52 protein-coding genes and 1 other RNA gene (2 of these 53 only partly in view) are annotated in these 56,566 nt (G+C 64.1%); 26 read left to right on the forward strand and 27 right to left on the reverse strand.

The genetic code is table 11. From position 1 onward, the window contains the following. Positions 1–245, forward strand: partial view of an SCO family protein gene (locus DYZ14_RS15700; RefSeq protein WP_115669152.1) — the 3' end only. Its footprint begins 355 nt before the window's first position; only the last 245 of its 600 coding nucleotides appear in the window; its start codon lies off the left edge, out of view; the stop codon is at positions 243–245. Between the two features lie 124 nt (positions 246–369). Next, positions 370–1,260, forward strand: coding sequence for a 50S ribosomal protein L11 methyltransferase (locus DYZ14_RS15705; protein ID WP_154721553.1), 891 nt, complete (start codon positions 370–372; stop codon positions 1,258–1,260). Positions 1,261–1,458: 198 nt separating this feature from the next. On the opposite strand, the gene DYZ14_RS24130 is transcribed toward DYZ14_RS15705, so the two are convergent. Then, positions 1,459–1,632, reverse strand: a complete 174-nt coding sequence (locus tag DYZ14_RS24130; RefSeq protein ID WP_195949973.1) for a hypothetical protein — start codon at positions 1,630–1,632, stop codon at positions 1,459–1,461. 295 nt (positions 1,633–1,927) lie between these two features. Between DYZ14_RS24130 and DYZ14_RS15710 the strand changes: the two genes are divergently transcribed. Beyond that, entirely contained in the window at positions 1,928–3,775 is a 1,848-nt protein-coding gene (locus DYZ14_RS15710; RefSeq protein ID WP_154721554.1) for an aminopeptidase P family protein, read from the forward strand. On the opposite strand, the gene DYZ14_RS15715 is transcribed toward DYZ14_RS15710, so the two are convergent. Beyond that, on the reverse strand, positions 3,753–4,064 hold the full coding sequence (locus DYZ14_RS15715) for an AzlD family protein (protein ID WP_154721555.1): 312 nt from the start codon (positions 4,062–4,064) through the stop codon (positions 3,753–3,755). The genes DYZ14_RS15710 and DYZ14_RS15715 overlap by 23 nt on opposite strands. After that, complete coding sequence (locus DYZ14_RS15720; protein ID WP_154721556.1) at positions 4,061–4,774, reverse strand: AzlC family ABC transporter permease; 714 nt, start codon at positions 4,772–4,774, stop codon at positions 4,061–4,063. Before DYZ14_RS15720 ends, DYZ14_RS15715 begins: the two co-directional genes overlap by 4 nt. Before the next feature lie 248 nt (positions 4,775–5,022). Between DYZ14_RS15720 and DYZ14_RS15725 the strand changes: the two genes are divergently transcribed. Further along, positions 5,023–5,271, forward strand: coding sequence for a DUF2164 domain-containing protein (locus DYZ14_RS15725; protein ID WP_154721557.1), 249 nt, complete (start codon positions 5,023–5,025; stop codon positions 5,269–5,271). 25 nt (positions 5,272–5,296) lie between these two features. On the opposite strand, the gene panB is transcribed toward DYZ14_RS15725, so the two are convergent. The 4 genes from panB to DYZ14_RS15745 form a co-directional block, all read right to left on the reverse strand. Next, entirely contained in the window at positions 5,297–6,124 is an 828-nt protein-coding gene (panB, locus tag DYZ14_RS15730) for a 3-methyl-2-oxobutanoate hydroxymethyltransferase (protein ID WP_154721558.1), read from the reverse strand. 1 nt (position 6,125) lies between these two features. Beyond that, on the reverse strand, positions 6,126–6,998 hold the full coding sequence (gene panC, locus DYZ14_RS15735) for a pantoate--beta-alanine ligase (RefSeq protein ID WP_154721559.1): 873 nt from the start codon (positions 6,996–6,998) through the stop codon (positions 6,126–6,128). Between the two features lie 117 nt (positions 6,999–7,115). Next, positions 7,116–7,745, reverse strand: a complete 630-nt coding sequence (gene pncA / locus DYZ14_RS15740; protein ID WP_154721560.1) for a bifunctional nicotinamidase/pyrazinamidase — start codon at positions 7,743–7,745, stop codon at positions 7,116–7,118. 789 nt (positions 7,746–8,534) lie between these two features. After that, on the reverse strand, positions 8,535–10,037 hold the full coding sequence (locus DYZ14_RS15745) for a hypothetical protein (RefSeq protein WP_154721561.1): 1,503 nt from the start codon (positions 10,035–10,037) through the stop codon (positions 8,535–8,537). A gap of 263 nt (positions 10,038–10,300) precedes the next feature. Between DYZ14_RS15745 and DYZ14_RS15750 the strand changes: the two genes are divergently transcribed. The 3 genes from DYZ14_RS15750 to DYZ14_RS15760 all read left to right on the forward strand — a co-directional run bounded on the left by DYZ14_RS15750 (position 10,301) and on the right by DYZ14_RS15760 (position 13,554). After that, positions 10,301–12,643 (forward strand): glucose/quinate/shikimate family membrane-bound PQQ-dependent dehydrogenase, encoded by a 2,343-nt coding sequence (locus DYZ14_RS15750; RefSeq protein WP_154721562.1) that lies wholly within the window; start codon positions 10,301–10,303, stop codon positions 12,641–12,643. Between the two features lie 140 nt (positions 12,644–12,783). Next, positions 12,784–13,065 carry a DUF6074 family protein gene (locus DYZ14_RS15755; protein WP_154721563.1) on the forward strand — a complete coding sequence of 94 codons (282 nt, stop codon included), beginning with the start codon at positions 12,784–12,786 and terminating at the stop codon, positions 13,063–13,065. A 147-nt stretch (positions 13,066–13,212) separates the two neighbouring features. Further along, positions 13,213–13,554, forward strand: a complete 342-nt coding sequence (locus tag DYZ14_RS15760) for a hypothetical protein (protein WP_154721564.1) — start codon at positions 13,213–13,215, stop codon at positions 13,552–13,554. Positions 13,555–13,599: 45 nt separating this feature from the next. On the opposite strand, the gene DYZ14_RS15765 is transcribed toward DYZ14_RS15760, so the two are convergent. The 3 genes from DYZ14_RS15765 to DYZ14_RS15775 all read right to left on the reverse strand — a co-directional run bounded on the left by DYZ14_RS15765 (position 13,600) and on the right by DYZ14_RS15775 (position 17,295). Then, positions 13,600–14,295, reverse strand: coding sequence for a nucleotidyl transferase AbiEii/AbiGii toxin family protein (locus DYZ14_RS15765; RefSeq protein ID WP_195949975.1), 696 nt, complete (start codon positions 14,293–14,295; stop codon positions 13,600–13,602). Next, positions 14,296–14,565, reverse strand: a complete 270-nt coding sequence (locus tag DYZ14_RS15770) for a hypothetical protein (RefSeq protein ID WP_154721565.1) — start codon at positions 14,563–14,565, stop codon at positions 14,296–14,298. A gap of 105 nt (positions 14,566–14,670) precedes the next feature. Further along, positions 14,671–17,295 carry an ATP-dependent helicase gene (locus tag DYZ14_RS15775; protein WP_154721566.1) on the reverse strand — a complete coding sequence of 875 codons (2,625 nt, stop codon included), beginning with the start codon at positions 17,293–17,295 and terminating at the stop codon, positions 14,671–14,673. Positions 17,296–17,611: 316 nt separating this feature from the next. Between DYZ14_RS15775 and DYZ14_RS15780 the strand changes: the two genes are divergently transcribed. The 3 genes from DYZ14_RS15780 (at position 17,612) to DYZ14_RS15790 (ending at position 22,875) form a co-directional block, all read left to right on the forward strand. Further along, positions 17,612–18,853 (forward strand): efflux RND transporter periplasmic adaptor subunit, encoded by a 1,242-nt coding sequence (locus tag DYZ14_RS15780; RefSeq protein WP_154721567.1) that lies wholly within the window; start codon positions 17,612–17,614, stop codon positions 18,851–18,853. Then, positions 18,850–22,044: an efflux RND transporter permease subunit gene (locus DYZ14_RS15785; RefSeq protein WP_154721568.1), complete on the forward strand. Its 3,195-nt coding sequence runs from the start codon at positions 18,850–18,852 to the stop codon at positions 22,042–22,044. Before DYZ14_RS15780 ends, DYZ14_RS15785 begins: the two co-directional genes overlap by 4 nt. Positions 22,045–22,128: 84 nt before the next feature. Continuing rightward, a complete protein-coding gene (locus DYZ14_RS15790; RefSeq protein ID WP_154721569.1) occupies positions 22,129–22,875 on the forward strand; it encodes a dienelactone hydrolase family protein in 747 nt (248 codons plus the stop codon). Between the two features lie 10 nt (positions 22,876–22,885). Here DYZ14_RS15790 and DYZ14_RS15795 read toward each other — a convergent pair whose 3' ends face one another. Then, positions 22,886–23,857 (reverse strand): alpha/beta fold hydrolase, encoded by a 972-nt coding sequence (locus DYZ14_RS15795; RefSeq protein ID WP_154721570.1) that lies wholly within the window; start codon positions 23,855–23,857, stop codon positions 22,886–22,888. Between the two features lie 168 nt (positions 23,858–24,025). Between DYZ14_RS15795 and DYZ14_RS15800 the strand changes: the two genes are divergently transcribed. The 3 genes from DYZ14_RS15800 to DYZ14_RS15810 all read left to right on the forward strand — a co-directional run bounded on the left by DYZ14_RS15800 (position 24,026) and on the right by DYZ14_RS15810 (position 31,114). After that, a complete protein-coding gene (locus DYZ14_RS15800) occupies positions 24,026–25,435 on the forward strand; it encodes an FAD-binding oxidoreductase (RefSeq protein ID WP_154721571.1) in 1,410 nt (469 codons plus the stop codon). Positions 25,436–25,509: 74 nt separating this feature from the next. Further along, on the forward strand, positions 25,510–29,298 hold the full coding sequence (locus DYZ14_RS15805) for an AsmA family protein (RefSeq protein WP_154721572.1): 3,789 nt from the start codon (positions 25,510–25,512) through the stop codon (positions 29,296–29,298). 103 nt (positions 29,299–29,401) lie between these two features. Continuing rightward, positions 29,402–31,114, forward strand: coding sequence for a hypothetical protein (locus tag DYZ14_RS15810; RefSeq protein ID WP_154721573.1), 1,713 nt, complete (start codon positions 29,402–29,404; stop codon positions 31,112–31,114). Positions 31,115–31,163: 49 nt separating this feature from the next. Here the strand turns inward: DYZ14_RS15810 and DYZ14_RS15815 are convergent, their stop codons facing one another. The 6 genes from DYZ14_RS15815 to DYZ14_RS15840 form a co-directional block, all read right to left on the reverse strand. Continuing rightward, positions 31,164–31,535 carry a hypothetical protein gene (locus DYZ14_RS15815; RefSeq protein WP_154721574.1) on the reverse strand — a complete coding sequence of 124 codons (372 nt, stop codon included), beginning with the start codon at positions 31,533–31,535 and terminating at the stop codon, positions 31,164–31,166. A gap of 188 nt (positions 31,536–31,723) precedes the next feature. Continuing rightward, positions 31,724–31,942, reverse strand: coding sequence for a ribbon-helix-helix domain-containing protein (locus DYZ14_RS15820; protein ID WP_154721575.1), 219 nt, complete (start codon positions 31,940–31,942; stop codon positions 31,724–31,726). A gap of 93 nt (positions 31,943–32,035) precedes the next feature. After that, the gene (locus DYZ14_RS15825; RefSeq protein ID WP_154721576.1) at positions 32,036–32,227 is read right to left on the reverse strand and encodes a DUF4169 family protein; all 192 of its coding nucleotides are present in this window, start codon (positions 32,225–32,227) and stop codon (positions 32,036–32,038) included. Positions 32,228–32,283: 56 nt separating this feature from the next. Next, positions 32,284–32,793 (reverse strand): SspB family protein, encoded by a 510-nt coding sequence (locus DYZ14_RS15830; protein ID WP_154721577.1) that lies wholly within the window; start codon positions 32,791–32,793, stop codon positions 32,284–32,286. 140 nt (positions 32,794–32,933) lie between these two features. Beyond that, positions 32,934–33,300: a transfer-messenger RNA gene (gene ssrA, locus DYZ14_RS15835) on the reverse strand. Positions 33,301–33,320: 20 nt separating this feature from the next. After that, positions 33,321–34,037: an AprI/Inh family metalloprotease inhibitor gene (locus DYZ14_RS15840; protein ID WP_154721578.1), complete on the reverse strand. Its 717-nt coding sequence runs from the start codon at positions 34,035–34,037 to the stop codon at positions 33,321–33,323. A 213-nt stretch (positions 34,038–34,250) separates the two neighbouring features. Between DYZ14_RS15840 and DYZ14_RS15845 the strand changes: the two genes are divergently transcribed. From DYZ14_RS15845 to DYZ14_RS15875, 7 genes are all read left to right on the forward strand, one after another. Then, positions 34,251–34,559 carry a DUF2853 family protein gene (locus DYZ14_RS15845; RefSeq protein WP_154721579.1) on the forward strand — a complete coding sequence of 103 codons (309 nt, stop codon included), beginning with the start codon at positions 34,251–34,253 and terminating at the stop codon, positions 34,557–34,559. 88 nt (positions 34,560–34,647) lie between these two features. After that, positions 34,648–35,442 carry a thymidylate synthase gene (locus tag DYZ14_RS15850; RefSeq protein ID WP_154721580.1) on the forward strand — a complete coding sequence of 265 codons (795 nt, stop codon included), beginning with the start codon at positions 34,648–34,650 and terminating at the stop codon, positions 35,440–35,442. 32 nt (positions 35,443–35,474) lie between these two features. Beyond that, positions 35,475–35,999 carry a dihydrofolate reductase gene (locus tag DYZ14_RS15855; RefSeq protein WP_154721581.1) on the forward strand — a complete coding sequence of 175 codons (525 nt, stop codon included), beginning with the start codon at positions 35,475–35,477 and terminating at the stop codon, positions 35,997–35,999. Between the two features lie 146 nt (positions 36,000–36,145). Next, positions 36,146–37,246 carry an FtsH protease activity modulator HflK gene (gene hflK / locus DYZ14_RS15860; RefSeq protein ID WP_154721582.1) on the forward strand — a complete coding sequence of 367 codons (1,101 nt, stop codon included), beginning with the start codon at positions 36,146–36,148 and terminating at the stop codon, positions 37,244–37,246. A gap of 2 nt (positions 37,247–37,248) precedes the next feature. Next, entirely contained in the window at positions 37,249–38,184 is a 936-nt protein-coding gene (gene hflC, locus DYZ14_RS15865) for a protease modulator HflC (RefSeq protein WP_154721583.1), read from the forward strand. Between the two features lie 8 nt (positions 38,185–38,192). Beyond that, positions 38,193–38,378, forward strand: coding sequence for a DUF2065 domain-containing protein (locus tag DYZ14_RS15870; protein WP_115669502.1), 186 nt, complete (start codon positions 38,193–38,195; stop codon positions 38,376–38,378). 100 nt (positions 38,379–38,478) lie between these two features. Continuing rightward, entirely contained in the window at positions 38,479–40,020 is a 1,542-nt protein-coding gene (locus DYZ14_RS15875; protein WP_154721584.1) for a Do family serine endopeptidase, read from the forward strand. Between the two features lie 56 nt (positions 40,021–40,076). Here the strand turns inward: DYZ14_RS15875 and DYZ14_RS15880 are convergent, their stop codons facing one another. Continuing rightward, positions 40,077–42,464 (reverse strand): putative bifunctional diguanylate cyclase/phosphodiesterase, encoded by a 2,388-nt coding sequence (locus DYZ14_RS15880; RefSeq protein WP_154721585.1) that lies wholly within the window; start codon positions 42,462–42,464, stop codon positions 40,077–40,079. Positions 42,465–42,740: 276 nt separating this feature from the next. On the opposite strand from DYZ14_RS15880, the gene DYZ14_RS15885 reads away from it, so the two are divergent. After that, positions 42,741–43,502: a TylF/MycF/NovP-related O-methyltransferase gene (locus DYZ14_RS15885; RefSeq protein WP_195949978.1), complete on the forward strand. Its 762-nt coding sequence runs from the start codon at positions 42,741–42,743 to the stop codon at positions 43,500–43,502. Between the two features lie 119 nt (positions 43,503–43,621). On the opposite strand, the gene DYZ14_RS15890 is transcribed toward DYZ14_RS15885, so the two are convergent. Next, positions 43,622–44,167, reverse strand: coding sequence for a GNAT family N-acetyltransferase (locus DYZ14_RS15890; RefSeq protein WP_154721587.1), 546 nt, complete (start codon positions 44,165–44,167; stop codon positions 43,622–43,624). Positions 44,168–44,187: 20 nt separating this feature from the next. Continuing rightward, positions 44,188–45,078 (reverse strand): phosphoserine phosphatase SerB, encoded by an 891-nt coding sequence (serB, locus tag DYZ14_RS15895; RefSeq protein ID WP_154721588.1) that lies wholly within the window; start codon positions 45,076–45,078, stop codon positions 44,188–44,190. Between serB and miaA the strand changes: the two genes are divergently transcribed. Next, positions 45,077–45,970 (forward strand): tRNA (adenosine(37)-N6)-dimethylallyltransferase MiaA, encoded by an 894-nt coding sequence (gene miaA, locus DYZ14_RS15900; protein WP_154721610.1) that lies wholly within the window; start codon positions 45,077–45,079, stop codon positions 45,968–45,970. The genes serB and miaA overlap by 2 nt on opposite strands. On the opposite strand, the gene DYZ14_RS15905 is transcribed toward miaA, so the two are convergent. Beyond that, positions 45,967–46,578, reverse strand: a complete 612-nt coding sequence (locus DYZ14_RS15905) for a cysteine hydrolase family protein (protein ID WP_154721589.1) — start codon at positions 46,576–46,578, stop codon at positions 45,967–45,969. The two genes, miaA and DYZ14_RS15905, sit on opposite strands and share 4 nt — an antisense overlap. A gap of 102 nt (positions 46,579–46,680) precedes the next feature. Then, on the reverse strand, positions 46,681–48,906 hold the full coding sequence (locus tag DYZ14_RS15910; RefSeq protein WP_154721590.1) for an ATP-binding protein: 2,226 nt from the start codon (positions 48,904–48,906) through the stop codon (positions 46,681–46,683). Positions 48,907–49,254: 348 nt separating this feature from the next. Between DYZ14_RS15910 and DYZ14_RS15915 the strand changes: the two genes are divergently transcribed. Both DYZ14_RS15915 and ilvN read left to right on the forward strand, forming a co-directional pair. After that, entirely contained in the window at positions 49,255–51,033 is a 1,779-nt protein-coding gene (locus DYZ14_RS15915) for an acetolactate synthase 3 large subunit (RefSeq protein WP_154721591.1), read from the forward strand. Positions 51,034–51,055: 22 nt separating this feature from the next. Beyond that, positions 51,056–51,628: an acetolactate synthase small subunit gene (ilvN, locus tag DYZ14_RS15920; RefSeq protein WP_115669189.1), complete on the forward strand. Its 573-nt coding sequence runs from the start codon at positions 51,056–51,058 to the stop codon at positions 51,626–51,628. A 101-nt stretch (positions 51,629–51,729) separates the two neighbouring features. Here ilvN and DYZ14_RS15925 read toward each other — a convergent pair whose 3' ends face one another. Beyond that, the gene (locus DYZ14_RS15925; RefSeq protein ID WP_445292507.1) at positions 51,730–52,182 is read right to left on the reverse strand and encodes a metalloregulator ArsR/SmtB family transcription factor; all 453 of its coding nucleotides are present in this window, start codon (positions 52,180–52,182) and stop codon (positions 51,730–51,732) included. A gap of 146 nt (positions 52,183–52,328) precedes the next feature. Continuing rightward, positions 52,329–53,174 carry an aldo/keto reductase gene (locus tag DYZ14_RS15930; protein ID WP_154721592.1) on the reverse strand — a complete coding sequence of 282 codons (846 nt, stop codon included), beginning with the start codon at positions 53,172–53,174 and terminating at the stop codon, positions 52,329–52,331. A gap of 148 nt (positions 53,175–53,322) precedes the next feature. Between DYZ14_RS15930 and DYZ14_RS15935 the strand changes: the two genes are divergently transcribed. Together DYZ14_RS15935 and DYZ14_RS15940 are read left to right on the forward strand one after the other, a co-directional pair. Then, complete coding sequence (locus DYZ14_RS15935; RefSeq protein ID WP_154721593.1) at positions 53,323–53,916, forward strand: LysE family translocator; 594 nt, start codon at positions 53,323–53,325, stop codon at positions 53,914–53,916. Positions 53,917–54,149: 233 nt separating this feature from the next. Beyond that, on the forward strand, positions 54,150–54,947 hold the full coding sequence (locus tag DYZ14_RS15940; RefSeq protein WP_154721594.1) for a hypothetical protein: 798 nt from the start codon (positions 54,150–54,152) through the stop codon (positions 54,945–54,947). Between the two features lie 52 nt (positions 54,948–54,999). Here DYZ14_RS15940 and DYZ14_RS15945 read toward each other — a convergent pair whose 3' ends face one another. The 3 genes in view from DYZ14_RS15945 to DYZ14_RS15955 are tightly spaced (each overlapping or abutting the next) and all read right to left on the reverse strand, a layout consistent with a single transcriptional unit that may run on beyond the window. Then, positions 55,000–55,794 carry an anti-sigma factor family protein gene (locus tag DYZ14_RS15945; protein WP_154721595.1) on the reverse strand — a complete coding sequence of 265 codons (795 nt, stop codon included), beginning with the start codon at positions 55,792–55,794 and terminating at the stop codon, positions 55,000–55,002. Beyond that, positions 55,791–56,345, reverse strand: coding sequence for a sigma-70 family RNA polymerase sigma factor (locus DYZ14_RS15950; protein WP_154721596.1), 555 nt, complete (start codon positions 56,343–56,345; stop codon positions 55,791–55,793). Before DYZ14_RS15950 ends, DYZ14_RS15945 begins: the two co-directional genes overlap by 4 nt. After that, on the reverse strand, positions 56,329–56,566 hold the 3' portion of the coding sequence (locus DYZ14_RS15955) for a COG4315 family predicted lipoprotein (protein ID WP_154721597.1). It continues 134 nt past the right edge of the window; the window shows 238 of its 372 coding nt (coding positions 135–372); its start codon lies beyond the right edge, outside the window — the gene reads right to left on this strand; its stop codon occupies positions 56,329–56,331. Before DYZ14_RS15955 ends, DYZ14_RS15950 begins: the two co-directional genes overlap by 17 nt.

The raw sequence follows: 56,566 nt of genomic DNA on the forward strand, positions 1-56,566 counted from the left end.
ACGTCACCGACCGGGTGATCGGCATTGCCGGCGATCCGGAGAAGGTGGGCGAGGTCATCAAGGGCTTCCGTGTCTATGCCAAGAAGATCCCGCTCGACGAGAAGGACCCGAACGGCGACTACACCATGGACCACACGGCCTCGGTGTTCCTCCTCGACAAGGACGGCCGTTTCGTCGGCACGATTTCCTATGGGGAGAACCCCGACGTGGCGATCAAGAAGCTCGAAAACCTCGCCAAGGGCTGACGCGCCGCGCTTGCCGAACGCTCGCCTGTTGCCATCGGCGGCGCCGCGTTGTACCGCAGGCGCCAGCGCCGGGCGGCTCGTCAATGCCGTGCCGCTCTCTCCCTTTGCGACAGGATGACCGACCGTGAGTGAAATCCGCCTCTACGTTACCACGACCGAAGCATTGGCGGGCGAGATCCTCGATCTCATGACCGTCTGCTTCGGCGAAGAGGATCTGGCAATCGCCACCACCGAGGTGGACGAGAAGAACGACGTCTGGGAAGCGTCGGTCTACATGCTGGCCGATGAGGAAGATGCGATCCGGGCCCGGCTCGAAGACCTGTTTTCTGCCGATTTCGCCAATCTGGAGATCCAGCGCGAGGTCCTGCCGGACATCGACTGGATCGCCAAGTCGCTGGAGGGTTTGAAGCCGGTCCGGGCAGGGCGCTTCATCGTCCACGGCTCGCATGACCGCGACAAGGTCAGGGTCAACGACCTGGCGATCGAGATCGAAGCGGGGCAGGCCTTCGGCACCGGCCATCACGGCACGACGGCCGGCTGCCTGGAGGTGATCGGCGAGGTGGTGCGGTCGCGGACGGTGCGCAATGCACTGGATCTCGGCACCGGCAGCGGTGTCCTGGCGATCGCGGTGCGCAAGCTGAAGCGCGTGCCGGTATTGGCAACCGATATCGACCCGATCGCGGTTGCCGTCGCCGAGGGAAACGCCCGCGGCAACGGGATCGTCGAGGGTATCGAGTTCCGCGTCGCGCCCGGCTTCCATTCGACGGCGTTCGGCGAGTACGGCCCGTTCGACCTGATCATCGCCAATATTCTCGCCCGACCGCTGATGAAGATGGCGCCGCAGCTCGTCGCCCATCTGGCGCCCGGCGGCTCGGTCATCCTGTCGGGTATCCTCGCCAGTCAGCGGTGGAAGGTGATCGCCGCCTACAACGGCGCGGGCCTTGCCCATGTCCGGACGATCTGGCGCAATGGCTGGGTGACCATCCATCTGCGGCACGGTCGTGGTCTGGTTTGACGGCTTGATATTTTGCATCGCACCATTGCGTTAGACGCATGGCGATATCCTCAATAACGGGAAACGAAAAAGGCGGCATCTGGGATGCCGCCTTTTTCGGATCAGTCGCCTGATCGGAGCCTGCGAGCTTTGGGAGGAGAGCTACGAGCAGGTGAGGTCTGGGGCCGCCGCGAGGGCTGCCTCATGGCTTGCGCCGGATCAGAATGCGGTGGCGCGGGTGCCCTTGCGGCGCAGTTCTTCGCGGCTGGTGCCCATGGAATGCAGGGTCTCGTCGTCGAGGTTCATCAGGGCGCCGTTGACATAGCGGCTGGCCTGAAGTTCGCGCGCTGCGACAAAGCGCTGATAGGCATTGCGAAGAATGGAGTTTGCCATTGTCGTGGTCCTTGCCGGTTGTGATTTCGTTTGTTCGATGATGCAGATATAGGCGCTGCAAACGCTTTGAGGCAGGGGGGATGCTACATGGGTGTCATGCGCCTTGCGCATGGGTGTGAAGCAAATGCCTTCCTTCTGGCAATCTTGTGACCAAAATTTATGCGGGATGCCGCCATTATGGTGCATTGCCGCATAAGGCCCGGCGGGGAGTGTCGGCCGAGGCTTTGCGATGGTGCGGGACGGGCAGGCCTTGCTATAAGGTGCTCTCCAGATTCCGGTGATAAAGGCGCAGACCATGTTTCAGTCGTTCGATGTGACATCCACCCCGCAATTCGGTCGTGAAAGGGTCGAGGCCCTGAGGACCCGGTTCGAGGCGCTCGGCATCGACGGTTTCCTGGTGACGCGGGCCGATGAGTATCAGGGCGAATATGTGCCGGCTTCGGCCGAGCGTCTCTCCTGGCTCACCGGCTTTACCGGATCGGCCGGGCAGGCGCTGGTCACTACTGACAAGGCGATCGTCTTCGTCGATGGTCGCTATGTGACGCAACTGGCCGAACAGGTCGATCCCGCCGTCTTCACCGCCGGCGATCTGGTGGGCGAGCCGCCGCACAAGTGGATCGCCGCGCATGCGCCGAAGGGCTTTCGCCTCGGCATCGATCCGTGGCTGCACACCAGCCAGGAGGTGGAGCGGCTGGAGAAGGCGCTTGCCGGGCAGAACGGCGCCCTCGTCGTTCTGGCCGCCAATCCGCTCGACGCGATCTGGATGGATCGTCCGGCCGAGCCGCTCGGGCAGGTCTCCATCCAGTCGATCGCCTATTCCGGCGTGCTGGCCAAGGACAAGATCGCCCGGATCGCCGCCGACCTTGCCGACAAGGGCATCGACGCCGCGCTGATTACCGATCCGTCGTCGGTCGCCTGGATCTTCAACATTCGCGGCAGCGACGTGCCGCATATGCCGCATCCGCTGGCGCGCGCCATCATCAAGGCCGACGGGACCGCCGAACTGTTTCTCGACAAGCGCAAGACCGGCATCGAGGCGGAGGCCTATCTCGGGCAGATGTGCCGCCAGATCGATCCGCGCCTGCTGGTGGCGCATCTGGAAAAGCTCGCGGTCGAGGGAAAGCGCGTCCTGGTCGACCCCGAGCTTGCGCCGTTTGCCCTGGTCGAACTCATCCGGGGCCATGGCGGCGCGGTGGTCAAGGGGGATGATCCGGCCAAGATCGCCCGGGCGGTGAAGAACAGCGTCGAGCTCAACGGCTCGGCCGCCGCCCATCTGCAGGACGGGGTGGCGGTCGTCGAATTCCTCGCCTGGCTCGACGACCAGCATCCGGGCAGCGTCACCGAGATCGGCGCGGCGAAGGCGCTCGAGGCGGCCCGGGCCCGCGTCGGCGAGCGGATGCAGAACCCGCTCAAGGATATTTCCTTCGACACGATCGCCGGCGCCGGCGAGCATGGCGCGGTGATCCATTATCGCGCCACCACCACGTCCGACCGACCGATCCATTCGGGAGACCTCTTTCTGATCGACAGCGGCGCGCAATATGTCAACGGGACGACCGACATTACCCGGACGCTGGCGATCGGGGCGGCGTCGGACGAGCAGAAGCGTTTCTTCACCCTGGTGCTGAAAGGCATGATCGCCATCAGCACGGCGCGGTTTCCCAAGGGGACGCGCGGCTGCGACCTCGATCCCCTGGCACGCATCGCGCTGTGGAAGGCCGGTGCGGACTATGCGCATGGCACGGGCCACGGCGTCGGCTCGTTCCTCTCGGTGCACGAGGGGCCGCAGCGCATTTCGCGGCTGTCGACGCAGGAGCTGCTGCCCGGCATGATCCTTTCCAACGAGCCCGGCTATTACCGGCCCGGCGCCTTCGGCATCCGCATCGAGAACCTGGTCTATGTCCGGGAGGCGGAACCGGTCGAGGGCGGCGACATGCCGATGATGAGCTTCGAGACGCTCACCTATGTGCCGATCGACAAATATCTCGTCGTCACCGAGCTTCTGACCCGCGAGGAACTGCGCTGGCTCGACGACTATCACGAAAAGACCCGCACAGAACTCATGCCGCTCATGCATGACGACAAGGCGCGGGCCTGGCTGGAGCGGGCGACCGAGCCGTTCAGCCGACCAGGTGGCGCATGACCATCACGGCGATCCAGCCGCCGACCAGCATGGGGATGGAGGAAAAGCCAAGGCCGATCGCGAGCGCCACGGCCATGGCTACCGTCACGTCTATGCCGCCGGAGAAGAAGGCGGGGGCAACCAGCGTGGTCAGCACCGCCGCCGGCACGGCGTTCAGCGCCGCATCGACGCGCGGCGGCACGTTCTTTAGCCGGCTCATCAGCAGATAGCCGCCGATCCTTGTCAGGTAGGTGGCAACCGCGCCGGCCAGGATGAGCAGCGTCATATGCGGGGTGAAAAGCTCGCTCATGCGCTGGTCTCCGCTTCGGCGGGACCGGCCGTTACGGCCTTCGGCGGCAGGAGGGCTGCGAGAAGCACGCCGGCAAGCGCCCCGATGCTGACATGCCAGGGGGAACCGACCAGCTTTTGCGCCAGGATCGAGACGGCCGCACTGACGATGACCACGCCGAGGAAATTCGGTCGCTTGCGGAAGCCGAGCACGAGGCCCATGAAGTAGATGGGCAGGAGAACGTCGAAGCCGAGCGCCCTTGGATCGCCGACTAGTTTGCCGAAACCGGCGCCGATCGCGCTGACCCCGACCCAGCCGACATAGATGGTCGTGGCAAAACCCATGTACCAGGCAAAGGAAACGCTTCTTCCGGTCTCCCCGCGTGTCAGGGTCTGGGCAAATTGCGGATCGGTCAGCAGGAAGAATGACAGAGCTTTCTGCGCCGGGGAAAAGTGCGTGATGAAGGGCGTGATCGCCGCCGAATAGAGGATGTGGCGGAAGTTGACGGCAAAGATCGACAGCACGATCACCCAGACCGGCACGGAATGGCCGAACAGCTCGATGCCGACCAGCTGGCTTGCGCCGGCGAAGATGATCGCGCTCATCAGGGTCGCCTCGGCGACCGTCTGGCCGTTGCTGACGGCGATGGCGCCGAACAGGGCGGCAAAGGGGATCGTGGAGACGAGGATCGGCACGCTGCCGCGCAGGCCCTCGGTATAGTCGGATTTCATCTGTCGTCGCACCTCGTTTGATCTGAGCCTTTAAAGCCAAGCCCTTCGCTTAACAAACGAATAAGCCTGATGGGTCGATTGATTCCCCTGACATGTCGCTCGAGCGTTTCCGTTCGAGGGCGAAACGGCGCACCGCTCTCTCGTGTCTGTCGTGCACCTCCCGATGGTAAAACCGCTTCCCACTCCGGCTCGAAATGCACTAGTCTCGCACTGTTCCCGACGAGGGGGATGTCACAAGGAACGCGTCTTTGCCGAAACTCGATTTTTCCAACGAAGACCAGGCGGCGATCGTCGCCAAGGTGCAGGACTATTTTCTCACCGAATTCGAGCTCGATGTCGGGCGGTTCGAGGCCGAGGCCATGCTGCAGTTCTTCGCCAAGGAGATCGGCGCGCACTTTTACAATCGCGGCCTTTACGATGCCCAGGCGGTGGTCACCGGCCAGATCGACGCGATCAACGATGCGATCTACCAGCTGGAGCAGACGCCCGGCAGCTGAGCCGCCGGGCCTGCACACAGTTGGGCTATTTCTTCGGCCGCACCTGGAAGGTGTGTTCCGGACCGGGGAAGCTGCGGGCGCGGACTTCTCCCGCATAGTCTTCCGCGGCCTTGGAGATCACGCCGGCGAGGTCGGCGAAGTGTTTGACGAAACGCGGCTTGAAATCGTTGAACAGGCCGAGCATGTCGTCCGAGACCAGAACCTGGCCGTCGCAAGCCGGCGAGGCGCCGATGCCGATGGTGGCGGCGGCAACCGTGCCGGTGATCTCCCGGGCCAGTGGCTCGACCGTCCCCTCGATGACGATGGCAAACGCGCCGGCCTGATCGATGGCGCGGGCATCGCGGCGGATCTTCTCGGCTTCCGCGTCGCTGTGGCCCTTCGAGCGATAGCCGCCGGCGGTGTTGACCTGCTGCGGCATCAGCCCGACATGGCCGAAGACCGGCACGCCGCGCGAAACGAGGAAGGCGACGGTTTCCGCCATTTCCTCGCCGCCCTCCAGCTTGACGCCGTCGCAACCGGTTTCCTTCATGATGCGAGCGGCGGTGCGAAAGGCCTGTTCCTTCGATTCCTGGTAGGAGCCGAAGGGCAAATCGACGATGACGCAGGCATGCGACGCGCCGCGCATGACCGCCTGGCCATGGGCGATCATCATCTCGACGGTGACACCGACCGTCGTTTCCATGCCGTAGAGCACCATGCCGAGGCTGTCGCCGACCAGGAGCAGGTCGCAATGCGGGTCGAAGAGCCGGGTCATCGGGGTGGTGTAGGCGGTCAGGCAGACGGCCGGGCGGACACCCTTGAGGGCGGTGATATCGGCCGGTGTCAGCCGCTTCTGGCGGGGCGGGGTGCTCATGTCAGGCGGCCTCCATGCCGTTTTCGGATGCGATGTCGATCACCCGGTTGTCGAGAAGCCGGGTCTGGCCGATGCGCACGAAGAGCAGCAGCAGGACCGGACCGGAGACGGTGTCGATTGCGGCGAGCGTCTCGGGGTGGCGCAGCGCCACGACCTCGGGCTCGGCCAGCGGCTCGGTGCGGATGAAGCGGGTGATCTGGGCTTCGATCGCGGCGACATCCTTGAGGCCGGAGCGGATCAGCCGGACGGCCTCGTCGAGGGCGCAAGGCACGATCACGGCCGCGGCGCGCTGCTCGGGGCTGAGGTAGACATTGCGCGAGGAGCAGGCGAGGCCGTCCTTTTCGCGCACGGTCGGCACCGGGGTGATCTTCACAGGCTGGGCAAGATCCTCGACCATGCGACGGATGATCGCCACCTGCTGATAGTCCTTCTCGCCGAAATAGGCGGCGTGCGGCTGGACGATATTGAAGAGCTTGGTGACGACGGTGGCGACGCCGGCGAAATGGCCGGGGCGGGCGGCGCCCTCCAGTTCCGAGCCGAGTTTCGGCACGTCGACCACGGTTTCCATCGGCTTTGAATACATGTCGGCAACGCTGGGGGCGAAGAGGAAGTCGACGCCGGCCTGTGCCAAGAGGGCGCTGTCGCGCTCCAGGTCGCGCGGATATTTCGCCAGATCCTCGTTTGCGCCGAATTGCAGTGGATTGACGAAGATCGATACCACGGTCACCTCGTTTTCCGCCCTTGCCCGGCCGACCAGCGTCAGGTGGCCCTCGTGCAGGTAGCCCATGGTGGGTACGAAACCGATGGTCCGGCCGGCCCGGCGATGGGGGGCAAGCCGTTCTCGCAGTTCGGCGATGGTGGTGACGGTCTCCATATCGGTCCTCCGCAATACCTTATGGCGCGCCGGTCCCGTAGCGTGGATGGGCGGGGAAATCAATCGGCCGGAAGACGGGGGGAGGGGCGAGTTGCCTGGTCCCACATGACGGATGGTTCAGCCGCCGATGACGTCTCTGCTCGACACAATGGCGACACCGGCGGATTTCATCTCCTCGAACGCGGCCCTCACTCCATCGGGGTCGATGCCGCGCGAGCCGTCCTCGATGAAGCGGACGGTGACGCCGGGCAGCATGTCGACCGCGTCGAGGGCGGAGAATTTCACGCAGTAGTCGGTGGCAAGGCCCATGAGGTCGAGTTCGGTGACGCCCTTGTCCTTCAGATAGCCGGCAAGGCCGGTGAGGGCTGCCCGGTCGTTGTCGCGAAAGGCCGAATAGCTGTCGACCGCCGGGTTCTCGCCCTTTCTCTGGACATGGGCGATGGCCGAGAGGTCGAGGCCGGGATGAAATTCGGCGTCTGCCGTTCCCTGGACGCAATGGTCCGGCCACAGCACCTGCGGCTGGCCGTTGAGTTCGCCCATGTCGAAGGGTTTTTTCCCCGGATGCTGCGAGGCGAAGCTGCCGTGGTTGGCGGGGTGCCAGTCCTGCGAGGCGACGATCAGGTCATAGTGTCCGCTGTTCATCAACGCATTGGCGACCGGCACGACCTTGTCGCCATCGGCGACCGGCAGATTGCCGCCCGGGCAGAAGCCGTTCTGGATATCGATCAGCAGCAGGGCCTTGGTCATGGTCGTCGTCCTTTCAATCGGTGCGGCGCAAGATGGCAAGGGGGGACGGCGGGATCAAGGGGGATCGACCCGGGGCCGTCCTTCTTGCCCAGCCGGAAACCCCGGCCGGGCCTCATGCCCTCCGGTTCGCTCTCATGCGCTCTGCCCGGACCAGATCCGAGCGGACGGGGCGCCTCTGGCTGCCGCGTAAGATAGAAAACAAATGACACCCAAAGGCGCCCCGTTCGGCGGTTTTTGCCCCGCGACTTCGATCTCTCTGCGGCGCCGGCCCTTGCCGGGGATTTTTCAGGCGGGCCCGGTTCTTCTGAACCGGCGGACGCCCGCACACCCTCGACAACCCGATCTTACCACCATGCCACGCCACACAGGCGCACCCGGCGCGCTGTCAGGGCCGGCAAGGTTTTGGGCTGCCCAAAGCCCGAAAACCTTGCCCCCACGTCGCTAGGGGAGACCATTTTCCGCGGACCCCGGGGAAAGGCTCTCGCGTCCTTCCTCTTCCCCCGGCGCCGGCCCCGCCTCGCCACAACGCCTTGTGGTGTATCCGAGGGCGGAACGCGATGAGTCTAGGGCCGGGCGAGGGGGCGGGGAGGAATTTTGCACAAAAGCATTGAATTTGTTGGGGAAACTCTGCGGTGTTTCCCCGGTTTTCCAGTGTTCGCATGGCGTTACCCCCTCTCGGCCGGGTCGACATTTCCCTCATAAGGGGAGATTTGGCCGGGTCACTACCGGTATATGCCGGTTTTGAGGCGAGACGTGGCGTGCGCGGACTAACAATTGAATATGACGCAGTCAGGTTTTTTCGAGCCAGGTCATCATGCCTTCGATCCCAAGAGGCCTGCCCAACTTATCGGCATTTGAGAGGATGCGTTGATAGTCGCTTTCAAGGTCTATCCTCATTGAAACGGCCCCTCTATCGCATACCTTCGCTTCTCTCACTTGGGCAGGCCCGCATACTAACGTCCGAAGACCCTCGCTTGTCTGATCGGTTACGACTGCTCGTTCAACAATCGCCCCAACCTCCCAGTCCCCAATTGTCAGAGCGACTGGGAAAATAATCGATGTTGCTGGTTGTTGGCTGAAATCCTCTGTCGGAACTTCAATTTTTAGGGCTCGGTCGCCTAGAAGCAAAGCGCCGCTATGCAAGAGTGGCAGGCCATTATTTACATCAGCAAGGCTAAATTCAAAGTTCGACAACGCGCTATGTTGAGCGACCTTTGTCAGCGCAGAGACAATATCGATCAAGCAATCGATCTCGCGGCCATTGCTGTTAGCTTCGAAATTTCCGGACCATGTTGGGTTGCCGTTTGTTCTGGCGTCAACCTTTAGCGGTCCCGCTCGCAACCAGCGCATTATTTTCGTGTATGCAGCGAAGTGTGCCAAGTTGTAGCTTTCGTTGGCTTTAAGTGTAAGCGTGCCTTCGCCTCCAGTTCTGTGAAGAACTATATCGACGGGTGGTGCACACAAGCGCAACCGCGAAGAATCCCGCGAGGCGAGCGGCGGATGAAAACCGTAGACGTTGCCCTTCAGGGCTAGGGACGGTTCATTCGTCGGGCTCACTACCCTGATCTCGCAGGTGCTAATGGGGGTCGGCTTGATCGACATAGTCCCACGGGGAATTGGCGGCCCGAGTGGCTCGGGAATGCCGAAGCGCTGGTCAGTCACGGAAAAGTGTTCGATATTCAGGCCTGAACCGAGACCTAAGAATGCGTTCCCAATCTCGTCATCTGACGGGGAAGTGATGCTGAAATTGACGACCGCAAAGCCACGCTCATAGCCGGTAGCTGAGTAAAGTCTCGACTTTGCAGTTCGATATGCCTCAATCGAACTGCCTATGCGTGCTTGCATCCAATCGACAACATTCTCACAGATCCTGTCTGCCACCCGGAACCTTACGGATTGAAAGGTCCGGTTCAGCTTTTTTCCAGCTAATCGGGCCTTCCGAATGTCCTTCAACGCTGAATGCATGAGCGCACCGCAAATCTCAAGGCCGTACATTTCATTGTTTGCATCTACTAGGATTAGAAACCAAGGATCAGGGGAGCTACACGCGGTTAGCATGTTGCTGAGTTTCACCTTGACAATCATTGATCTGGAGACTGTTGACTTGATCTGAACAAAGGCATGCGGACGCGGAGGCTTAGTTTCTGCCGGCCCGGTGAACGCCATATCGGGGAACTCTACGAAAAAGTCCCATCCGTTTGTATCCTCGTCAGGTTCCGAAGCAACGGCTCCTCCGGAGGAGCACGCTACGGAGAAGTGCTTTTCTGCTCGACGCGAAGTGCGGCTTTTCACGAAATTGTATCCGATCAATTCTGCCTCCGAATCAATTTACACTGGTCGTCGGTCGTTTGGCGACACCGCCGCGTCAGTGGCGAGTACGGATCCTCAGAAATAGCTCTTGGTGCCGAGGACCTTACTTTAGGGTCAAAAGTGGAGGTGCGCCTACCTTATTCGCGAGGGGGGTGGAACCGATTGGGCCGGCGGTCGTTGGCGACATGTCGGGTCACTCCCAGGCACGGCAACCCATGATTTTCAGAACCTAGTGGAATTTCACCATGCTCAATCTCTTCACCGCCGTGCTGTTCGGCGCGCTCGGGCTGATACTTGCCGTCGGCGGCGCGCAGCTCGTGGCGCTGTCGGGCAGCCCCTATTATCTGGCTGCCGGCATCATCCTGATGATTTCCGCCGTTCTCATCGTCGCCCGCCGGGCAGAGGCGCTGTGGCTGCATGGCCTGCTGATCCTCGCCAGCCTCGGCTGGGCGGTCTTCGAGGTCGGCTTCGACTGGTGGCAGCTCGGCACGCGCGGCGGTCTGATCGTGCTGCTCGGTTTGTGGCTGATGCTGCCGGCCGTTCGTCGCCCGCTCGGGCGGCCGCGCCGCGCCGAGGATCTGGGCAGGCCGGCGAACGTCTGGCCGGTGGCCTTTCCGGTTCTCGTCGCCCTTGTGGTCGCCGGCTATGCCATGACCATCGATCCCTATGATCGCTCCGGTTCGCTGCCGACCGACAAGGTCGCGCAGACGCCGTCCTATGGTGGGGAGGTGCCGGATGGCGAATGGCACCAGTACGGCCGCACGCCCTACGGACAGCGTTATTCGCCGCTGGCAGAGATCACCACCGAGAATGTCGACAGGCTCGAGGTTGCCTGGACCTATCAGACGGGCGACGTGAAGCTGCCCGACGATGTCGGCGAGACGACCTATCAGGTAACGCCGCTGAAAGTGGGCGACACGCTCTATCTCTGCACGCCGCACAATTGGGCGATCGCCATCGACGCGGCGACCGGCAAGGAGAAGTGGAAATTCGACCCGAATGCTGGGCTCAATCCCGACCGGCAGCACCAGACCTGCCGCGGCGTCACCTATTATGCCGATCCGGCAGCGACCGCGGGGGCTGAATGCGCCGCGCGCGTCTATCTGCCGACCTCGGATGCGCGGCTGATCGCGCTCGATGCGGCGACCGGCCAGGTGTGCGAGAGCTTTGCCGACCGGGGTACGCTGCGGCTCGAGGCCGGCATGCCCTACAATCCGGCCGGTTATTACTATTCGACCTCGCCGCCGGTGATTGCCGGCAACAAGATCATCATCGGCGGGGCGGTCAACGACAACTACTCGACCAAGTCGCAGTCCGGCGTGATCCGCGCCTTCGACGTCGATACCGGCGCGCTGGTGTGGAACTGGGACAGCGGCAATCCGGCGCAGACGGCGCCGATCGGGCCGGGCGAGACCTATACCGCCAATTCGCCGAACAGTTGGTCGGTGTTCTCGGTCGACGAGCAATTGGGGTTCGTCTATATCCCGCTCGGCAATCAGGTGCCCGACCAGATCGGCATCGGCCGCAGCGAGAGCGTGGAGAAATATTCGTCCTCGATCGTCGCGCTGGACATCAATACCGGGGCCGATCGCTGGGTGCGCCAGACCGTGCATCACGATCTGTGGGACATGGACGTGCCGGCCCAGCCGGTGCTGCTCGACATCACGGCGAAGGACGGAACGGCCGTGCCGGCGCTGGTCGGGCCGACCAAGCAGGGTGATGTCTATGTGCTTGACCGGCGCACCGGCCAGCCGCTCCTGCCGATCGAGGAAATTCCCGCACCGGGCGGTGCTGTCGAGGGCGATTTCACCGCGCCGACGCAACCCATTACCAAGCTTTCCTTCCGTCCGGACCGGATGGAAGAAAAGGACATGTGGGGCGTCACGCTGATCGACCAGATGCTGTGCCGCATCGCCTTCCACAAGCTGAAATACGAGGGACAGTACACGCCGCCTTCGCTCGAAGGCACGCTGGTCTATCCCGGCAATTTCGGCACGTTCAACTGGGGCTCGGTCGCGGTCGATCCGGAGCGGCAGGTGATGTTCGGCATGCCGACCTATCTGGCGTTCACCTCGCGGCTGGTGCCGCGCGACCAGGTGCCGCTGAAGGAGCAGGACGAGAAGGGCTCGGAACAGGGGCTGAACCGCAATGACGGCGCGCCCTACGGCGTCTATATGGGCCCGTTCCTGTCGCCGCTCGGCATTCCCTGCCAGGCCCCGCCGTGGGGCACGGTCGCGGGTGCCGACCTTCGCACCGGCGAGATCGCCTACCAGCATCGCAACGGCACCGTGATGGACATGACGCCGCTGCCGCTGCCGTTCAAGGTCGGCGTGCCGGGCATCGGCGGGCCGATGATCACCAAGGGCGGTGTGGTCTTCCTCGGGGCGGCGGTCGACAATTATCTGCGCGCCTATGACCTCACCACCGGCGAGGAGCTGTGGAAGGCACGGCTTCCGGCCGGCGGGCAGGCGACGCCGATGACCTATGAGCAGGACGGCCGGCAATATGTCGTCATGGTGGCCGGCGGGCATGGGTCGGTGGGCACCAAGCCCGGTGATTATGTGATCGCCTATCGGCTGGCCGAATAACAGCTACGAGGAGCCGAGGCCTCCGGGCGCGAATGCCCGGGGGCTTCATTCGTCCCTTTCCGCGACGTTGGGGCGGCGCCGAAACGGAACATTAACCACGCTGATTCTACACGTGTTTTGTAAACGTGAGGATGTAGCGCATGCGTAACGACGCCCCGACCGAAAAGGCCACCCCGTCCATCGCCTTTTTCCCGCTCGCCAGCCGCCGCGACCTCGTTCGCCGCTCCGCCGAGCTGCTCGACAATTGCCACGGCCCGGCCGCCGTCGACTTTTGGCGCACGACCTGCCGGGCGCTCGGCACTGAGCTTCTGGCGCTCGGCTGCCCGGAAGAAGAGATGCGCGCCGAGATCATGGATTTCCAGGCGGCGGTGCAGATGGAGCTGATGTGGCTGCACCGGGGGCAGGCGGTCGCGGAGGGGTGATGGGCGCCTGTTCCTGAAGGCACCTGGTGTCGTGCCAGGAGTCTGCATCTCAGCTGCGCTTGCTGGAGGCGACCGGTTTTGACGCATGGGCGACCACTGCCACAGCAATGCTATTTTGCCCGAGAAGGCGAGACGCCGCCGCTGTGCGTGTCGCATATACTGAACGGCGCCGTCCATATCTACGATCCTTCCCTGCCGCCCGGCTCCTTTGACCTCCTGCCCTTCGACACGTCAGGCGGGCTCGAATACAATGAAGCGCTCTTCGATCTCCTGGTCTCCCTGAACAGGTCCGGCCTGCCTTTCATCTACCAGCCGAAACAAATGGGTGCGCCAGAGCAATTGATGACGTGGTGGCAGGACGTCGGCAAGCTGAAGGAAGCCTTTTGGCTGATCAGCTGGCGCGAACCGGACATCTGGTTCAAGACGTTGATCGTGCCGCCCATTCTCGGACTGCGGGGCTGGACGGGACCTAAGACGTTCATGGGATGACGTGCGATGCGAGCGTAGACGCTGCGTAAGGCTGAAGCGTGACAACTAATTGTCGGCTTTCAAGCGATGGGACGACTTGCATACTGTTTCCAAGAGCGCGATCGTTACTGCCTGGGCCTCACCGGGAACTTCAGAGAAGTCCTCACGCAAGAGCAGCTTTGCCATGATATTTTGTGCAAAGACTGGGTTCATCTGGCGAGCGACCGTGAGCGCCTTGGCGCATTCGTCCTCGAACGGAGCAAGCGCGTCGAGAACGTAGTTTCTGCCGAGGGATTTCAAGACACAGGCGATGTCGAACATATCGCGTGGCTGCATGGAAGCGCCGCGGTAGCGGATCTTCTTCGCGATGATTTCCGCGGGGGTTTCCAGCAGGACGCTCACCCCACGGACCTCGGCCGCTATCGTCGGCTTCTCCGTCAAGCTCGGAGCGCAGATGAAGTCGATTTCACCCACTCCCTTGAAGGCGATCTTCAGTGCGCGCGATCCATCGGAGTGATACCCGGCGGGCGTCATGTCGAGGACATATCCCTGGGTCTGGGGATTGAGAAACGGCAACAGTTGCGGATCATCGAGGAAGATATCGACGTCGAAGCTTTCGCGGTGATCAATCTGGAGCATGAGGGCGGTGCCGCCCCCGAAACTCCAACGGTCGATTAGATCGACTGCTGCATTGGCCTGTCGAATGATGCTGCAAGCCTGGTCGAACAGCCTACCCCATCGGCTCGATGCAGGTTCGGCCAACTAAGCCGCCAGCGCCAGCGGCAGCGTGTAACCCGCCAAAACGGAAAACTTGTGTGCGACTTCGGCGGCAATCACCGGGTCGATGTGCATTTCTTTGATGAACGAGTACTGCAGCCCTTCCTCCACTTCCGAATAGAAAGAGAAGGCTGCCGGATCGCAGTGGATAGCGCTTTCAGGATCGGAGATCTTGGAAGCCAATTGTTCAGCCGAAAGGCTCGTCCCGTAAGGGGCGTTGACAGTCGACAAAACCATCATTGCCAGGATCGACATCGCACCTCATTCCACGCTCAAGCGTTTTAACTAAATAGCGCAATAGAAGCTGGAGAACAAGGAACGCCCTCTGTGCTATTCTTGGACTGCCGCAGGGCCCGCCCCTCACACCCTTTCCACAAACCCGTCCAGCACGCGCTTTTCGCCCGCCCGGTCGAAGTTGATGGTCAGCTTGTTGCCCTCGATCGAGGCGATGTTGCCGTTGCCGAACTTGATGTGGAAGACGCGGTCGCCGACGGTGAATTTCGATGGTTCCGTGGTGGTGGACTTGGCCACCAGTTCGCCCTCGATGGTTTTCGCCTTCGGGCCGCTCTCGCCATAGCCGATGCGCTCGATCGCGTGGCCGGAGCGGTTGCCCCAGTTGTCGCGGGTGGCGTCCGACTTGTTGGCCTGGGCGCGTTTCCAGCCGGGGGTGGAATAGGTGTTGGCGAAGGGATCGGCCTTGTCGAAGCGCGACTGGCCGTAGCCGCCGCGACCGTAGCCGCCATAGGACTGCTCGCTTTCGGCGACCTCGACATGGGTGACCGGCAGTTCGTCGAGGAAGCGCGACGGCATGGTCGATTGCCATAGGCCGTGGATGCGGCGGTTGGAGACGAACCAGATGTGGCAGCGGCGTTTTGCCCGGGTGATGCCGACATAGGCGAGGCGACGTTCCTCCTCCAAGCCGGAGCGGCCGCCTTCGTCGAGCGCGCGCTGGTGGGGGAAGAGGCCTTCCTCCCAGCCGGGCAGGAAGACGGTCTCGAATTCCAGCCCCTTGGCCGAATGCAGCGTCATGATCGACACGGCATCCATCTCGGCATTCTGCTCGGTGTCCATGACCAGCGAGACGTGTTCGAGGAAGCCGCGCAGGCTCTCGAAGGCCTCCATCGAGCGGATCAGTTCTTTCAGGTTTTCCAGGCGGCCGGGCGCTTCCGCCGACTTGTCGTTCTTCCACATGTCGGTATAGCCCGACTCTTCGAGGATCTGTTCGGCGAGCTCGGTATGGGGTGTCGTTTCAAGCAGTTCCGACCAGCGCCTGAAGTGTTGAATCACGTCGAACAGCGCCTTGCGGGCCTTGGGCTTGACCTCGTCGGTCTCGATCAGGTCGACGGCTGCGGCGAGCATCGGCACGTCGCGGGCGCGGGCATAATCGTGCAGCGTGCGGATGGTGGTGTCTCCCAGGCCTCGCTTCGGCGTGTTGACGATGCGCTCGAAGGCGAGGTCGTCGGACGGCTGGCAGACGAGGCGGAAGTAAGCCATGGCGTCACGGATTTCGAGGCGCTCGTAGAAGCGCGGGCCGCCGATGACGCGGTAGTTGAGGCCCAGCGTGACGAAGCGGTCTTCGAACTCGCGCATCTGGAAGGAGGCGCGCACCAGGATCGCCATGTCGTTGAGATTGTGCTTCTTGCCGTCGGCATCGCCGCGCTGCAGTCGCTCGATCTCCTCGCCGACGGCGCGGGCTTCCTCTTCACTATCCCAGGCGGCGTGGACCACCACCTTCTCGTCGTCGGGGTTCACCCGGTCGGTGAACAGCGTCTTGCCGAGGCGCCCTTCATTGTGGGCGATCAGATGGCCGGCGGCGCCGAGGATATGCTCGGTCGAGCGGTAGTTGCGTTCCAGCTTGATGACCTTGGCGCCGGGAAAATCCTTCTCGAAGCGCAGGATGTTGTCGACCTCCGCGCCGCGCCAGCCATAGATCGACTGGTCGTCGTCGCCGACGCAGCAGATGTTGACGGTGGCCTTCCCCTTCTCCCCAGCGGGGAGAAGGTGGTCCGAAGGACCGGATGAGGGGGTCTTGCCGCCAAGGTTCGTGGGTGCCGCCCCCTCACCCGGCGCTTTCGCGCCACCCTCTCCCCGCTGGGGAGAGGAGGGGGGTGACCGCTGCGCCAGAAGCCGCAGCCACATGTATTGCGCGGTGTTGGTGTCCTGGTACTCGTCGACCAGGATGTAGCGGAAGCGGTCGTTATAGTCCTTCAGGATGTCCGGGTTGGCGCGGAACATGCGGATGGGGTGCAGCAGCAGGTCGCCGAAGTCGCAGGCGTTCAAGGTCTTCAGGCGGTTCTGGTAGGCGGCATAGAGTTCGCGGCCGCGGCCGTTGGCGAAGGCCCGGGCATCGCCCTCGGGGATCTGCGAGGGGTCGAGGCCCTTGTTCTTCCAGCCGTCGATCATCTGGGCGAATTGCTTGGCCGGCCAGCGCTTGTCGTCGATGCCCTCGGCCTGGATGATCTGCTTGATCAGGCGGATGACGTCGTCGGTGTCGAGAATGGTGAAATCGGAGCGCAGGCCCACCATTTCGGCGTGGCGGCGCAGGATCTTGACGCCGATCGAGTGGAAGGTGCCGAGCCAGGGCATGCCCTCGACGGCGCCGCCGACGAGCAGCCCGATCCGCTCCTTCATCTCGCGCGCCGCCTTGTTGGTGAAGGTGACGGCGAGGATCTGGCTCGGGAAGGCGCGGCCGGTCGCGAGGATATGGGCGATGCGGGTGGTCAGCACCCGGGTCTTGCCGGTGCCGGCACCGGCCAGAACCAGGACCGGGCCATCCAGCGTTTCCACGGCTTCGCGCTGCTCGGGATTGAGGCCGGCGAGGTAATCGGGCGCAGGGCGGGCCTGGTCGCGGGCCGCCATGGCGCGCGCGGCGATGCCGAGGCCGCCGGCGGCGGGTGCGGAGGCCGGGGCACGGCCCTCGGCCGGCTTGCGCGGGGCGGGCTCTTCCTCGTCGAAGAAGGGAATGTCGTCGAAACCGTTACTCATGCGGCCAATGTAGTGATTCGGATTGGAAAGGCCAGAAAAGATGTTCCCCTTTCATTCCGATCCAGCCGCTATCCGCAGGGAATATTGACGGTTTTGCCCGGAGCTTGGGCAAAGGGCCGGGGACCGGTGGAAACGGTCTGACGAACCGGGCGGCGGCAAGCCCGGCGGATGACATTTTCGTAATGTTGGCCTTTGTGCCTTGCCGTTTGTGCCTTGCAGCGAAATATTGCCGCACAGATGATCCGCAATTCGCCTCGTGGCTGCATGGCGTCTCCAAGATGAGATGCCGCGGGCGCAGCACAGGCCGGAGTTCCCAATGGCATTTTGGAAGCAGTTGAGCCTCAGTTTTCTGGTGATCGCCGCCGGCGTCCTTTTGTGGATCTGGTTCGTGCCGGGCGCCGATGGCGTGTTGCGGCGGATCGGGGTGCCGGAGGGCATGATTGCTCTGGTGGCGCCGGTGGGTCAGAAGAGTTCCACTGCGGGAGCGGGTGGGCAGCCCGCGGGATCCGCGCAACAACAGGCGCAGGGCCAGACGCCGGGGCAGGGACAGGGCGCCGGCAACCGGCGTGGCGGCGCTGCGGCGACGCTGGTCGTGGTGCAGGCGGTCACCATTGGCAAGGTCAACGACCGGCTCTCGGCGCTGGGCACCGGCGATGCCATCCAGTCGGTGACGGTCATGCCGCAGGTTTCCGGGACGCTGGCCGAAATCGCCATCAAATCGGGCGACCGGGTCGAGAAGGGGCAGGTGATCGCGCGGCTCGAAAGCGAGGAGCAGCGGATCGCCCGCGACCAGGCGCAGGTGGCGCTCAAAAGCGCGACCGAGAAGAACGAGCTCTATGCCAACCTGAGATCCGCCGTGTCCCGCATCGATGCCTTCGATGCCGCCATCGCGCTCGAGGCCGCGGAACTGGCGCTGGCCAGCGCCGATCTGGAATTCAAGCGGCGCGAGATCGTCGCGCCGATCACCGGGGTCGCGGGGATCGTCACCGTCAATCCGGGCGACAATGTCACGACGTCGACGGCGATTGCCACGCTCGACGACCGCTCCGAATTGCTTGTCGATTTCTGGGTGCCGGAACGCTTCGCGCCGGTGGTCAAGGTCGGCCAGCCGCTCACGGCGACGCCGGTGGCACGTCCGGGCAAGCTCTACGAAGGCAGCGTCGAAGCGGTCGACAACCGCATCGATGAGGCCAGCCGGACCCTGAGGATCCGGGCCAGGATCGGAAACGAGAACGACGACCTGCGCGCCGGCATGGCGTTTACCGTGGAGATGAGTTTCGACGGCGAGCGCTATCCGGCGGTCGATCCGCTGTCGGTCCAGTGGGACAGCGACGGCTCCTTCGTCTGGCGCGTCACCGACGGCAAGGCCGAGAAGGTCGCGGTCAGGATTGTTCAGCGCAATCCGGACGCGGTTCTGGTCGAGGCCGAACTGGCCGAAGGCGACCGGGTGGTGACCGAGGGCATTCAACGCGTGCGCGCCGGCCGGCCCGTCGAGGTTCTGGGCGACGAAGCGGGGAAAAAATCCGTGGACGGCGAGAAACCGGTGGCGAGCCGATGAGCGACAAGACCGAACTCTTGGGCGGCACGGACGCCAAGGATGAAACTGAAGGTCCGGCTTCGCGGCCAGGGCCCTCAGCAGGACCGGCGCCGGACGCGCAGGCGGGCTTTACCGCGCTGTTCATCCGTCGCCCGATCCTGGCGGCGGTGGCCAATGCGCTGATGGTGGTGGCGGGTCTTGCCGCCTTCTACGGGATCGAGGTGCGTGAACTGCCCGATGTCGATCGCCCGGTGATCACCGTGCGCACCAGTTTTGACGGCGCCTCGCCGCAGACGATCGACCAGCAGCTGACGACGGTGGTCGAGGGCGCGGTCGCCCGTGTCGCGGGGCTGAAATCCATGTCGTCGACCTCCTCCTTCGGGTCGAGCCGGGTGACGCTGGAATTTTCAGACTCGACCGACCTCAACGTGGCGGCGAGCGACGTTCGCGACGCGATTGCCCGCGTCACCAACAGCCTGCCGGACGACGCCGACGAACCCCGCATCATCAAGGCCGATTCCGACAGCGATCCGATCATGCGGCTGGCGGTCACCTCCGACCGGATGAGCCTCGAGGACCTGACGCTTCTGGTCGACAACGAAATCGCCGACCGGCTTGCATCCGTCGACGGCGTAGCCGATGTCAACCTCTACGGGGACCAGGAGAAGATCTTCCGCATCGACGTCGACCAGTCGGCGCTGGCCAGCCGCGGCCTGACGGTGGCCTCGCTAGGTTCGGCGCTCTCCGACATTGCCTTCGACGTGCCGGCGGGTTCGATCACCAGCACGACGCAGGACATCGTGGTCAGGGCGACCGCGGACCTGAAGACGCCGGAGGATTTCGCCCGGCTGCTTATCGGCAGGAATGTCCGGCTCGGCGATGTCGCCACCGTCACCTTCGGCCCCGACCTTTCCTCCACCGCGCTCCGATCGAACGGCAAGGCCGGCATCGGCATGGGCATCATCCGCCAGGCGCAGTCGAACACGCTGAGCATTTCCAACGGCGTGAAGGCCATGGTGGCGCGGCTGCAGGGCGAACTGCCCGAGGGCACGGAAATCCGCGTCACCAGCGACGACGCGGTGTTCATCCGCGGTTCGATCGACGAGGTGATCACCGCGCTGGTACTTGCCGCCGTGATCGTCATCGGCATCATCTATCTGTTCCTGCGCGACTGGCGTGCGACGATCATTCCGGCGGTTACCATGCCGGTTTCGCTGATCGGAACGCTGGCGGCGGTCTATCTGGTCGGCTTCTCGATCAACATCCTGACACTGCTTGCCATCGTGCTGGCGACCGGGCTCGTCGTCGACGACGCGATCGTGGTGCTGGAAAACATCGTCAGACGGAGAAGCCAGGGGCTCGGGCCGCGGGCGGCGGCCGTGCTCGGCACGCGCGAGGTGTTCTTCGCCGTCATTGCCACGACGGCGACGCTGGCCGCCGTGTTCGTGCCGCTTTCCTTCCTGCCGGGGCAGGTGGGCGGATTGTTCCGCGAATTCGGCTTCGTGCTGGCCTTTTCGGTGACGCTGTCGTCGATCGTGGCGTTGACGCTTTGCCCGATGCTGGCCTCGCGCCTCCTGACGGCGCATGCGATCGAGCATCACTCCGGTCCGCTGGCGCGCTTCGGCGACGCATTCTCCAGCTTCTACCGCAGGACGCTGAGCGCCTGCCTCAATGCGCCGCTGGTGGTGGTGACCGTTTGCATCGCCTTCTCTCTCGTCGCCTTTGCCGCGTTTTCGCTGATCACCAGCGAGCTCACGCCGCGCGAGGACCGTGCGGTGGCGCTGATGCGGGTGTCGGCGCCGCAAGGGGTGAGCCTCGACTACATGCAGGACCAGATGCGGCGCATCGAAGAGGTGCTGGAACCCCTGCGCGACAGCGGCGAGGTCGTCAACCTCTTCTCGATCTCCGGTTTCGGCAGCAGTACCAATAGCGGTTTCATGGTGCTGACTCTGGCTCCCTGGGGCGAACGCGAGCGCAGCCAGGACGAGATCGTGCGCGACATGACCCGGCTCACGCAAGGCATTCCCGGCGTCAACGCCTTTGCCATGCAGCCCAACAGCCTGAGGATTCGCGGCGGCGGCAGCGGGTTGCAATTCGCCCTGGTCGGCTCAAGCCATGAGCGATTGACGCAAGCGGCGATCAAGCTGGTGGCGGATCTCGAGGCCGATGGGGGCTTCGACAATCCGCGGCTGTCGAACGACGTCAGCCAGGCGCAGCTCGGCGTGTCGATCGACCGGGAGCGGGCCGCCGATCTCGGCATTGACATCACCGGACTTGCCCAGGCGCTGCAGTCGCTGCTCGACGGTCGCTCGATCGGCGACGTCTTCGTCGACGGCGAGGCCTATCCGGTCAAGCTGGCATCGACCACGCGGCCGATCGACGATCCGACGGATCTGGAAAACATCTTCCTCAAGACCACCGACGGCAAGACCGTGCCGATGTCGGTGATCGCGACGCTCGAGGAAAAGGCGGTGGCACCGTCGCTGGCCCGCGAGCAGCAATTGGCCGCGGTGCAGATCACGGCGGGGCTCGGGCCGGGGCTTTCACTCGGCCAGGCGCTGGACAAGGCAACGGCGCTCGCCGAGCCGCATCTGCCGTCGGGTGCACGGCTCCTGCCGCTGGCGGAGGCCGCGACGCTGACTGAGAACAGCGGCGGCATGGCCTCGACCTTCGGCTTTGCCCTCATCATCATCTTCCTGGTACTGGCGGCGCAGTTCGAGAGCGTGCTGTCGTCGATCATCATCATGGCGACGGTGCCGCTGGGGCTTGCCTGCGCGGTCTTCGCGCTGCTTCTGACCGGGACCAGCCTCAATGTCTACAGCCAGATCGGGCTGGTCATGCTGGTCGGGATCATGGCCAAGAACGGCATCCTGATCGTCGAGTTCGCCAACCAGCTGCGCGACCGCGGGCAGGGCGTGCGCGAGGCGATCGAGAATGCCGCCAATCTGCGGTTGCGGCCGGTGATGATGACGATGATCGCCACCATTCTCGGCGGCGTGCCTCTGGTTTTCGCCCATGGGGCCGGCGCGGAAGCCCGCGTGGCGCTCGGCTGGGTGATCGTCGGCGGGCTCGGTTTCGCCACGGTCGTCACGCTTTATGTGACGCCACTCGCCTATCTGGCGCTGGCGCGCTTTGCCAAGCCGCATGCCGACGAGGAGGCGCGGCTGCAAAAGGAAATGCAGGTGGCGGCGGCGATCGAGGCGGCGGAATAGGCGCGTTCTCGTAAGCCGTGGCCGAAGGGATGGCCCGGATGTCGATCGTCGGCCGTGTCGAGAAAACATCAGGAGGAGAGCTTCATGAGCAAACGCGAGATTGCCATCAAGACCGAGGACGGCACGGCCAAGGCCGGGCTGTTCTTGCCCGATGCTGCAAGCCCCGCCATCATCCGCCCGGGCGTGATCCTCTACATGGATGCCTTCGGGCCGCGGCCGGCGCTCGACCAGATGGCAGAGCGGCTTGCCGGCCATGGCTATGTGGTGCTCGTGCCGGACCTGTTCTATCGTTTCGGCGCCTATGGGCCGTTCGATGCGAAGACGGCGTTCAGGCAAGAGGAAAGCGCCCGGCAGTTGCGCGCGATGATCGACGGCACGAGCCAGGCGATGACGGCGGCCGATACGGCGCATTTCCTCGACGCGCTTTTGGAAGCCGGCGTCGACGGGCCGGCGGGCGTGGTCGGCTATTGCATGGGCGGATCGCGGGCGCTTTCAGCGGCAGCCGCCCATCCGCAGCGGATCGCCGCCGCTGCGAGTTTTCACGGCGGCAATCTGGCGAGCGATAAGCCGGACAGCCCGCATCTGGGCGCAGCCAATATCAAGGCCCGCGTTTATGTCGGGGCCGCCGGTGTCGATGCTTCCTTCCCGCCCGAACAGGCGGCACGCTTCGTCGAGGCGTTCCGGGCGGCCGAGGTGGATTTCGTGCTGGAGAACTATGTCGGCATGGCCCATGGCTGGTGTGTGCCGGATCACAGCGTCTATGACGAGGTCGGCACCGAGCGGCACTGGCGGCGGCTGACGACCTTTCTTGACGAGACGCTGAAGGGGTGACCCTTCCTCCTCAGAAGCCTTCTGCACCGGGACCGACGACTAAGAAGACATTGTCGGCCGGCTCGGGCCGCAGATAGTCGTGATTGAGCGCGGGGGTCCCGTTCCTCAGGATGTCTGCGAAGATCTGGTCGATCGCTTCACTGCGCTGGCCGGAGACGAAGAAGTAATGGCGCCAGCTTTCCGGGTCGAGCAGGATATAATCGGCATTCTGCGCCAGCGGTTCGGGCGAACCGTCGAGATTGGTGAGCGTCCGGCCGAGCCGCGCGGTGTTGTACATGCGTGTCGTCACCTGGAGGGCCGGATCGTCGGCGTTGACGAAGACGAAGATCTCGTCGGCAAAGCTGAGCTTTTCCATCCACAGCCGGTGATCGGGCAGGGCCGTTTCCGGGACGGCGAAGAGGATGCGCGCGACCAGTCCCCTGGGCAGGTCGGGCGATGCTTCGCCGACATGGCGGAAGAGCTCGCCGGCCATCGAATGGCCGACGATCATCACCGGGCGATCCGCCAGCGCCTGTCCGGGGCCGCTTAAGTCGGCCATGTCGTGAAGGAGCGCAATCAGCCGTTCGCTCGCGGCCCTCGCGTTCAGTACCGGGAACTCGGTCATCGAGATCCAGGACGGCCAGTTGAACATCAGAACGTCGGCGCCCGCGCCCTTTGCCAGTTCGCCCATGGTGTAGAGGCCGAATTCGCCGTCGGGATCGGGGCCGAAGCCGTGGACGAACAGCACCAGCGGGCGCGGCGCGCCATCGGCGGACGGCTCGAAGTTTGACAGCGCACCTTGAAGATCGCCGAGCGCAAAACGCTTGCCGTCTGGGGTGACGAGGCCGAAGCTCTCCTCGGTGATGTCGCCGGCGGTCGCCGTCTGGGGCTTGAGGATCATCGTCACGACGGCATCGTAATTCCACCAGACATAGCCGCTGGCGGCGCTTATGAGCACAAGGACGATGGCAAGGCTTGTGAGGAAGGTTCTCATGAACGCCATCTAGCCTATCGCCATTTCGCACCGCAATGTTTTTGGCCGACCCATTTGTGCATTACCGCCAGCGGGCATAGTCTCGGCACTGGACAAGCGGGAGCGACTTGGCCCATAGCTCGGTCCTGTTTTGGTGAGCATACTGCCGAGATGGCAGAGCGGGGGGAGACGGTTCGCATGGCCTTGAAGGATGTCGTCGCAGGGGTTCGCAACGAGGAGGGGATTGCCGCCGTGCTCGGCATCCTCAAGCAGAGTTTCGGCGAGCGGTTCCAGACGGGGCAGTCCTTTCGCGAGCAGCACAGCCACACGACATCCTACTTGCCGGCGCAATTGCCCGACGGCGTGGTTTTCGTCGAGACGAGCGACGACGTGAAGACGGTGGTGAAGGCCTGCGCGGCGCACAAGGTGCCGATGATCCCGTTCGGTACCGGATCTTCGCTCGAGGGCCATATCAATGCGCCGAGCGGCGGCATTTCCGTCGACTTCACCCGGATGAACAAGGTGCTGTCGGTCAATGCCGAGGATCTCGACTGCACGGTCGAGCCCGGCATCACCCGCGAGGAACTCAACACCTATCTGCGCGACACCGGCCTGTTCTTCCCGATCGATCCCGGCGCCAATGCCTCGATCGGCGGCATGGCCTCGACGCGCGCTTCCGGCACCAATGCCGTGCGCTATGGCACGATGAAGGACAATGTGCTGGCGCTCACCGTGGTCACGGCCGACGGCGAGGAAATCCGCACGGCGCAGCGCGCCCGCAAGTCTTCGGCCGGCTACGACCTGACAAGGCTGTTCATAGGCGCGGAGGGCACGCTTGGCATCATCACCTCGATCACGCTCAAGCTGCAGGGCATACCGGCGAAGATTTCCGGCGGCGTCTGTGCTTTCCCGAGCCTCAAGGCGGCCTGCGACACCGTCATCATGACCATCCAGATGGGCATTCCGGTCGCCCGTATCGAGCTTCTCGACGAGATGCAGATGAAGGCGGTCAACGCCTATTCCAAGCTCTCCTATCCGGAAAAGCCGACGCTGTTCGTCGAATTCCACGGTACCGAAGAGACGGTCGCGCTGCAGGCCGAGCAGTTCAGGGAAATCGCCGCCGAGTTCGGTTCGGACGAATTCCGCTATACCGCCAATGCCGAGGAGCGGGCGCAGCTGTGGAAGGCGCGGCACAATGCCTATTGGGCCGGTCGGGCGCTGGCGCCGGAACTGAACGGCTTGTCGACCGACGTCTGCGTGCCGATTTCGAGGCTTGCCGACTGCGTCGCCGAAACCCAGGCCGACATTCGCGAGACCGGGCTTCTGGCGCCGATCGTCGGCCATGCCGGTGACGGCAATTTCCACGTGCTGATGCTGTTCGACGACAAGAACACGGCCGATCTCGCGCGCGCCGAGGCTTTCATGGCACGGCTCAACGCCCGGGCGCTGGCGATGGAGGGCACCTGCACCGGCGAGCATGGCGTCGGCCAGGGCAAGATGAGCTATCTCGAGCAGGAGCTGGGATCGGCCATTCCTGCGATGCGGTCGATCAAGAAAAGTCTCGATCCAGACAATATCTTCAATCCCGGCAAGATCTTCCGTATGTGATGAGGGCTCCTCGCGGCTTGCTCCCGCCGGGAATTGCATTACCTTTGCGCCGGAAGTGATGGGAGTCGCAGGACGTGCTCGGACGCATACTGGTTTTCCTCGGCGGGCTGCTGGTCGTCGCGCTGTTCGGGGCGCTGCTGGCGCCGCTGTTCGTCGACTGGACCGATTTCCGCAAGGATTTCGAGAGCCAGGCGAGCCGTATTCTCGGCAAGAAGGTCACGGTGCTCGGCGAAGTCAATGCGCGCCTGCTGCCTTTCCCATCGGTCACCCTGCATGACGTGACGGTCGGTGCCGACAAGGACGGCAAACCGCTGGTGCATGTGGCGCGTTTTTCCATGGATGCCGAACTCGCGCCGCTTCTGTCCGGTGAAGCGCGCATCTTCGACATGCGCATCGAGGAGCCAAAGGCACGCATCAGGCTTCTTCCCGACGGTACGCTCGACTGGCTGCGCGGCAGCAGCGCCGATATTCCGGCGCGCACCGTGGTGCTGGAGAATGTCCGGGTCGTCGGCGGCGAGATCGATTTCATCGACGAGCAGACAGGCCGCACGCGCAGGCTCACCGGGCTTGATGCCGACATGTCGGCGCGCTCGCTGGCGGGGCCCTGGTCGGTCGATGGCAGCGCGGCGCTCGACGGCGAGAAGGGCAGCTTCCACCTGTCCAGCCTGCAGCCCGAAGTCGGCGCCGACGCCATTTCGCTGAAGCTCAGACTGCAACCCGAGAGCCGGCCCTTCACCATAGAACTCGACGGCGACCTGACACTGAAAACCGGCAAGCCCAGTTATCAGGGACAGTTGCAGGCGACATGGAAGGGCAAGGAGCCCGACAAGGACGACCCGAAGACGCCGCCGCCCCGGGCAAAGGGGGCGTTCGAACTCACCAATGAACGCATCGCGCTCACCTCCTACCGGTTCGAGATCGGCGAGGCGACCGACCCTTATGTCGTGACCGGCGAGGCAAAGCTCGACACCGGCGTCAATCCGGAATTCCTTCTGACCGCCGAGGGCCAGCAGGTCGACGTCAACCGGCTCGCCAACGAAAGCGCCAAGGGCAAGACCGGGCGCAATGCCGCGGGCTCGGTGCGCGAACGGCTCGACCTGTTGATCGCCATGGCCAGCGAGATCCCCATTCCGAACCTGCCCGGTAAGGCGACGCTGAGGCTTCCGGCGATCGTCGCCGGCGACACGGTGCTGCGCGACATCACGCTCGACATCCGGCCTGACGGACGCGGCTGGAATGTCGAGCGCGCGGTGGTGGTTCTTCCCGGCCGTACCCAGGTGGAGGCCAAGGGGCGACTGACGCTCGGCTCCGCCCCCGCCTTCAGCGGCGACCTGCTGGTCGCCTCGACGCAGCCTTCGGGGCTTTCGACCTGGGTTTCCGGCAGTGTCGACCCTGCCATCCGCCAGTTGAAGTCCATGGGCTTTTCCGCTGCGGTCAATCTGACGCCGCAGATCCAGCGGTTCGAGAAGCTCGAGCTGGCGCTCGGGCCGGCGTTGCTCAACGGTCGTCTCGAACGCCAGTCGCTCGACAATGCCGTCGCCACGCTGTCGATCGACCTTGCCGGCAACGAGATCGATCTGGACGCGGCGCGCGCGGTGGCAAGCCTGATCGCCGGGGAGGAGGCCAGCCAGGGCCTGCTCGCCGAGAAGATCGCCACGCGGCTGAAAGTCGGCCGGTTGACCGGTTATGGCGTGGAGGCGCGAGGGGTCGAGACGATCTTCACCTATGACGGCGCGAGCGTCGTGGTCGACCGGCTGAATGTGGAAGACCTGGCCGGCGCGACGCTGAAGGCGAGCGGCACGGTGAAGGGACCGATGACGACGCCCTCGGGCAAGGCGCAGGTGGCCTTGTCGGCAGCCGATCCGGGGCCGTTTCTTACGCTCATCTCCGAACGCCTGCCGGCGCATCCGCTGGCCGGGCGGCTGGTGAAGAGTGCCCGCTGGTATGCCGACAGCAATCTGACCGCGAGCCTGGTGTTCGGTGAAGCCGCCGGCGGGGGGATGGCCGTCAAGGTGGCCGGCACGTCCAATGGCAGCCGTGTCGCGCTCGATTACGGTGTCAGCGATCTGGCGAGGCTGTCGAGCGATGCGAAGGTCAACCTGGCCGCGACGCTGGAGAATCCGCAGGCGCAAGTCCTGCTCGGACAGGCCGGCCTCGATCCGCTGCCGATCGGGGGTGGCGAAGGCGGACGGCTGCAGTTCAGCGTGACCGGTGCCGGCGATGCGCCGGCCGATGCGGTGCTGACCTTCGCCGCCGGACGCACGACGCTGTCGGCGCGCGGCAAGATCGGGCTGGCCGCGGCGGGCTTCCCCAAGGGCAGCGGTGCCGTCAAGCTCGAGAGCCCCGATCTCGAACCCTATCTGATGATGACCGGTGTCCTGTTGCCGCAGGGTGGCGCGGGGCTGCCGGCGCGGCTTGCCGCCGAGGTCGCGCTTGGCGAGGGCCGGGCCGAGATTTCCGCGATCGATGCCGAGGCCGCCGGCAACACGATGTCCGGAACGCTGGTCTTCGACTGGAACGGCGCCGTGCCGAAGCTCGGCGGACAGATCGCCCTCGACAATGCCGATCTCGCCTGGTTGGCCGAGGGCGTGCTGGGACCCGTGAGCGACGGCGTGACGGGTACGCTGTCGACCACGCCGCTGCCGAAGCCCCGCAGCGATATCGATTTCGACCTGGCCGTCACGGCCCGGACGTTTTCACCGGGCGCATTCGGCCCGATCTCCGACTTCTCCGCCAAGCTCAACGGGGCGGGCGGTCAGCTGACGATCGAGGATGCGGCGGGGCGGTGGCTCGGCGGCGCGATGAGCGGGCGGCTGATGATTGCCAATACCGACGGCAACGGCTTTTACCAGGGCCGGATCGCGCTGCGTCAGGCAGAGCTTTCGGACGCGGAGAAAGCGCTCGGCAAGGCGGATGCCGGGGCCGTCCTCGAGGGCAAGTTCGACCTCGATCTGGTGGCGGAGGCAACCGGGTCGAGCGTCGGCGACCTGCTCGCGGCAACGAACGGGTCCGGTGCGGTCAAGATCGCGGCTCTCACCGTGCATCGCTTCGACAGCGGCCTTCTGCCGAAACTCCTGCCGCGCGCCGATGCGATCGAGGGGGACATCACGAATGCCAAGGTCGAGGATCTCGCCGCCACGCTGATCGGCGGGGCATCCAGCGCCTTTGCCAATATCGAGGTGCCGTTCAACATCACCGACGGGGTGCTGCGTGCCACGGCGCTGACGCTCGCCAACGAGACGGCCAAGCTCGACGGGACCCTGCGCGTCGAGCTCGGCGAGCGCCGGGCGGAGGCCGACATCCGTGCCGCCTTCGTGGCCGGCGACGACGCGCTGGCCGGTGCGGAGCCCGCGCTTCGCCTGTTGTTCTCGGGCGATGTCGCCGACCCCGAGCGCAAGCTCGATGTCGGTGATCTTGCCAATTTCCTGTCGCAGCGCGCCTTCGAGCGCGAGCGTCGTCGGGTCGAGACGCTCCAATCCAACGTGCTCGAGAAGCAACGGCTGCGCCGCGAGGCGGCACTCTATCGCTACCGCGCCGAAGAGCGCGCCAAGGCCGAGGCCGAGCGGGCAAGGATCGCCGAGGAGGCACGACTTGCCGAGGAGGCCCGGTTGAAGGCCGAGGAGGCGAGGCTGAAGGCCGAGGCCGAGCGCCGGGCGGCGGAGGAAGAGGCACGCCGCAGGGCGGCAGAGGCCGCCGAACAGGCCGCCCCCCCGGTCGGCGATGCGGTGGAACAGGCCCCGCCCGCGACCGAAGATGTGCCGCCAGCGCCGCAATTGCCGTTGCCACCCGGCGAGGGTGTCACGCGCGGGGGCGCGCTGCCGCCGGTGCAGCTGCAGTTCGAGAGCCTGCCGGGGGTCAACTAAAGGCTGAAAGCAGCGATCGTGCGGCTGCTTGCCTGTTGTGTGGCCGCGGCCTAGGCTGGAACATGCCGCCGGTCGGGAACCGGCGGGCAAGGGGGGCTTCAGTATGTTTCGTCGGCTTATCTCCTGTGTTTCGCTGCTGTTTCTCGTCGGGGCCGCCGGTTTGGCGATTGCAGAGGAACGCTATCAGCCGTTCGCCGAGAACCGCGGCTGGACGGTGGCCTATGATCGCCAGGACAAGGTCTGCATTGCCAGCCCGAAGGGCGCCAAGGACGGCCTGTTCTTCATCCGGCCGAGCGGCAATGTCGTCGTCGTGCTGGTCGCAACCAGCAAACTCGGCTGGCTGACCCATGAGCAGGACTACGACGTCGTCGTCCATACCGATCGGCGCAAATGGACCGGCACCATGCGGGCGAACGTCACCGACGGCTCCGGCGGTCTCTACCTGACCAATCCCCATGCGAGCTTCATGGCGGCGCTACGCGATGCCGGGCGGATGACGCTGAGCGTCGATAATGTCAGCTACGGTCCGTTCTCGCTCTCCGGCTCCAGCGACACGCTCAAGCAGATTGCCGATTGCGCACGGGCGCTCGATCGCGGCGACTTCGGCCCGGCCAGGACGGAGGAAACGAGCGAGGCCCGGGAGGTGATCATCGGCTCCGGCATGATGGTCGACTGGACGCGGGACGATTTCGGCAAGATCTATACGAACGGGGATTGGGCGCTGACGCTGAACGGCGAGGACAGTGACGAAGGGACGGCGACGGCCGTGCTGAGCGTCCGGCACAAGGACAAGGGCGAGACGGTGATCCGGCTGGAAACCGGTCCGGACGAGATGGCGCGCGGCCAGATCGGCATCTATCCGCTGCAATGGGCGGAGCCGGGCGTGGTGTTTTCCTCGTTCAGCGGCGGGGCACACTGCTGCACGGCGGTGGCGCTGGCGCATGCGAGCGACGATGCGGTGAAGGCCGTCGAGCTTGGCACGTTCGACGGCTTCGGCGTGACGCCGGCCGATCTCGACGAAGACGGCAATGTCGAATTCGACCTGCGCGACGATCGCTTCCTCTACGCCTTTTCGAGCTACGCCGAATCCGCGCCGCCGGTGAAGATCATGGCCTTGCGTGACGGCGAGGTCAGCGACGTGACGCGGGACGTCTCCTTCCGGCCGGTCATCGAGCGGCGGCTGACGGCCTCGATGCGCGCCTGCTTCGAGCAATCGACCGCCGGCGTCTGCGCCGGAGCGCTCGGCAATGCGGCGCTCATGGGCTATTTCCCCGCGGCGCTCGAACTGATGGCGCTGGAGGAGATCGACAAGCAGATGGAGGACTATTTCCTCGACTGCGACGACACTACGGCCTGCAAGGGCCAGAAGCGCTTCGAGGATTTTGCCGAGGCGGTGGCATGGCGGCTGGAGAACTGGGGCTACGGAACGCAGGCCATGCTCGACGACAAGGTGACGGCCTTTGTCGAGGAACTGGCGAGCGCGAAGGACGGCTATGCGCCGGAAAACGCCGATGCGGAGAACGAATATTCCTGTGACATGGGGCCGCTGACGTTCGAATATGATGCCGCCAAGAAAAGGGCGCTGGTCCGGGGCTATGAATATGGCTGTAATTTCGGCGCCGCCGCGATGCTCAAGGACAGTCTGGTGGTCGACCTCCTGTGTTCCGGCGAGGCCGATTTCTGGCTGGACCGGCATGTCTATGCACGTGACGGCGAGGCGCTGATGTCGCTGTCGGCGACCGGCGCGCTCGATTCCGGCGGCGCGACGCGCTTCGAGCGGTGCCCGGCCAAGCCGGCGGGTTCCAACCAGCCATGAAAAAGGCGGCATGGTCGCCGCCTTCTCTGGTCATCAAGGGCAAATCGGCTCAGACGTAGGCGTAGCGTTCGCCGAACGGCGTCTCTTCGTCGTAATTGGTGGTGCCGATCTTGTCGCTTTCGCCGGACAGGAGGGCAGGCTCCGTTTGCTCCGCCGTGGGCTTTTCGGCGGCGTTTTCGGCGGCTTCCATCTGCGCCATCTGGGCTTCGAGCTTGGCCAGCGAGGCGCGAAGGTCAGTCAGCGCATCGCTTATCTCCGACTTCTGGTCGTCGGTTTCGGTGCTGGCCAGTTCCTCTTCCTTCGAGGTGATCTGGCTTTCGAGCTTGGCGATCGACGACTTCAGCGAGGCCGTGGTGGAGCCCGATTGGTCGAGCGCGGTGGTGGAGGTCGTGGCCGAGGTAGAGGAAATTGCGGTTACCATGTTCTTAAATCCTTGAAATAAAGGAGCTTTGCGAAACCACGTCACACGGTCGGATCGATGGGCAAATACGCGTAACTGAGCCTTGAAATACGGGGCATCGACGCAATCATTGATGGGCAATCCCAGACTAGGACGAATCCCTTAATGAATAGTTTGGTTGTATAATGTTTTGCGCGCTGCTCTTTCGGTCAATGCTGGGCGGCGGCCTTGAGGCGGGCGAGGACGTGAAGTCTGGCGGCCGAGGAGAGGTTGGTACGTGGGTCACGGTTCTCGTCGATCTCGACGACGAGTGCGGCGAGCGGGATCCGGCGCTCGGCGGCGATGGCGTTCAGCTCGTCCCAGAATTCCTCTTCCAGCGAGAAACTGGTGCGGTGGCCGTGCAGGGTGAGCGAATGCTTGCGGATCATCGTGGCTCCGGCTCGGACATTGATTCAAGGGCCTGACAAGGTGATTCCGCAACTGCGTGCAGGTGCTTGATCGGCAACCGATTTCGCCGTCGGCTATTCGTCGTCGGAGCGGTCGAGGCGGCCCTGGTCGAGCGTCTTTTCCGCCTTGGCGTTGAGGGCGTCGGTGAGGTTCTTCTCGGCCTTGCTGCGGCCGAAGGTCAGTCGGTTCTGTTCCGCCTGACGTTCCTTTTCGGAGCGGGCCTTGACCTTGCGAAACTGGCGGAGATTGACGACGTCTGCGCTCATGGCTCTGATCCCGAAACGGCGCGCGATCGGCTCGCGGCGCCCAGGTGCTGTTGGGCCTACTGCTTCTTGCGGAAGGCGTCGAGCGAGACGACCGAACCGGGCTTCTTTTCCTCGTCGCCGGCCTTCGGCTCGGACTGATCCTCGCTGCGCTCGACGGCGGCGATCGGATAGGCGGTGATCTCGGCGCCTTCCTCTCCCTCGTCGGCCAAGGGCACGTCGAATTCGAGCTCGAAGTTGACGGAAGGATCGTAGAAGCCGCGAATGGCGTTGAACGGAATGACCAGTTTTTCCGGGGTGTCGGAGAAGGAAAGGCCGATCTCGAACAGGCTGTCGGTGACCTTGAGGTCCCAGAACTGGTGCTGGACGACGATGGTCATCTGCTCGGCATACTTGGCCTTCAGATGCTGCGAGATGCGCACGCCCGGCGCCCCGGTCAGGAAGGTGATGAAGAAATGATGGTCACCCGGAAGACGACCGGTGGCTGCGACTTCGGTCAATACCTTGCGGATGACGCCGCGCAGCGCGTCCTGAGCCAGAATGTCGTAGCGAATATGGTCGTTCCCCATAGATCCTGTCTTTCTCTTGCTTGGCGTCTTCGCGCGGCTATATGCCACGACGCCGCATTCGGGGAAAGCCCCCGTCACCCGAGTCATGACGAAGCATATTACACGATTTGAAACGCGGAAGGTAGGCAAAGGGAGGGGAAGGTGAAGGCTTCTGTTGCCAGGTGCCTTCGGACCCCGCCTCAAGGGGCTAACCTTGAGGGCTTAGTTCGGATTTCCCGCACCGCCATTAGGCAGCGAGAGCATAACCCTTAGCGTTGTTGTCGTTTGCAACTACACTTGTGACCCGATAACGGCGGTATCATGCCGAGCAAAAGTTCGATCTTTACACCCTTGTCGATCCTATTTCGCCCCCATCAAAAGCCGGTCAAAAGACCGACCGGTTTTTGGTGGAGGCGCCGGGTACCGCCCCCGGGTCCAATAGGTTTATTACACCGACCGTTTATCGCCATAGCCGGAGCAAGCCCCGGCAAGGGAGATATAGGTGTTTCATTCGCCGATGAAAAGGGCCAAGCGAAAGGAAGTTTTCCTCAGCAGCGATTGACGAAGCCGACATAGTCGCGGCCCTTCTTTTCGTAGTACTTGAGGATGAAGCCGCGGGTTGCGCCGCCGTCCATCGGGATCTCGCAGCGAACGCCCCATTTGGTGTCGAAACAGGCGTTGACGATGATGCACTGGCCGGCCTTCACCTGGCCGACGACCTGGCTTTCGAGGCTGCGTTCGCGGCGGATGTTCATCAGACCGGTGATCAAAACCCGGACCGGATGCGGGCCGCGCGGCGCGACCGTGTCCTCGGGGCTGACGCACTTGCCCGTGTCCTCGCGGATGTAGCAGGGGTTTGCGCCGCCGCCCGTCTGCGGCTGTGCGGCATCCTTGCGCTGGCCGCCCGCCGGGCGCATCACGACCAGCGAACCGTCGGCGAGCCGGCCGTTCATGATGCCGCGCGCCGGGGCGAAGCTTGCGATCGGGCGGCCGTCAATGCCGAAGAGGATGAAGCCGTTGCGCTCGGGCGCCCAGCCGTTGACGAAGGCGAGCGGCCCTATACACAGGATCGAGCGGGCGGCGAGGCGTCCGGCAAAGGCGTGGTTCTGCAGTTCGATCTGGCATTGTCCGACCGGCCCGCCGGCCTCGACATTCCACATGCCGACGAGGCGATCGGGCGCACCGGACTGGGCGCGGGCGGGAAGGGGAGCCGTCGCCATGGAAAGCGCCGCCGTCAATGCCAGGATGAGCCGTTTGAATGCCATTCGCGTGTGCCTCCGTCCGGCGGGCTTGTCGACCGCACGTTCCGGACTAGGTTCATTGCCGGATTCTTGGCAAAACTCAATTGGTGCCGGCGAATTCTCGCCATCTTCAGGCGCGGCAAGCCAAGCCGCTTGACGGTCACAAGCGCTTCTCACATTCTGCTGTTCAAGCGGGCGCGCATGAGACGCCCGCGTTCAAGCGAAAGGAAGAAGGCCATGACGGACTATCTTGCAGATGTGAAGCACTATGACCCGAGTGCCGACGAGGCGGTGGTCAACAAGATCGTGCGCCACCTCGGAATTGCCCTGCGCAACCGCGACTCCTCGCTCGTATCCGCGTCCGATCCGGAGGAGCTCGCCCGCGTCAAGGAAAAGTGGTGCGGCAAGAAGCTCGGCGTCACCGGCCCCTCCGCCGACAAGGCCGTCGACACGGTCTGCACCATCATGGCGAAGGACAACAGCAAGTCGCGCGTGACCTTCTATTATCTGGTCGCCAAGGAACTGGGAAAACTCGAGGATCTCTGACGCCAATCTTGGATAACCGCCGCGCCGTCTTGGTTCGGCGGCCTTGGGGCGCTAATGTTGCCGCCGAACAGGAATCGGCGGCGACACCATGAAGCAATATCTCGACCTCTTGCGCCACGTAATGGACAACGGCTCCGACCGCGGCGACCGGACCGGCACGGGCACGCGCTCGGTGTTCGGCTACCAGATGCGCTTCGACCTTTCGCAAGGTTTTCCCGTCACCACGACCAAGAAGCTGCATCTGCGCTCGATCATCCACGAGCTTCTGTGGTTCCTGAAGGGCGACACCAATATCGGCTATCTCAAGGAGCACGGCGTCAGCATCTGGGACGAGTGGGCCGACGAGAACGGCGATCTCGGCCCCGTCTACGGCGCGCAGTGGCGCTCCTGGCCCGACGGCAAGGGCGGTCATATCGACCAGATCGCCAATCTGGTTCAGAGCATCACCAAGAACCCCAATTCGCGCCGCCATATCGTTTCCGCCTGGAACCCGGCGGAAGTGGACGAGATGGCCTTGCCGCCCTGTCACTGCCTGTTCCAGTTCTACGTCGCGGATGGCAAGCTCTCCTGCCAGCTCTACCAGCGCTCTGCCGACATCTTCCTCGGGGTGCCCTTCAACATCGCTTCCTACGCACTACTCACGATGATGGTGGCGCAGGTGACGGATCTCGAGCCCGGAGACTTTGTCCATACGCTGGGGGACGCGCATCTTTATGCCAACCACTTCGAGCAGGCGAAGCTGCAGCTCTCGCGCACGCCGAAGAGGCTGCCGACAATGCGGATCAATCCGCAGGTGCGCGACCTGTTTGCCTTTCAATTCGAAGACTTTAGCCTCGAAGGTTACGAGGCCGATTCAAGCATCAAGGCGCCGATCGCCGTCTGAGGGCGGCGTAAGGTTCCAGCGAAAGGCAGTCCATGTCGAACCCCAGGATCATCATCGCCGTTGCCATGGCGCAGAATGGCGTGATCGGCCGCGATGGCGACATGCCGTGGAAGCTGTCGACCGATCTCAAGCGGTTCAAGGCACTGACCATGGGCAAGCCGCTGGTGATGGGGAGAAAGACGTTCGAGTCGGTCGGCGGCAAGCCCTTGCCTGGCCGGCCGCACGTGATCGTCAGCCGTGGGCCAAAGATCGACATGCCGGGTGTCGAGACGCAGGCGAGCCTTCAGGCGGCACTGGAGCGCGCGAAGGTGATCGCGCACGCGTCGGGCGTGGACGAAGTCTGCATTGCCGGCGGCGGCGAGATTTACCGGCAGGCGCTGCCGCTGGCCGACGAACTGCATGTGACCCATGTCGAGGCGGTGATCGACGGCGACACGGTCTTTCCGGCGATCGATCCGGCCCTGTTCGAGCTGGTGGAGGAAACGGCGTTTCCCGCAGGCGAAAAGGACAGTTATCCGACCCGTTACGCCGTCTATCGCAGAAGAGCTGCGGCATAACGCATTATTTCCCATAACTCTCGAAGAAGTTAAGTGCTTTCCGTTGAAAGCGCGGGTGGCCGTACCTATAACGGGACTAACGTCCGCGAGGGGCCCGATGGTATCCGCGCAGGCATTGGGAGCGAATTTCAATCAAAGAGGTATGAATGCCCTGGAGCAATCAGAACGGCGGCGGTCCATGGGGCGGCGGCGGCGGCGGCGATAACAAGGGTCCCTGGGGGCAGGGGCCGAACCGGCCGCGCGGCGGCGGTGGCGGCAATACGCCCCCCGATCTCGAGGATCTGATCCGGCGCGGTCAGGACCGGCTGAAGAACATCGTGCCGGGCGGCTTCAATGGCGGCGTGCTCGTCATTCTCGGCCTGGTGCTGGTTGCTTTCTGGCTGGTCCAGGCGATCTACACGGTCCAGCCGGACGAGCGCGGCGTCGAGCTGCGTTTCGGCAAGCCGAAGGAAGAGATCGCCATGCCGGGCCTGCACTTTCATGTCTGGCCGCTGGAAACCGTCGAGATCACCAAGGTGACAGAGCAGCAGCAGAATATCGGCGCCAAGGCCTCGTCTTCGTCGAGCGCCGGCCTGATGCTGTCGGGTGACCAGAACATCGTCAATGTGCAGTTCTCGGTGCTGTTTACCGTAAGCGACCCGCGCGCTTTCCTGTTCAACATCGAGGCCCCGCAACTGACCCTGCAGCAGGTCGCCGAAAGCGCCATGCGCGAAGTGGTCGGCCGTCGTCCCGCCCAGGACATTTTCCGTGACGCCCGCCAGCAGATCGCTGCCGACGTCAAGGCGATCATCCAGGGCACGATGGACAATTACGGCGCCGGCATTTCGATCAATGCGGTGGCGATCGAGGACGCGGCTCCGCCGCGCGAGGTCGCCGACGCCTTTGACGAGGTCCAGCGTGCCGAGCAGGACGAGGATCGCTTCGTCGAGGAAGCCAACAAATACTCCAACCAGCAGCTTGGTCAGGCCCGAGGCCAGGCGGCGCAGATCCGCGAAGAGGCAGCCGCCTACAAGGATCGTGTCGTCAAGGAAGCGGAAGGTGAGGCCCAGCGCTTCATCGACATTCACGAGGAATACAGCAAGGCGCCGGACGTGACCCGCAAGCGCCTCTATCTGGAAACCATGGAGCAGGTTCTGAAGAATTCGAACAAGGTGATCATCGACCAAAACCAGAACGGCGTCGTACCCTATCTGCCGCTCAACGAAATCGGCCGCATGGGCCAGACCCAGACGCAGGGAGGCAATTGATCATGTCCAATCGTCTCGCCTATGTGCTGATCGGCCTCGCGGCCGTGTTGCTGCTGGTCTATTCGTCGGTCTTCGTCGTCAACGAGCGCCAGCAGGCGGTCGTGGTTCGATTCGGCCAGATCCAGGCCGTCCACAGCGAACCGGGGCTTTACTTCAAGCTGCCGTTCGCCTTCGCCGATGCCGATCGCGTTCAGTATGTCGAGGATCAGGCGCTGCGCTTCGATCTCGACAATATCCGCGTGCAGGTTTCGGGCGGCAAGTTCTATGAAGTCGACGCCTTCGTCGTCTACAAGATCACCGATCCCCGTCGGTTCCGTGAAACGGTCTCGGGCGATCGGGAATCCGCCGAAGCGCGGCTGCGCACCCGTCTCGATGCATCGCTGCGTCGCGTCTACGGTCTGCGTGGCTTCGAATCGGCGCTTTCCGACGCCCGCGCGTCGATGATGCAGGAAGTGCGCGACGACCTTCGGGTCGATGCGGAATCGCTCGGCGTCACCATTTCCGACGTGCGCATTCGCCGAACCGACCTGACGCAGGAAGTGTCGCAGCAGACTTTCGAGCGCATGAAGGCCGAACGACTGGCCGAGGCCGAACTGATCCGCGCCCGTGGTAATGAAGAAGGCCAGCGCCGCCGCGCCATCGCCGACCGCCAGGTCGTCGAATTGCAGGCGGAAGCGCAGCGCGATTCGGAAATCCTGCGAGGCCAGGGCGACGCCGAACGTAACCGCGTCTTCGCCGAGGCCTTTGGTCGCGACGAAGCCTTCTTCGAGTTCTATCGCTCGATGCGGGCTTATACCGGGGCGCTCAGCAATACCGGTTCGACCATGGTGCTGTCGCCGGATTCGGATTTCTTCCGCTTCTTCAACGACGCGCAGGGTCCGGCTGCGGCCGCGCCTGCGGCACCGGCAGCAAACGCCGTACCGGCAACCGGCAATTGACGGTCGCCATGGCGGATCTGCTCGCAGGTTTTGCCTTCTTTCTGATCCTCGAGGGGCTGGTCTATGCACTGGCCCCTCGTTTTCTTGTGCGGATGGCGCGTCTCCTGCCGTCCATTCCGCCGGAACAGCTGCGGCTTTCGGGCCTGGTCGCCGTCACGCTCGGTGTCGGAATAGTCTGGTTGGTCCGCGGCTAGGGCGGCGTCACGCGCGCTTCCTGCTAAATTGATTTCGACTTTCATTTTTCCGCCTTATGCTTCGGCCAAGAAGACGTCTGTTCAGCCAGAGGAAGACCACATGATCCGGACCGCGTCCAAGTCCCGCACCGCAATCGCGGCCCTGCTGTTCGGCACGGCACTGTCGCTCGGCGCGATCGGCTCGAGCCGTGCGGCCATGGCCCAGGGGCCCGACTCGGTGGCTGATCTGGCGCAGGGCCTGCTCGGGGCGGTGGTCAACATCTCCACCTCGCAGAGCGTCAAGGAAGAGGGTGACGGCCCCGTGCCGCAGGTGCCGGAAGGCTCGCCCTTCCAGGAGCTGTTCGAGGATTTCTTCAAGAACCGCGGCGACGGCGGCGGCAGTAACAGGGTCAATTCGCTGGGCTCCGGCTTCGTCATCGATCCGAAGGGATTCGTCGTCACCAACAATCACGTGATCGAGGGCGCCGACGACATCGAGGTGATCTTCCCCGACGGCTCCAAGCTCAAGGCCGAGCTGATCGGCACCGATCCGAAGACCGACCTTTCGGTGCTGAAGGTCGAGCCGCCGGCGCCGCTGACCGCCGTCAAGTTCGGCGATTCGCGCAAGATGCGCATCGGTGACTGGGTCATGGCGATCGGCAATCCGTTCGGGCTCGGCGGTTCGGTCACCGTCGGCATCATCTCGGCCAGCGGCCGCAACATCAATGCCGGGCCTTACGACAATTTCATCCAGACCGATGCGGCGATCAACAAGGGCAATTCCGGCGGCCCGCTGTTCAACATGAACGGCGAAGTCATAGGAATCAATACGGCGATCATCTCGCCGAGCGGCGGTTCGATCGGCATCGGTTTTGCGGTGCCGACGGAGCTGGCGGAAAACGTCATCAACCAGCTGATCGAGTTCGGCGAGACGCGACGCGGCTGGCTCGGCGTGCGGATCCAGCCGGTGACCGACGAGGTGGCGGAAAGCCTGAAGATCGGCAAGGCGCGCGGCGCGCTGGTGAGCGGGCTGGTCAAGGGCGGTCCGGTCGAGAACGGTCCGATCCGGATCGGTGACGTGATCGTGTCGTTCGACGGCAAGGAGGTCGACGACACGCGCGACCTCGTCAGAACAGTCGCAGAGAGCGCGGTCGGGGCCGAGGTCAAGGTGATCGTGCTGCGCGACGGCAAGGAAGAGACGCTGAGCGTGACGCTCGGACGGCTGGAAGACGAGAAGGCGCCCGTCGTGGCGTCCTCCGAGGACGGTGTGCTGGTGCCGGAAGGCGAAGGCGAGGAAGCCGTGCCGGGGGACGAGGGCGGGGGGCAGCAATCGCCGACCGCGCCGGGCGCACAGTCGCCGGCGATCCTCGGGGCGATCGGCATCGAGCTTGCACCGCTCGACGATGCTTCCCGCAAGACCTATGCGATCGCCGAGAGTGTCGAAGGCGTGGTGATCACCACCGTCACGCCAGGCTCGCCGGCCGCGGAAAAAGGGCTCGAGCCGGGGCAGGTGATCGTCGAGGTGGCGCAGGAATTCGTCGAGACGCCCGAGGCGGTCGCAGAGACACTGACCACGCTGAAGAGCGAGGGCCGGCGCAATGCCTATGTGATGATTTCGGACGCCGGAGGCAATCTGCGCCACGTCGCCATCCCGCTCGAATAGGGCCGTAGCCCCCAATTCGGGAGGACGGCTGTTTGCTTCCTTCCGGCCTTGGTTCGTCAGGCGATCTGGCGGATCACTCCTGGTTCACGTACGTTCGTCAGTATCTTCTCCAGCTCATCTGCCGGCATCGGGCGGCCGACGAGGTAGCCCTGGATCTCGCCACAGCCGAGACTTCGCAGGATGCCGTATTGCGCTTCGGTCTCGACGCCTTCGGCAGCAACCGACATGCCGAGGTCGTGCCCGAGCCGGATGATGGCATCGACGATGGCGCGGCTGTCGGCATTGGTTTCGATGTCGGAGATGAAGGACTGGTCGATCTTCAGCTTGTCGAAGCGATATTTGCGCAGATAGCTGAGTGACGAATAGCCTGTGCCGAAATCGTCGAGCGCGACGCGCACGCCAAGGGCGGTGATCGCGACAAGCGTCGATTCCATGAGTGCATTGGTCTTCAAGAGCAGCGATTCCGTCACTTCCAGTTCGAGGCGGGCCGGCGGCAGGCCGCTGTCGCGCAGGGCGTCGGCAATGCCGGCGTAGAGCCCCGTCCCGGCGAACTGGCGCGGCGACAGATTGACCGCGATCCGGATCGGCTGGGGCCAGGAGGCCGCGGTGATGCATCCTTCGCGGATGGCCCAGGCGCCGATCTTTTCGATCAGGCCGATGTCTTCGGCGATCGGGATGAATTCCGTCGGGCTGATCGTTCCAAGGGTCGGATGGTGCCAGCGCAGGAGCGCTTCGGCGCAGACGATCCGACCGCTGCCGCTGTCAACCAGCGGCTGGAAATGCAGCGTCAGGGACCCGGCTGCCACGGCGGCGCGCAGTTCCTGCTCGATCAGGTTTCGGCGGCGGGCGGCAGCGTCGAGCGAGGTATCGAAGAAGTGGAAGCGATTGCGGCCATCGGCCTTGGCACGATAGAGCGCAAGGTCGGCGTTCCGCATCAGCGCGTCCGCGTCGCGGCCGTCGATCGGGGCGCAGGCAATGCCGATCGAGACACCGATGCGGGCGGTGCCGGAAGCCAGCGGGAAAGGTTGGGAGAGCGCATTGACCAGCCTGTCGGCGAGGGCGGCGACGGCGCGCGGGTCCTGCATGGACGTATGGATGACGGCGAACTCGTCGCCGCCGAGCCGGGCGAGCGTGTCGGTCTCGCCGCAGACCGACTGCAGCAGCTTGGCCACCTCCCGCAACAACTCGTCGCCAGCGCCATGTCCATGGGTGTCATTGACCTGCTTGAAGCGGTCGAGATCGAGCAGGAGGATCGAGAAGTGCTCGTCGAAGCGCTCCAGCCGGTCGATCGCGCGCGACAGGCCCTCGTTGAGAAGGACACGATTGCCGACATTGGTGAGGCTGTCGTGGCGTGCCATGTGTTCGATCCGGCGGCGGGCCTCGCGCGCCTGGGTCACGTCGCGTCCGACGCCACGGTAGCCGGTGAAGTTTCCCTCCGCGTCGAACATGGCCTTGGCACTGAGAGACCAGACGCCCGGTTCGCCGTCCTGGACGACACAGACCTCGACATCCCGGAACGAGGTATGGCTGGTCAGCAGCTTGCGCAGGCTTTCCGCGCCATTCAGTTTGTACGGCGTACCGCAAGTCGAGCCGTCACACGGGAGCAGCTCCCAGAGAAAACGGTGATGGGCCTGCTCATCGGTGCAACCGAGTTCCTCAAAGAGGCGCGGGGAGGCCCGCCGCAGGCGAAGTTCGGCGTCGAGACCCCACAGCCAGTCGGCGGCGTTCTCTTCGAAGTCGTTGAGCAGCAGGCCGATGACGTCGCGCTGTTCGTCGGAGGCCATCTGGGCACGGACGCGGATGGTGAGGTTCTCGCAAAGCGCCAGCGACGAGCGCACGATGATCGCCGTATAGATCACATAGAGCGCGACCAGGCTGAAACCCACGGCTTCGTTGGCGACGCTGAGGGCCAGCAGCGATACCATTCCCATGAGGACGCTGAAGGTGATGGCCGCCGGCGGGATCGTCGCCAGGGCGAAACCGCCGCCGCCCATCATGCCGACGCTGATCGCGACGATCACCAGCCGTTGGTGGTCGGTGGCATGCGGGTAGAAAAGCACGGTCAGCGCTGCCCAGAGGCCGCTCAGCACGGCGGCGAAGACCACCGCCTGACGGGAGCCGCGAAGGGACGCAACCTGGCGCGGTGGCAGCCTGCCGTTGCGCCATGCTGCAATGCCGTTATAGGCCGCGATGACCATGATGAGCACTGCCCAGAGCGCGACCCAGGCAAACAGGTCGCTGCCGGCAAAGGCGATCAGCGCAACGATCGCATTGGCGATGTTGGCACCCATCATCAAGGGCGTGTTGTGCAGGACCGTTGACAGGCGGACCGCCCGGATGCGGTCCGCTTCGGCCTCGGTCTGGCCTGCTTCGCCCAGCCGAAGAAATCGGTCGCCGGCTAAGCGCAGGGCATGGCCAAGCCGGGAAATTCCATTTGTGCTCATGGATATTAGAATAAATGCAGGTGCTTAAAAGCTGATAAAGCGGGGACGAGCCGGGCGGGTAGATCAAAACAGCGTGAGCGTACGATTAACGCCGGGCGGGGCGTGCCGAAATGCGACAGTTGATGGGCTTCATGGCCGCGGGGAAGCTCACAGCCTGGGACAAGTTTCGCTCTCTAGGGTCCCTTGAGAAGGTAGGCGCCGCCGCGACGATTAGAAGCCCCATGCTCGATGGCGGCGTCGGCCGGAGGCGTTCAAGCGGGAAGGCGCATCGGACACATGAAGGATACTTTTTTCTACCCCTCGGATGGCGAGAGCAAGTTCTTCGGCAAGCTCAACGAAATCACCACGCGCTGGCCGCACGATGTGCGCCACTATCTCGATCTGTTCCCGACCTATGTCAGCCGACGTTCGTTCATCCGGCAGCTGGCGCATTACGAGCTGTTCAAGCTGACCGTGGAACTGCCCGGTCACTATGCCGATTTCGGCGTCTATTACGGCAAGTCCTTCTTCAGCTGGCACAAGTTCATCGAGGTGCTGACCCCGACCGCGACCCACAAGAAGGTCATCGGCTTCGACAGCTTCGCCGGCTTTCCCAGCCTGCATGAGGAAGACGGCGCGCTCGACGCCAATGTGCAGAAGGAAGTCGGCGGCCTAAGCTCGGAAAATTTCCTCGACGAGTTCCGCGAACTGTTGAAGCTGCACAACGAGGACGGCGTGCTGCCGACCGGCCGCGGGCAGATCGTCGAGGGCGACATTTCCAAGACCCTGCCGGAATGGCTGGAAAAGAACCCGGAATCGCGCTTCTGCCTGATCAATGTCGATGTCGACATCTATGAGCCGACCAAGACCATTCTCGAGCATTGCTGGGACCGGCTGGTGCCGGGCGGCGTGCTGATCCTTGACGAATATGCGACGAGCAAATGGCCGGGCGAGACGCGCGCCTGGGACGATTTCGCCCGCAAGAACGGGATCGCGGTCCCGGTCAAGCGGTTCCCCTGGGCCAATGCGCCGGGCGGCTACATCGTCAAGGGCGCCTGATCGCGCCCTTGTTCAAACCTTAGAGTCTGTCAGGCTCATTCTCAACCAGCCAGACTCTAACTCTGTTGTTTTCGTTTGTCTCTTCGGGAAAACCGGTTCCCACTTCTGCCTGACAAACTCTAGGGCCGGCCGATCCGGTAAAGGACGTGCCGCTTCAGATGCGGGTGGGTGTCGGGGACGCGCGGGTGGTCGAAATCGCCATCCGCGTCGCGGCGCATGCCGATCCGCTGCATGACCGCCGTCGAGCGCCTGTTGGCTTCAACCGCGAAGGAAACAATTTCGGACAAGCCCTTGGTCGCGAATCCGAAATCGATGAGGGCGCGTGCCGCTTCGGTGACGTAGCCCTGGCCCCAGAAGCGGGTGGCGAGCCGCCAGCCGACCTCGACGGTCGCTTCGGGCAGGATCGGGTAGAGGCCTGGCTTGGACAGGCCACAGAAACCGATCGGCTCGGCACTCTGCTTCAATTCCACCGCGTAGCAACCGAAACCCGTCTCGTCGATCATGGCGCGCATGCGCTCCATCATCGCGTCGGCTTCCTGAGGCGTGCGGCGGAAGGGAAAGAACTCCATGACCTTGGGGTCGCGGTTGATCTCGCGAAACAGATCGCGATCGCTCTCGCGCCAGTTGCGCAGGATAAGCCGCGGCGTTTCGAGGATCGGAGCCATGGCCACTCTCGGCTGGTTGCTCAGGGCGTGACGAAATCGGTCTTGCGATAGCCCTGCAGGTACAGAAGGGCGGTCAGGTCGCCGTGGTCGATGCGGATCTTCGCCTGGGCGGCAACCGAGGGCTTGGCATGAAGAGCGACGCCGGAACCGGCAAGTTCCAGCATGCCGAGGTCGTTGGCGCCGTCGCCCACCGCGATTGCCTCGTGGGTGTCGATGCCGAGGCGGGCGGCGATGTCGACCAGCGCATCGACCTTGGCCTGCTTGCCGAGGATCGGCTCGGCCACTTCCCCGGTGAGGATTCCGTCCTTTTCCAGCAGGATATTGGCACGGTTCTCGTGGAAACCGAGGCGGGCGGAGATCGGTGCGGTAAAGACGGTGAAGCCGCCGGAGACGAGGGCGGTGTAGTGACCCCTGGCCTTCATCGTGGCGATCAGTTCCAGGCCTCCGGGGGTGAGCGTGATGCGCTTTTCGATCACTTCGTCGACCACCTTGATCGGCAGGCCCTTCAAGAGCGCAACGCGTTCCCGTAGCGCCGGCTCGAAGGCAATCTCGCCGTTCATGGCGCGTGCGGTGATCAGCGACACCTTGTCCTTGAGACCGACTTCGGCCGCCAGTTCGTCGATGCATTCCTGGCCGATCATGGTCGAATCCATGTCGGCGATCAGGAACTTCTTGCGCCGCGTGTCGGCGCCCTGCACGGCGACGTCGATCTTATGATCGCCGATCAGCGCGCGGAGCTGCGCTTCGGCGGCACTTTCGTCCGTCCCGTCCTTCAGCACGATGTCGCAGGCGATTCCGTCGGCGAGCCAGTAGAGGCCGGATGCCTTGAGGCTCTCGGCGGCGCGCTCGGCAAGCGCGGGCTCAAGGATCGGATTTGACGGATTGGCGAGAAGCGTGGCAACGAAGGCCATGATGGAAAATCCTGAAAACGACATCGACGCGATCCTGATAACCGGGCCGACCGCCAGCGGCAAGTCCGCGCTGGCGCTGGAACTGGCAAAGCGGCACGGCGGCCACGTAATCAATGCCGACAGCATGCAGGTCTATGATACGCTGAGGGTTCTGACCGCGCGCCCGTCGGAGGAAGAGATGGAGGGCGTGCCGCATCATCTCTACGGCCATGTGCCGGCGGGCGCCGCCTATTCGACCGGCGACTGGCTGCGGGACGTGGGGGCGCTCATCGGCGATCTGAAGGCGAAGCGCGTGCTGCCGGTGATCGTCGGGGGCACGGGGCTCTATTTCAAGGCGTTGACCGGCGGGCTCGACGACATGCCGGCGATCCCAGCCGATATCCGCAAGCACTTGCGCGACCGGTTGATCGCGGAGGGCCCGGAGGCGCTCTACCGGGAGCTCGAAAGCCGGGATCCGGCGATGGCCGCGCGGCTCGGCCGCCAGGACGGGCAACGCATCGTGCGGGCGCTGGAGGTGCTGGAGGCGACCGGCCGGTCGATTGCCGCGTTTCAAGGGCAGGGCGGGCCGGTGATCGTCGATGCCGAGCGGGCGCGCAAGATCGTCAAGCTGCCGGACCGCAAGCTCTTGCACGACCGGATCAACCGCCGCTTCGCGCGGATGTTCGATGACGGCGCGGTCGAAGAGGTCGAGGCGCTGCTGGCGCTCGGTCTCTCGCCGGACATGCCGGCGATGAAGGCGATCGGGGTGTTGCAGATCCTCGCCCTGCTGCGGGGCGAGATGACGCCGGATCAGGTGGTCGAGACGGCCTCGGCCGCGACGCGGCAATATGCCAAGCGTCAGATGACCTGGTTCCGCAACCAGATGGACGAGAGCTGGGAGAGGGTAGGTTAAGCGGAGGACGTTCGCGTCAGGCCTTTGGCGGACAACGGACAAGGCAAGTCGTTGACTTCCGGCAGTCCTGCCAGAATTTCGGCGACAGGCGCCAGCCGGGCTATCTTGCCGTCCATGTAGGCGAGCGACATTTCCGCGTGTGCATTGTCGTAGGAGTCGATGCACTCTTTGGCAAGGACCACGCGAAGGTCGCGCTGGTAGGCGTCGATTGCCGCCATTCTCACACAGGCATGGGTGTTGATGCCGCAGATGGTGATTTCGCCCACGTTGCTTTGGAGCAGAAGGTCGTCAAGCCCGGTGCGGAAGAAGGCACTGTAGCGCTTCTTGACGATCACGCCGTCGCCCGCCCGGCAGTCCAGGTCCGGATGCAGTTGAGCGCCGCGCGTGCCCTCGATGCAGATCCTGACCTGGCGATCCCGCATTTCGAGAAAGGCATCGCTGAGGTCGGGACGGAATTCCTGCCTGACCCAGATGACGGGAAACTGGCGCTCTCGGAACGCACTCGCCAGCCTGTTCGTATGGGAAATCAGGGCCTCGACCGTGGGGCGGTCCCAGTGGTCCAGAAAGTCGTTGAGCAGATCGATGACGATGAGGCAGCGCTGGGTCATCGGGTGATGATGGGGTCATCGCAAGAATGTATTGTGACAGTTTCGCCGGCCGCGAGGGCGGGCTCCGCAGCAACGGCAGGACCGGCAAGGCAATCTCGCCGATCAGTCCTTACGATAGAGGCTCGACAGCGGCTTCTTCAGGATGCTCTCGCGCAGCGATGAACCGGGTTCGCGCCGGATCGACGGGGCGGGTTCGGTCCGCTCCAGCGGCGGTTGCGGCTGGTACCGAGTGGTATAGGGGTCCCGGACCGTGTCTGCCGGATCGTCGAGCCGGCGGGTGTAGCGGGGAGGCTCGTCCGACAGAGCGGTGCGCGGCAGCATGTCGGGGCGGTAGGGTTCGATCGGCGGCGCGTCGAGCCGCGGTCTGTCGAGCGGCGCGACGTCGGGCTGCGGGTTATCAATCCGCGGGGCCGGGCGCTCGAATGCCGGCTCCGGATGGCGCATGACCGGCGGGGCGGACGGGGCCGATTGCGGCGCCGGCGTCATCAGGGCCTGGCGGATTTCCTCGAAGGTGGCGTCGTGGCCAAGATCGGGCAGCGGCTCGCTCTCGGCTGCCGCCGGCCTCGGCGGTTCGCCCGTCGATCCGCCCGGCGTGTATTCGTCCCTGTCGTCGGCATTGCTGGATCGCCCGCCGTCGAAACTTTGCTGGAAGGCGGAAATGTCGGGGCCGGCAATGGCGCGCATGCGGCTGACGATGGTGCGCAGGTCGACCGTGTCGGGGCCGTCGTCGGAGGCCTTGGCGGTGACGCCATTGGCCTTTGGCAGGTGGCTTTCGTCGACGCGGGAAAAGCGCATGCGCATCGGCACGGCGATGGCCTCGCCGAACGCGATCGCCTCGCCATTGCCGATCGACGAGATGAAGCTGGTGGTGGAAATCGACGAATCGGGGATGGCCGAGCGGATGATCTCCTGGTCGCGGTCGTTGGCAAGCCGCATGGCAAACAGCGTCGAGCACTGCGACAGGATCGTCTGGTCGAGTTCGCCGGGACGCTGGGTGATGATGCCGAGCGAGACGCCGTATTTGCGGCCTTCCTTGGCGATGCGGGCGATTGCCTGGCGGGTCGGGAAGAAGCCGAGATTGGGATCGGCGGGCACGTAGCGGTGGGCTTCCTCGCACACGACCAGCATGTGGATCGCGCCGTTCGACCAGAGCGCCAGCTCAAACGCCATGCGGCAGAGAACGGAGGCGACCGAGTTGACCACTTCCGACGGGATGCCGGCGAGCTGGAAGGTCGAGATCGGCCGATCGTCTCCCGGAATGCGGAAGATATGGGCGATCGTCTCCATGATCGTGTCGCTGATCGTGTTGTTGGAGAACATGAAGTGGTAGCGCGGGTCGTTGATCGCCGCCATGATGCGCATCTTCAGCGAGCGCAGCATGGGCTTTTCGCCGCGGCCCTCGAGCCGGCCGATGCGTTCGTCGATCAGTGCCAGCAGGTCGGCGATGCGGTAGGGAACGGGCGTGTCGGCGGTGAGCGAACTCTTGTCGCTGGAGCGGCGCATCAGCGCGCTCTCATTGGCGCGGAAGGCCCGCTTGGCCTCCGGCATCAGGTCGCGCAGGATGTCGAGTTCTTCGGCGACGGGCGGGCGGCCGCGGAACAGGACCTCGGCGAATTCCTCGAGGCGCATCAGCCAGAAAGGCAAGTCGAGCGTGTCGGTGTCGATGACGACGGCGTGCTCTGGGAATGCGGCGGCGAATTCGTTGTGCGGGTCGAGGATCAGCACCCGCAGCTTGGGATCGCTCTCGATCGCCTTGCGCAGCAAAAGCGAGACGGCAGTCGATTTGCCGACGCCGGTCGAGCCGACCACGGCGAAATGCTTCGACAGCATGGAGGGGACGTGGATGGTCGCGTCGATACTCTCGTCCTGGGTGATCTTGCCGATCACCGCGGTGTCGCCCTTGCGGGTATCGTAAATGCGCAGAAGATCGGCGGCGCGGATGCGATGGGCGATGGCGCCGAGATAGGGGTAGCGCGAAATGCCGGTGGAGAAGAGTTCGCTGCCGTCCTCGCCGACATGCACTTCGCCGAGCAGTTCGACCTCGATGAGGAAGGTGTTGTCCTCACCTTCGCCCCAGTTCTTCGTGCCGGTCTGCATGGAATAGGCCAGCGCCACGACGCGGTTCTTGCCGACCGTGATCGAGATCAGCCGGCCGACCGACCAGAGTTCGGTCAGATCCGTGCCGCCGGCTTCGGCGATGGCCGCGATCGTCGCGCGCGAACCGTTGCAGGCAACGACGCGGCCGAGGAAGCGGTTTCCCCGCGCCATCTGGTCGCGGCGATCCTGTTCGCCGGCCTGGCCGGAAGTCTGGAGATCACTATTGCGCAATGTCTGCTCCCTCGTCGGGCCACAGTCTAATGTCGCAGGCTTTAACAGGGTGTATAAGAAAGGCGCGATATCTTTGCATTTGCGGCAGGGTTGCGGGTGTTTTGGACCGGTTTTTGGGTCCGGCCGCGTTGACGCCTGCCATAATTCTGTCTATCACTTCTCTCCATGAACAATTCGCAGATCCTTATCGTGGTGGGAAAGCGCATGGGCAGGGTGGTGTAACCATCCGGCGACAGCCACCCATGCGCAGACAAACAGGCTCCTCAAAGGGGCCTTTTTTTATGGCCGAAACCGGGGTAGCAACCCCTTGACGACAATCCAGCAAGACAGAATGAGACGGGAAGAGGCATGACGGGCAAAGACAATCAGATGACGGGCGCCGAGATCGTCCTCCAGGCGCTGAAGGACAATGGGGTCGAGCACATCTTCGGCTATCCGGGCGGCGCCGTGTTGCCGATCTATGACGAGATCTTCCAGCAGGACGAGATCCAGCACATCCTGGTGCGCCACGAGCAGGGCGCCGGCCATGCGGCCGAAGGCTATGCCCGCTCCACCGGCAAGGTCGGCGTCATGCTGGTGACCTCCGGCCCGGGCGCCACCAATGCGGTGACGCCGCTGCAGGACGCGCTGATGGACAGCGTTCCGCTCGTCTGCATCTCCGGCCAGGTCCCGACCACGCTGATCGGCTCCGACGCCTTCCAGGAATGCGACACCGTCGGCATCACCCGGCCGTGCACCAAGCACAACTGGCTGGTCAAGGACGTCAACGATCTCGCCCGCGTCATCCACGAGGCCTTCCGCATCGCCCAGTCCGGCCGTCCGGGCCCGGTCCTGGTCGATGTGCCCAAGGACGTGCAGTTCGCCACCGGCACCTATACGCCGCCGTCCAACGACATCATCCAGAAGAGCTACCAGCCGCAGGTGCAGGGCGACATCAACGCCATCCGCGCCGCCGTCGAGTTGATGGCCAATGCGCGCCGGCCGATCATCTATTCGGGTGGTGGGGTCGTCAATTCCGGGCCGGAAGCCTCCAGGCTGCTGCGCGAACTGGTCGAACTCACCGACTTCCCGATCACCTCGACCCTGATGGGCCTCGGCTCCTATCCGGCATCCGGCAAGAACTGGCTCGGCATGCTCGGCATGCACGGTTCCTACGAGGCCAACATGGCGATGCATGACTGCGACGTCATGGTCTGCATCGGCGCGCGTTTCGACGACCGCATCACCGGCCGGCTCAACGCGTTTTCGCCGAACTCGAAGAAGATCCACATCGATATCGATCCGTCGTCGATCCACAAGAATGTCCGTGTCGACGTGCCGATCACCGGCGATGTCGGCCATGTACTGGAAGACATGGTCCGTCTGTGGCGGGCGCTGCCGAAGAAGCCCGACGTGGCCCAGACGGCCGAGTGGAAGGCGAGCGTCGAGAAGTGGCGGGCGCGCAATTCCTTCGCCTACACGCCGTCGAAGGACGTCATCATGCCGCAATACGCCATCGAGCGGCTGTCGGCGCTGACGCAGGACCGCGACACCTACATCACCACCGAAGTCGGCCAGCACCAGATGTGGGCGGCGCAGTATTTCGGCTTCGAACAGCCGAACCGCTGGATGACCTCGGGTGGTCTCGGCACCATGGGCTACGGTTTCCCGGCGGCGATCGGCGTGCAGATCGCCCATCCGGAAAGCCTGGTCATCGACATTGCCGGCGATGCCTCGATCCAGATGTGCATCCAGGAAATGTCCTGCGCCGTGCAGTACGAGGCGCCGGTCAAGATCTTCATCCTCAACAACCAGTACATGGGCATGGTGCGCCAGTGGCAGCAGCTGCTGCACGGCAACCGCCTGTCGCACTCCTATACCGAGGCGCTGCCGGACTTCGTCAAGCTGGCGGATGCCTATGGCGCGGTCGGCCTGCGTTGCGAGAAGCCGGAAGATCTCGACGACGCCATCCTCGAAATGATCAACGTCAAGAAGCCGGTGATCTTCGACTGCCGCGTCGCCAACCTCGCCAACTGCTTCCCGATGATCCCGTCGGGCAAGGCGCACAACGAAATGCTGCTGCCCGACGAGGCGACCGACGAAGCGGTGGCCAACGCCATCGACGCCAAGGGCCGCCAGCTGGTTTGACGATTGAAATAGGAACAGAGACATGAACGCACATCAGCAGCCCACCGGTTCGGCCTATTTCATCGCCAAGGAAACTGCCGCCGTCGAAAGCCATACGCTCTCGATCCTGGTCGACAACGAACCGGGCGTACTCGCCCGGGTGATCGGCCTGTTCTCCGGCCGCGGCTACAACATCGAAAGCCTCACCGTTTCGGAAACCGAGCACGAGGCGCATCTGTCGCGCATCACCATCGTGACGCGCGGCACGCCGAGCGTGCTCGAGCAGATCAAGGCGCAACTCGAGCGCATCGTGCCGGTGCATCGGGTGGTGGATCTCACGGTGCGGGCCCGCGATCTCGGGCAGGAGCGGCCGGTCGAGCGGGAAGTGGCGCTGGTCAAGGTGGCCGGCACCGGCGAGACCCGCGCCGAGACCTTGCGTCTTGCCGACGCCTTCCAGGCCAAGGTCATCGACGCGACCGTCGAGCACTTCATCTTCGAGATCACCGGCAAGTCGTCGAAGATCGACCAGTTCGTGGCGATCATGAAGCCGCTCGGCCTCAACGAGATCTGCCGCACCGGGATTGCCGCGATGAATCGTGGCCCGCAGGGCATGTGAGCTCGGTCCAAGGCTCAGATGACAAAGGACGGGCGCCTCGACGGCGCCCGTTCCGTTTCCGCATGCGCGCCCCAAGAAAACGAAATGGGGCCGCCGTCCTGCTAGAACATCGACATCTGTGCCGGTGCCGGCTTTTCAGCCGGGGGCAGATCAGTCTCGGCTGCCGCCCCTGACTTGCGCGCGCGGCCGGCTGCCGGTGCGGATGGATCCTCTTCTGCGAGCGGCGTCCCTTCGGCGGCGAGGGGCAGGGCGCCGAGGTCGGCGAGCAATCCCATCAATGCGGTTTCCACCGTCTGCTTGACCAGGGCGTAGTGTACGTACTGTCCGCGCTTGTCGCGACTGACCAGGCCGGCGGTCTCAAGGATGGTCAGATGCTGAGACACGGAGGGCTTGGCCATGTCGAAGCGCGAGGAGATCTCGCCGGCGGTGAGGCTGGATGCCGCGAGGTATTTGAGGATCGCCCGGCGCGGTGGTGCGGAGAGCGCATGAAAGACCTGCTGCATGCGACGTTCGTCGCGGCTGGCGGCTACGCCCTTCTTCGTCTGCTTTTTCAACCCTGCGCTCCGTGTCTTTCGGCTTCCTCGTGGTCGGGATTTCTATAATTAGGAAATTGCCGAAACGTCTAGCCCGGCGCCCGTTGATGCTCAGGTTTTCAACTCATTAGCTATGAAGCAAACAGTCGATCATCGAGGGCATCCGTTCACAGCATTTCCAGCGGCGTCTTGCGTGCCGGTGGCGGGAAGGCGGTGTCGAGGGCTGACCAGTCCTCGTCGCTGATGTCGAGGTCGACGGCGTCGCGGTTCTCGCGCACGCGGGCCATATTGGCGGATTTCGGGATGGCGATCACGCCGTCGCGTTCGAGGAGAAAGGCCAGCGCCACCTGGGCGGGCGTGGCCTGGTAGGCCTTGGCGACGCGGATCAGTTCCGGATGGTGCACAAGCCGGCCTTGCTCGATCGGCGAATAGGCCATGACCGGAATGGCATGGGCCTGGCACCAGGGCAGAAGGTCATGCTCGATGCCGCGGCGCGAAAGGTTGTAGAGCACCTGGTTGACCGCGCAGTTCTCGCCGCCGGGCAGGGCGAGCAGTTCCTCCATGTCGGCGACATCGAAGTTGGACACGCCCCAGGCGCCGATCTTGCCGGCGGCCCGCAGCGCCTCGAAGGCGGCGACGGTGTCCTCGAGCGGGTGTTCGCCGCGCCAATGCAGAAGGTAGAGATCGAGGCGGTCGGTCGCGAGCCGCTGAAGGCTTGCTTCGCAGGCGGCGATCGTGCCATGCCGGCTGGCGTTCCATGGGTAGACCTTGGAAACGAGAAACGCGGCTTCGCGGCGGTCTTCCAGCGCCCGGCCGACGATCCGCTCGGCCTCCCCGTCGCCATACATTTCCGCCGTGTCGACAAGCGTCATGCCGAGGTCAAGGCCGAGCCTCAGGCTGTCGATCTCGTCGCGGGCACGGGCTTTGGTTTCGCCCATCTGCCAGGTTCCGAGACCGAGCGCCGGAACGGTGGTGCCGGAAGGCAGGGTGACGGTCGGGATCGGGTCGTGCATGGAGCCTCTCGTCGTCGCTTGGCGGGTGGCCAGCTTAATCGAGTGCTCGACGCTTGCAAGATCGGCCGATTGCCATGGTGACAAATCGACGATGGCGGGCCGCCTTGTCAGCGACTATCGTGCCGCAGATTTCTTCGGGAGAGTTTTCTTGGATACCGCGACCCTGACGGCGCTCGTCACCTTTGCCTTCGCCACCTCGATTACGCCGGGGCCGAACAATATGATGCTGTTTGCTTCGGGGGTGAATTTCGGCTTCCGCCGGACGATCCCGCACATGCTCGGCATTGGCGCGGGCTTCCTGTCGCTCTTGATCGGCGTCGGCCTCGGGCTTGGCGCCTTGCTCGCAACCGTGCCGGTTCTCTATACCGGCCTGAAGATCGCCGGCGGGCTCTACCTGCTCTCCATCGCCTGGAAGATCGGCTCGTCGCGGACGCTGGGCGAGGGATCGATCAGCGGCAGGCCGATGACGTTTCTCGGCGCCGCCGCCTTCCAGTGGGTCAATCCAAAGGCCTGGGTCATGGCCGTCACGGCAATGACGGTCTATGTCGACGACCAGAGCTATCTGTCGAGCGTGATCCTCGTCGGTGTCGTCTTTGCGGCGGTCAACCTTCCCAGTGTCTCCACCTGGGCGGGTTTCGGCTCGGTCTTGCGCGAATGGCTCTCCGTGCCGGCGCGGCTCAAATGGTTCAACATCACCATGGCCCTGCTTCTCGTGGCCAGCCTTTGGCCGATGCTGCGCTGACGGGCGCGGGATAGCCCATCAGGCCGCAATTCGCTCCGCTGCCGAACAGTTCGTCCGGTTCTCGAAAATGGATGGGTGCGGGCGTCGGGCGAAGCGCGCAGAGGTTGCATTCGGGCGGGATTGCCGTATCGTGATCCTGGGTGCGGCAGAACCCAAGGGCGGGGCGTGCAATGATCGGCGATACGACGCATTCAATCAAGACGGATGATCCGAAAAAGGCGCAAGAAACACGCGTGCTCGCGCCGACGGAGGGCGGAAAACGGCTCGAACTGGGGCTCGGTCTGTACCTGCTGATCCTGCCGCTTCTGTTGACCTGCCTGCTGGTGGCGATCTGGCCGAGCCCCTATACGCCGCAAGGCAAGACGGTGGCCGAGCTGCGGTCCCTTTGGAACTTCACCGACCAGGTGGAAGTGCGGCTGCTGGCGATCGTGCTCGTCTCGGGCGCGCTCGGCAGCGCGATTTCAGCGGCACGTTCCTACGCCAATTTTCATGGCCTCGGCCGCTATGAGGCGAACTGGACATGGTGGTACCTGATGAAGGTGCCGATCGGCATGGGGCTGGCGCTGTTCCTCTACATGGTCGTGCGGGGCGGCCTGTTCTCCGCCTCGCTCTCCGACAGCGGCGCGGTGATGGATACCGCCAATCCCTTCGGCTTTGCCGCCCTCGGCGCGCTGGCCGGCATGTTCGCCAAGGAGGCGTCGGACAAGCTGGAGGAAATCTTCAAGGCTGTGTTCCGCACGGCCGAGAAGACGCCGGTGGCGCGGCCGAAGATCGAGCGGCTGGAGCCTGCCGCCAAGAAGCTGCATGATGCGGACCTGACGCTTAAGGTGGAGGGCAGCGGCTTCGATGCCAACTCCACCGTCAAGGTCGGCGACAAGAAGAGGGACAGCGTGTTCAAGAATGCTGGCCTGCTGGTCGTGACCCTGTCCTCCGAGGACCTTGCCAAGGCCGGCAAGCTTCCGATCGTGGTCGTGGCGGGTACGCAGGGCGGCGGTACCTCTGCGGCGGTGGAGCTGGCCGTCGCCGGTTGAGCGGGCGGTTTCCGAGCTTGTCGGGCCGGACGCGATTCCGGCCCGCCTGTCGTCAGGTTTCGAACTGCCGGTAGCAATCGTCGGCCACCTGCTGCAGCCGCTCACGCGATATCTCGCCCGTCACGGCATAGCCGATCGGGCCGTCGATCCAGTAGAAGGTCTCGAGGCCCGCCTCGCTGGCATAGCGAAAGCTGGTCTCGCGGTTTTCTTCGTTGCGGCCGAGCAACACCGTGATCCGCTCGCCGGCATCGTCCTCGTACATCAACAGCGCGCCGGCCTTGCCGGACACCGGCACGAGCCGGCCGCCGACAAGTTTAAGGCCCAGGGCCGAGAGGTCCGGGATGCGCAAGGGCGTGTCGAGCCGCTTGCCGAGCCAGGCGGCAAGGTGCTGCTGCTCGTCGGCGCCGACCTCGACCGGATGGCGGATATCGCTGGCATAGATCAGGAAGGCCGAGCGCGACTGGTCGGGCAGGGCGGCGGTCTGCAGCGTCGGTTGCGGCGCGCCGGTGAAGTACGGCGGAGCCAGTTGACCGGCAATCGCGCCGCCGACGAAGAGCATGACGGCGGCGGCCGCCTGCCAAGGGCGCGCCTGGTTTCGAGCGGATCGAATATCCGTCCGATTTCCCGCCCTGGAGACAAGGGTGGCATCTTCCGCCCGTGTCTCGGCGCGGCCGGCAAAGAGGCCGCGAATGTCCTCGTTCTGCCGCCGCCAGTCGGCAACCATCGCGGCGGCATCGGGATTCTTGCCCAGCCAGGCCTCGACCTCAAGCCGCCGATCCGGATCGAGAAAGCCGTCGACATAGGCGTGCAGGTCGTCTTCGCTGACGGGGATATTCTTGTCGGTCATCGCGGTCTCCGCAACGAGATGATGTTGCTGTCGTTCAGTTGATCGCGCAGGCGCTGGCGGGCCCGCGACAGGCGGGACATGACCGTGCCGATCGGCAGATCCAGCATGTCGGCCACCTCCTGATAGCCGTAGCCCTCGACGATGACCAGCATCAGCACGGCGCGGTTCTCCTCCGGCAGGCTGTCGAGGGCCGCCACCAGCCGGTCCCGCTCGAGCGGGTCGCCGTGAACCTCGGCTGCCGGCAGTTCGGCCGCCTCATCGATGCTGACGGCGGGATGGCGCGCGCGCTGGCGATAGCGGTTGCGGTAGAGATTGGTCATGATCGCATAGGTCCAGGCCTTGAGGTTGACGCCGCGCCAGTGACGCCGGTTGGCGAGCGCCTTCTCGACGCAATCCTGCAAGAGGTCGTCACCCTCGGCTTGCGAGCGGGCAAGGCTGCGCGAATAGCGCCTGAGCTGCGGCAGCAGCGCCAGCACGTCGTCTTCGAACGGGCCGGAGCCGGGGGAGGTTTCCCCCGGCTTCCGGTTGTCGCCGTCAGGGCCTTGCGGCATCCCAGACACCTTTCACGGCGTCGCCGGTGGCGTCGCCTTCCTTCATGTCCTTGACCCAGAAGTAGAGCGGCTTGCCGTCCTTGGCCCATTGCATGGCGCCGTCCTTGCGGCTCACCTGCGAATATGCACCTTCGGCCTTGGCACCGGAAGCGGCGATGAAGGGCGGCCAGTTCTTGGCGCAATCGTCGTAGCAGTTGGAGACGCCCTTCTTGTCGTTCTTG

This window comes from Ciceribacter sp. T2.26MG-112.2, from assembly GCF_900492205.1.
Classification (GTDB): domain Bacteria; phylum Pseudomonadota; class Alphaproteobacteria; order Rhizobiales; family Rhizobiaceae; genus Allorhizobium; species Allorhizobium naphthalenivorans_A.

Bases quoted from the DNA above. Each gene is read 5' to 3' on its own strand.
- DYZ14_RS15915 (WP_154721591.1), top strand. From the start codon at position 49,255: ATGACGGGCAAAGACAATCAGATGACGGGCGCCGAGATCGTCCTCCAG.
- ilvN (WP_115669189.1), top strand. From the start codon at position 51,056: ATGAACGCACATCAGCAGCCCACCGGTTCGGCCTATTTCATCGCCAAG.
- DYZ14_RS15945 (WP_154721595.1), bottom strand. From the start codon at position 55,794: ATGACCGACAAGAATATCCCCGTCAGCGAAGACGACCTGCACGCCTAT.
- DYZ14_RS15795 (WP_154721570.1), bottom strand. From the start codon at position 23,857: ATGGCGTTCATGAGAACCTTCCTCACAAGCCTTGCCATCGTCCTTGTG.
- DYZ14_RS15885 (WP_195949978.1), top strand. From the start codon at position 42,741: ATGAAGGATACTTTTTTCTACCCCTCGGATGGCGAGAGCAAGTTCTTC.
- DYZ14_RS15875 (WP_154721584.1), top strand. From the start codon at position 38,479: ATGATCCGGACCGCGTCCAAGTCCCGCACCGCAATCGCGGCCCTGCTG.
- DYZ14_RS15855 (WP_154721581.1), top strand. From the start codon at position 35,475: ATGTCGAACCCCAGGATCATCATCGCCGTTGCCATGGCGCAGAATGGC.
- serB (WP_154721588.1), bottom strand. From the start codon at position 45,078: ATGGCCTTCGTTGCCACGCTTCTCGCCAATCCGTCAAATCCGATCCTT.
- DYZ14_RS15845 (WP_154721579.1), top strand. From the start codon at position 34,251: ATGACGGACTATCTTGCAGATGTGAAGCACTATGACCCGAGTGCCGAC.
- panB (WP_154721558.1), bottom strand. From the start codon at position 6,124: ATGAGCACCCCGCCCCGCCAGAAGCGGCTGACACCGGCCGATATCACC.
- pncA (WP_154721560.1), bottom strand. From the start codon at position 7,745: ATGACCAAGGCCCTGCTGCTGATCGATATCCAGAACGGCTTCTGCCCG.
- DYZ14_RS15890 (WP_154721587.1), bottom strand. From the start codon at position 44,167: ATGGCTCCGATCCTCGAAACGCCGCGGCTTATCCTGCGCAACTGGCGC.
- DYZ14_RS15820 (WP_154721575.1), bottom strand. From the start codon at position 31,942: ATGATCCGCAAGCATTCGCTCACCCTGCACGGCCACCGCACCAGTTTC.
- DYZ14_RS15930 (WP_154721592.1), bottom strand. From the start codon at position 53,174: ATGCACGACCCGATCCCGACCGTCACCCTGCCTTCCGGCACCACCGTT.
- DYZ14_RS15815 (WP_154721574.1), bottom strand. From the start codon at position 31,535: ATGGTAACCGCAATTTCCTCTACCTCGGCCACGACCTCCACCACCGCG.
- DYZ14_RS15780 (WP_154721567.1), top strand. From the start codon at position 17,612: ATGGCATTTTGGAAGCAGTTGAGCCTCAGTTTTCTGGTGATCGCCGCC.
- hflC (WP_154721583.1), top strand. From the start codon at position 37,249: ATGTCCAATCGTCTCGCCTATGTGCTGATCGGCCTCGCGGCCGTGTTG.
- DYZ14_RS15785 (WP_154721568.1), top strand. From the start codon at position 18,850: ATGAGCGACAAGACCGAACTCTTGGGCGGCACGGACGCCAAGGATGAA.
- miaA (WP_154721610.1), top strand. From the start codon at position 45,077: ATGATGGAAAATCCTGAAAACGACATCGACGCGATCCTGATAACCGGG.
- panC (WP_154721559.1), bottom strand. From the start codon at position 6,998: ATGGAGACCGTCACCACCATCGCCGAACTGCGAGAACGGCTTGCCCCC.
- DYZ14_RS15790 (WP_154721569.1), top strand. From the start codon at position 22,129: ATGAGCAAACGCGAGATTGCCATCAAGACCGAGGACGGCACGGCCAAG.
- DYZ14_RS15710 (WP_154721554.1), top strand. From the start codon at position 1,928: ATGTTTCAGTCGTTCGATGTGACATCCACCCCGCAATTCGGTCGTGAA.
- DYZ14_RS15830 (WP_154721577.1), bottom strand. From the start codon at position 32,793: ATGGGGAACGACCATATTCGCTACGACATTCTGGCTCAGGACGCGCTG.
- DYZ14_RS15715 (WP_154721555.1), bottom strand. From the start codon at position 4,064: ATGAGCGAGCTTTTCACCCCGCATATGACGCTGCTCATCCTGGCCGGC.
- DYZ14_RS24130 (WP_195949973.1), bottom strand. From the start codon at position 1,632: ATGGCAAACTCCATTCTTCGCAATGCCTATCAGCGCTTTGTCGCAGCG.
- DYZ14_RS15905 (WP_154721589.1), bottom strand. From the start codon at position 46,578: ATGACCCAGCGCTGCCTCATCGTCATCGATCTGCTCAACGACTTTCTG.
- DYZ14_RS15810 (WP_154721573.1), top strand. From the start codon at position 29,402: ATGTTTCGTCGGCTTATCTCCTGTGTTTCGCTGCTGTTTCTCGTCGGG.
- DYZ14_RS15750 (WP_154721562.1), top strand. From the start codon at position 10,301: ATGCTCAATCTCTTCACCGCCGTGCTGTTCGGCGCGCTCGGGCTGATA.
- DYZ14_RS15800 (WP_154721571.1), top strand. From the start codon at position 24,026: ATGGCCTTGAAGGATGTCGTCGCAGGGGTTCGCAACGAGGAGGGGATT.
- DYZ14_RS15880 (WP_154721585.1), bottom strand. From the start codon at position 42,464: ATGAGCACAAATGGAATTTCCCGGCTTGGCCATGCCCTGCGCTTAGCC.
- DYZ14_RS15770 (WP_154721565.1), bottom strand. From the start codon at position 14,565: ATGTCGATCCTGGCAATGATGGTTTTGTCGACTGTCAACGCCCCTTAC.
- DYZ14_RS15850 (WP_154721580.1), top strand. From the start codon at position 34,648: ATGAAGCAATATCTCGACCTCTTGCGCCACGTAATGGACAACGGCTCC.
- DYZ14_RS15775 (WP_154721566.1), bottom strand. From the start codon at position 17,295: ATGAGTAACGGTTTCGACGACATTCCCTTCTTCGACGAGGAAGAGCCC.
- DYZ14_RS15755 (WP_154721563.1), top strand. From the start codon at position 12,784: ATGCGTAACGACGCCCCGACCGAAAAGGCCACCCCGTCCATCGCCTTT.
- DYZ14_RS15840 (WP_154721578.1), bottom strand. From the start codon at position 34,037: ATGGCATTCAAACGGCTCATCCTGGCATTGACGGCGGCGCTTTCCATG.
- hflK (WP_154721582.1), top strand. From the start codon at position 36,146: ATGCCCTGGAGCAATCAGAACGGCGGCGGTCCATGGGGCGGCGGCGGC.
- DYZ14_RS15825 (WP_154721576.1), bottom strand. From the start codon at position 32,227: ATGAGCGCAGACGTCGTCAATCTCCGCCAGTTTCGCAAGGTCAAGGCC.
- DYZ14_RS15720 (WP_154721556.1), bottom strand. From the start codon at position 4,774: ATGAAATCCGACTATACCGAGGGCCTGCGCGGCAGCGTGCCGATCCTC.
- DYZ14_RS15950 (WP_154721596.1), bottom strand. From the start codon at position 56,345: ATGCCGCAAGGCCCTGACGGCGACAACCGGAAGCCGGGGGAAACCTCC.
- DYZ14_RS15870 (WP_115669502.1), top strand. From the start codon at position 38,193: ATGGCGGATCTGCTCGCAGGTTTTGCCTTCTTTCTGATCCTCGAGGGG.